Raw genomic sequence first — 57,671 nt, 5'->3', positions numbered from 1 at the left:
TCCCTTCCGCTGGTGGGCGAACTGCCGGCGAGGGGGCAGACGACGGCGGAAGTCGCGGAGCTGATCGCCAAATCCCTGCAGGAGAAGCTCGGCCTTTCGGACCGGCCCGAGGCCTCGGTGGAACTGGCCGAGTATCGCCCCTTCTACATATCGGGCGACGTGCGTGCGCCGGGACAATATCCCTACGCGCCCAATCTGACGGTGCTGAAGGCGATCAGCGTTGCCGGCGGCAGCCGACGCGATGGCGAGAGCACGCGGCTCGAACGCGACCTGCTGAACGCCAAGGGCGGCTACGACGTGCTCGCCGACACGCGCCTGCGGCTTCTGGTGAAGCGCGCGCGAATCGAGGCCGAGATCGGCGGCAAGAAGGAATTCGAGCCTCCGAAGGGCTATGAATCAAACCCCGAGCTTGCGGCTGTCATGGCCGACGAGCAGGCGATCATGACGGCCCGGCAGAGAACGCTGAGCCTGCGCCTCGAGGCGCTGGAAGACCTCAAGCAGCTCCTGCAGAGCGAGATCTCCTCGCTCGAGCAGAAGGTGAAGACGCAGAAGCGGCAGATGGAGCTTGCCAAGGAGGAACTCTCCGGCCTCGGCTCGCTCGCCGACAGGGGGCTCGTGGTCAACACGAGGGTGCTCAGCACCGAGCGCTCGATCGCCGATATGGAAGGCAAGCTGCTCGACCATGAAACCGCGATCCTGCGCGCCAAGCAGGACATCAGCAAGGCTTCGCAGGAAGCGATCGAGATCAGCAACAATATGAGCTCGGACCTCGCGATCGAGCGCCAGCAGGTCGAAGCCGAACTCAACCAGACGGTGCTGAAGCTCGGCACGCAGCGGGGTCTTATCTCGGAAGCACTGAGCCTCTCCGGATCGACGGCGCTCGGCGACGAGGAGATCGCGCTCTCCTTCGCAATCGTGCGCCAGGTCGACGGCAAGTCGCAGGAGATCGACGCATCCGAGAACACGCCGGTGCTGCCCGGCGACGTGCTGAAGGTCACCCGCTCGCTGATGAACGGGCAAGCACTTCCGGGGCAGTGAAATCCGCATGCCCTCAGTGGAAGATCGAACTGAAACAGGCAACGGAGTGAAATGACGATGCAGGCTCGACACGGGACGGAGAAAAACCAGTTTGCCGCCAAAAACGCGTTCAAGGCGCTCCTTCTGATCGGCGCAGGTTGGCTTGCCGGGCCGGGCGTCGCCCTGGCCGAGGAAGGGTCCAAATCCTTCGTCGACGATTTTTCGACCTTCGAGCGCTCGCGCTGGTACGTCTCCGACGGATGGTCCAACGGCAACCATCAGAACTGCACCTGGTCGTCGAACCAGGTGAAGGTGGCTGATAACAAGCTGACGCTCAGCTTCGAAAAGCGCCCCTACAAGGACCGCGAGTATTCCTGCTCGGAAATCCAGACGACGCAGCGGTTCGGCTACGGCATCTACGAAGCGCGCTTCAAGACCGACACCGGCTCCGGCCTCAATGCGGCGTTCTTCACCTATATCGGACCGCAGAGCGGCCAGCCGCATGACGAGATCGACTTCGAGGCGCTGACCAAGGATACTTCGAAGATCGAGGTCAACACCTATGTCGACGGCAAGCCGCATCACGGAAGCAAGATAGACGTGGCCGGCGGCACGGACGGGAAATTCAACGATTATGCGATCGTCTGGGAGCCGGAGCAGATACGCTGGTACGTCAACGGCCAGCTCGTCCATACGGCCAGCGGCCCGACACTGCCCAGCCATCCCCAGAAGATCTTCTTCAGCTTCTGGGGCACCGATACGCTCAACGACTGGATGGGCGCGTTCACCGATCCAGGCCGGCGCGTCGTCTTCGAGATCGATCAGATTTCGTTCACCGAACTGGGCGAAGAATGCCAGTTTCCGGAATCGGTCGCGTGCAATCTTCAATGATTGCCGTGATCCTGTTTCCGCCAGCCGGCGAGGCGCCTGAAGGAAACGCTGTTGCTTGACCGCACCAATGCGCAAGAGGGGGAGCAGAAGGCGGAGTTCGCCCATCTGCGCACCGGCCGTGCGCAGGCTGCCATGCGCGGCATCTTCTGGGCGGCGCTCAACAGCTTCGCGCCCGCGGCCGTGGCGGCCGCGGTGTTCGCGATCACGTCGCGCTATCTCTCGCCGGCCGAATTCGGGCTGGTGGCGCTGGCGGCCAGCATCACCATGCTCGGCAGCGCCTTCGGACCGGGCGGCTTCGGCGAGGCGCTGGTGCAGCGCCAGGACATCGAGGCGAGGCATCTCAACGCCGTTTTCTGGCTGTGCCTCGTCGCGGCGCTGGTGATCTATGGCATGCTTCTGGCGTCCTCGCCCTGGCTCGAAACCCTGCTTGGCGAACAAGGCCTGCGGCCGCTTCTGGCCGTCATCGGGCTGCGCGTGATCTTCGACATGGCGGCGATCGTGCCGAACTCGCTCCTTGCGCGGTCGATGTCGTTCAACAAGCTGGCGATGCGCACGACGATCGCGTCATTTGTCGCGGCCGCCGTTTGCCTTGCCCTGCTCTTCCTGGGCTACGGCCTGTGGGCGCTCGCCATCTCGCAACTCGCGGCATCGGCGGCCGCCTGCGCCGGTTCGGTGCTTTCCGTCAGATGGCGGCCGTCCTTCAGCTTCGACAATGCTGCGCTTCGCGAGGTGACCCGCTACGGCATGTTCGCCTCCGGCCATAGAATCCTGCAGATGGTGAGCGTCGACCAGCTTCTCATCGGGGCGCTGCTCGGAACGGCCGCGCTCGGCATTTTCAGCTTCGCGCGGCGCATCCACCAGCTTCTGAGCGACCTCATCGGCGGCGCCCTGAAGATGGTTTCCTTCACCGTGCTTTCCTCCATGCAGAGCGAGGAGGAGAAGCTGCGCGAGACTTTCTTCTTCGCGACCTTCGCCTCTTCGGCGATGTCGTTTCCAATCTTCGTCGGCCTTGCCGCTGTCGCGACCGACTTCGTGCCGCTGGTCTTCGGCCCGCATTGGCTGGAGGCCGTGCCGGCGCTGCAGGCCTTCTGCCTCGTCGGCCTGCTCACCTGCATCGGCCTTCTGCAGTCCTCGCTGATCAACAGCCAGGGGCGGGTCTCGTGGTGGATGTACTACCAGATCGCCCAGCAGGCAGCGACGGCGTTGGTCGTCCTGCTCTTCCATCGCTACGGCATCACGGTCGTCGCCTTCGCCTTTGCGGCCAAGACCTTCCTGCTCTGGCCGGCAACGGTCTGGATGACGCTCAGGCTGCTGAAAACCGACGCGGTCACCTATCTCGCCGCCTTCGTCGCGCCCACGGTCGCGAGCCTCGCCATGCTCGCGGCCGTCTTCACGATCCGCGGCTACACCGACGGATACGGCCTGGTCGAAACCCTCGCTGCACAAATATCCGGCGGAGCCGCGGTCTATATCGTCGTGCTTGCCGCCTTTGCCCACCGGCGGCTTCTTCAGGCAAGCCGCCTGTTCCTCAAACGGAGGCCCGTTGCCCCATGAAGCTCATCTATTTCAAGGACCACGTCGCCAATTTCGGTGACGAACTGAACACCTACATGTGGCAGGGGCTGCTTCCCGAGGGCTTTCTCGACGAAGACGAGAACGAGCTGTTCATCGGTATCGGTTCGATCCTTTGGGACAATTACCCGAAGCAGCCGCGCAAATATGTTCTCGGCTCCGGCTATGCCGGCTATACCGGCGCTCCCGACGTCCATGACGGTTCGTGGGATGTCGTCTTCGTGCGCGGCCCCCGCACGGCGGAAAGGCTCAACCTGCCGCCTGAAAAGGCGATCTGCGATTCGGCGATCCTCCTGCGTGCGCTCGATCTTCCCGCAGCCTCCGATCCGATCGACGTAGGCTTCATGCCGCATTACGAGAGCCTCGATCGCGGGCTGTGGCGCGAGGCCTGCCGGCTGGCGGGAGTTCGGCTGATCGATCCGACCGATCCGGTCGAGAAGGTCATCTCCGAGCTGCGCGGCACGCGCGTGCTCATCACCGAGGCGATGCACGGCGCGATCGTCGCGGACGCGCTTCGCACGCCCTGGATCGCCGCTCTGCCGATCAATCCGGGTCACCACAAGAAGTGGCAGGACTGGTCCGGCGCGCTGTCGCTTCAGGTGCGACATCACGCGCTGCAGCCTTCCAGCCTGATGGAGCTGTGGGTCGGCATGTCGGGGGGCAGGGGCGATCCGAACGGCCGCTCGGGTCGCCTGAGCAGGAGCGTGCTGGCAAAGCCGGTGAACAGCGTGCTCGCGCATCGCGCCGCCGGCAATCTGCGAAAGCTTGCGCGGCAGGAGCCGCAATTGAGCTCCGACGCAAAGATCGCGGAGGTGACGGAACGCGCGCTTGCCGCCCTGCAGGGCTTCGTCAGCGCGCGTTCGTCGAGGGGCGTCGCTGCCTAGCCACTTTCTCCGGGAGCCTTGGAGGCCCGTCTGGGACAAACCACGCGATCCGCAAGCGCGGCTCGCGTGTTTTTGACCGAAAAGCCGGATTGAAATCGATTTCATTTTCTGATTACAGTCGATTTCACAACGCTTTTCATATGGGAGGATAGAATGCGCAAATTGACTGCACTCGCACTTTCGACCGTGGCGGCGATCGCCGTCACGGCGTTTTCCGCCAGTGCCGCAGACTTCAAGATCGGGCTTTCGAACGGCTGGGTGGGCTCCGAATGGCGCACGCAGATGATCGAGGAAGCACAGGCCGCCGCCGCAGCCTGGAAGGAAAAGGGCCACAATGTCGAGGTCGTGGTGCAGAGCGCCAATGTCGACGTGCCGGGGCAGATTGCCCATGTCCGCAACTTCATCAATGAAGGCGTCGATGCGATCATCATAAACCCCAACAGCCCGACGGCCTTCGATCCGGTCTTCGCCCAGGCCAAGGAAGCCGGCATCCTCGTCATCTCGACCGATGCCGAGGTCTCCTCGCCCGACGCGATCTATGTCGGCATCGATCAGAAGGCGTGGGGTGCGGCCGGCGCGAAGTGGCTGGCCGAAACGCTGGAAGGCAAGGGCAACGTGGTCGCGATCAACGGCGTTGCGGGGCACCCGGCCAACGAGATGCGCGTTGCCGGCTATCGCGAGGTCTTCGCCGAATATCCCGAGATCAAGGTCGTCAACGAGGTGAACGCCAACTGGGATCAGGCGCAGGGCCAGCAGGCGATGCAGAACCTGCTCGCTACTTACCCGGACATCAATGGTGTCTGGGTGCAGGACGGCATGGCCGCCGGCGCCTGGAAGTCGATCATGGATGCGGGCAAGACCGGCGACATCGCGGCCACCGGCGAAATCCGCAAGGACTTCATCGACCTGTGGGTTTCCGACAAGCTGAATTCCGGCGCGTCCGTGAACCCGCCCGGCGTGATGGCGAGCGCGCTGAACGTCGCCGTTCTCATGCTGGACGGTCGCGAGCTCAAGGAACCGGCGACGGCGGGGCAGTATGGCAACGCCATGTACCTGCCTATCCCGTTCATCGATTCCAGCAATCTCGAAGAAGCCGCGAAGGCCGTCGAAGGAAAGCCCGGCTACTATTCCTACACCAGCCAGCTTTCGATCGAAGACGCCGAAGCGCTCTTCAAGTAGGCTCTTCACGAGCCGGCGGCGCGAGGTCCATGATCGGTCTCGTGCCGCCGGACTGGTCCTGAAGAGGAAAATCCGATGCCAAAGCTGAAATTGAGCGGCGTGAGCAAGGCTTACGGCGCCACGGTTGCCCTACGGCGCGGCGACCTCGAGATCGAAAGCGGCGAGGTGCATGTGCTGATCGGCTCGAACGGGTCGGGCAAAAGCACGCTCTGCAAGATCGTCGCCGGCAGCGTGCGTCCCGACAGCGGCGAGGTGCTGCTCGACGGCAAGCCGGTGGCAGTGTCGGGCCCGCAGGCCTCGCGCGCGCTCGGCATCGGCATCTTCTACCAAGAACTCAGCCTCGCCGCGCATCGCACGGTGGCGGAGAACATCTGCCTTCCCGACATGCCGGTCAGTGCGGGTGTCTTCGTCGACAAGGTCACGCTGGAAGAAAGGGCGGCGCGCTATGTCAGGCTGTTCGAGGACGTTGCAGGCGAGGGGTTCTCGGCCGACGCCCCCGTCAATAGCCTGCGTGCCGACCAGCGGCAACTCGTCGAGATCATGAAGGCGCTCGCCAGCGAGGCACCGGTTCTCATCTTCGACGAGCCGACCTCGGCCCTCGACCGCGCCCAGGTCGACCGTTTCTTCGAAATCCTGCGCGACCTCAAGAAAGAGGCGCGCGCCATGGTGTTCATTTCGCACCGCATGGACGAAATCTTCGCGATCGGCGATCGGGTGACGGTGATCCGCGACGGCGAGACCGTCGGCACTTCCCGCATCGCGGAAACCGATCCTGCCGCGGTGGTGCGGCTGATGGTGGGCGAACAGGACGAGCTTGCTCCACAGACGCCCGAGCCCGAGCAGGCGAGAACGACCACCCGTGAGGTGTTGTTGTCGGTGAGCGGCCTTTCGGGGCCGGGCTTTGTCAATATCGGCTTCGAGGTCGCGAGGGGAGAGATCCTCGGCTTCGGCGGGCTGCACGGGCAGGGCCAGTCTTCCGTGTTGCGCGCGATATTCGGCGCCGGCCTGGTCTCGGCGGGAGAAATCATGCTCAAGGGCGAGCGGCTGGCCGCCCGCACGCCGCGCGATGCGATCCGCCGTGGTGTCGCCTATGTGTCGGGGGACCGCGGCCGTGACGGCGTCATCCAGGGCCGACCGATCATCGAGAACGTCACGCCCATACATTATCTGCGCAACCGGCTGACGATCGCCCGGCCGTCTGCCCTGCGCGACAAGGCGTTGCGGGCGCTCGAGGCGCTGCACACCAAGTTCGCGACGCTGTCCCATCCGATCAACTCGCTGTCGGGCGGCAATCAGCAGAAAGTGGTGATCGCGCGCTGGCTGATCGACCGGCCCGACATTCTGCTTCTCGACGATCCCACCAAGGGTATCGACCTCTCGGCCAAGGCCGATCTCTTCGCATTGATCCGCAAGCTCGCGGAGGAGGGCATGGGGATCGTCCTCTACTCCTCGGAGGATGCCGAGCTTCTCAACAATGCCGACCGCATCCTCGTCTTCAACGGAGGGTCCGTGACCCGCGAACTCACCGGCGCGGACCGCACGCGCTACAATCTCTACCACGCCGCATACGAGGCCGCGTGATGGCTGCCGAAGCGACACTCATCCCCAGGAAGACGAGCGGGCTGAAGCGACTGTTCGAGCGCTTTCCGTTCCTGCCGGCGCTGGTCATTCTCGTCGTGCTCTTCGCCCTCAACGGTTTCTATCAGCCGCGCAGCATCGGGCTCGTCGGCATCACGGGGCTCCTCAAGACCTACATGCCGCTGATGCTGCTCGCCGTCGCGCAGACCTATGTCGTCTATGCCGGCGACATCGATCTCTCGGTCGGTGCGATCGTCTCGCTCGTCAACGTCACCATCATCGTCCTGATGCAGCAATGGGGCGGCGAGGCGCTGCCTGTGCTGGGCGCCATGGCGGTCGGCATCGGCGTCGGCCTTGCCTGCGGCATCATCAACGGCATCGTGGTGGCGGCCTTCCGGCTGCAGGCGATCGTCGCGACCTTCGCCACCAGCATCTTCTTCACCGGGCTGGCGCTCTACGTGCTGCCGGTCGCCGGCGCGCCCGCCCCGGCAGCCTTCTGGCGCACCTATGGAGGGCGCTTCGCGGAAATTCCTTTCGTGTTCTATGTGGTCGTCGTGCTGGCGGTCCTGCTCTACCTGCTCGCCCGCACGCGCCTTGCCACGCAGCTCCTGGCGGTGGGCGACGACGCGCAGGGCGCCTTCCAGAGCGGCCTGCCGGTGACGGCGATCCGCATGAAGGGCTATGCGCTCTGCGGCCTCTTCGCCGCGCTTGCCGCTTTCTGCGTCACCGGCGACACGGCGAGCGGCGACCCGCTCGTCGGGGGCAAGATGACGCTCTCGGCGGTTGCCGCCGTGGTCCTCGGCGGCAGCGCCCTTTCAGGCGGCTTCGGCACCGTCGTCGGCTCCGTCATCGGCGCGCTGATCATAGGGCTGATCAGCTCGCTGGTCTATTTCATGGGCACGCCGTCGGAATGGCAGAACCTCGTGCAAGGACTTGCCATCCTGCTCGCGCTCATGGCCGGCATTCTGGTCGGACGGAGGGCGCGCGCATGAGCGGGAACATGCTTCTCGAAATGGTGCGCAAGCCGCTGGTCGTCGCGATCGCGCTCATCGTGGTGCTGCTTTTCCTCGGCGAGGCGCTGTCGCCGGGCTTTGCCTCTGTCCAGCAGATATTGCGTCTTCTCATCGTGGCTGCGCTTCTCGGCATCGTCGCCGCGGGACAGAACCTCGTCATCCTCGGTGGGCGCGAGGGCATCGATCTTTCGGTCGGCGGGGTCGTCTCGCTCTCCGCCATCGTCGCCGGAAATCTGATGAGCGGGATGGATTCCGGCATTCCGCTGGCGATCCTCGCCTGTGTGGCGACCGGCGCCTTCTTCGGTCTGCTCAACGGCCTCGGCGTCACGCTGCTCCGCATTCCGCCGCTGGTGATGACGCTCGGCATGCTCGGCGTGCTGCAAGGCCTGCTCGTCGTCATCAGACAGGGCATACCCTCCGGCCGGGCGGCGCCGGCGCTTTCCGAATTCGTCACGCGGCCGTTCCTGCTCGGCTTGCCCGGGATCATCTGGCTGTGGATTGCGATCGGCCTCGTCATGGCCTTCATTCTCCATCGCACGGTGTTCGGCCACCGCATCTACGCGATCGGCTCGAATGAGCAGGCCGCCTACATGGCCGGCGTGCCGGTCAAGCGCGTGCGCATCGCGCTTTTCATGCTGTCCGGTATTTTCGCCGCCATCGCCGGCATCTGCCTGCTCGGCTATTCCGGCTCGTCCTTCGCCAATGTCGGCGAACAGTACATGCTGCCCTCGATCATCGCCGTGGTGTTCGGCGGCACGCCGTTGGCGGGCGGCAAGGGCGGCTACACCGGCACGATGGCGGGCGCGGTGCTGCTCGTCATCCTGCAGAGTATCCTGACCACCGTGAATATCGACGAGTCCGGCAGGCAGATGGTGTTCGGCGCCACGCTTCTGGTGCTGATGCTGTTCTACGGGCGCGGACGGGCAATGCGGGCATGAGCGAACGGCCGAAGATAAAGGACATCGCGCAGCGGCTCGGCGTTTCTCCGGCGACGGTTTCGCGCGCGCTGGCCGACACCGGCCTCGTCGCCGAGCCGACATTGTCGCGGGTGCGCGAAGCGGCAAAGGAGCTGAACTACCGCCCGAATGTCAGCGCGCGAAATCTGCGCACACGTCGCGCGATGGCCGTTCTCATGGTGGTGCGCGACGTCGGCAATCCGTTCTACCTGGAGATCATGAAGGGGGTGGAAGCGGCGGCGCGCGCGGCCGGCTACTCCGTGCTGATGGGCAATACCGAGAACGACCCCGACCGGGAGATCGAATATTTCGACATGCTGCGCGACGGGCATGCCGACGGCATGATCCTCATGACCGGGAAGCTGCCTTCGAAGCCCGGCAGCCATTCGGAAATCTCCGCCGATCTGCCGATAGTGGTGGCGCTGGAAATGATCGAAGGGTCCGGCTTCCCGCATGTGCAGATCGACAATGCCGCGGCCGCCGGCCAGGCGGTGCGCCATCTGGTCGAACTCGGCCATCGACGCATCGCCCATATTGCCGGACCTCTGCCGGAGGCGATGTCGGTGCGGCGGCTGGAAGGGTACCGCGGCGCGATGGCGAAGGCCGGCCTTTCAATTCCAGAAGGCTACGAGCAGCGCGGGGACTATCTGCTGCGTACCGGGCAGGAGCTTTGCCGGCGCCTCTTCGAGCTGCCGCAGCCGCCCACCGCGATATTCGTCGCCAACGACGAGATGGCGTTTGGCGTCATTCACGAACTGCGCCGGCTCGGCCGCGACGTGCCGGGCGATGTTTCCGTGGTCGGCTTCGACGATCTCTATCTCAGCGAAGCCTTCTATCCGCCGCTGACCACGATCAGCCAGCCACGTGCCGAGATCGGCAGGGAGGCGATGACGGCGCTGCTCGACATGCTTTCCGGCGGGGATGGGCCGGCGGAACCACTTATCCTGCCGACCACGCTCAAGCTGCGTGGCACGACGGCACCGCCGAAGAACTGAACGACAGAAAACAGGGAGAGCGTGAACCATGACCGGTTTGCCCAAGGAAAGATTGCGTGTCGGATTCGTAGGCTCCGGCTTCATCGCCCATTTCCATCTCAAATCCATGGTGGGTGTGCGCAACGTCGACGTGACCGGTGTCTACAGCCGCAGCGCGGAGAAGCGTCGGCGTTTTGCCGACGCCGTCGCGGAACTCGGCCTCGGCGATTGCCGGACCCATGAGAGCCTCGAAGCCATACTGCAGGCGGGAGACATCGACGCTATCTGGATACTCTCGCCCAATTACACGCGGCTCGACACGATGCGGATCATCCATGCCGAAGTGAAGGCCGGGCGCAGCAAGGTCTTTGCCGTCGCCTGCGAAAAGCCGCTCGCGCGCACCGTTTCGGAGGCACGCGAGATGCTGCGCCTCGCCGAGGACGCCGGGCTGAACCATGGTTATCTGGAGAACCAGGTGTTTGCCACACCGGTGCTGCGCGGCAAGGAGATCATCTGGCGGCGTGCGGCGTCGGCCACCGGCAGGCCCTATCTGGCGCGCGCGGCGGAAGAGCATTCCGGCCCGCACGAGCCATGGTTCTGGCAGGGCGACAAGCAGGGCGGAGGCGTGCTCTCCGACATGATGTGCCACAGCGTGGAGGTCGCCCGGCACCTGCTCACCGCGCCCGGCGCGCCGCGCGGCTCGCTCAAGGTGAAGGCCGTCAACGGCACCGTGGCGAACCTGAAATGGACGCGGCCCGCCTATGCCGACCAGCTGAAGCGTCGCTACGGCGCCGAGGTCGACTACCGCAACCGCCCCTCCGAGGACTTCGCCCGTGGCACGGTTGCGCTCGAAGACGATGAAGGCAACGAGCTGATGATCGAGGCGACCACCTCCTGGGCGTATGTGGGGGCGGGGCTTCGCATCCAACTCGAGCTTCTCGGTCCTGAATATGCGATGGAATTCAATTCTCTGGCAACCGGACTTAAAGTCTTCATGTCACGCGAGGTCACCGGCTCGGAAGGCGAGGACCTGGTCGAGAAGCAGAATGCCGAGCAGGGCCTGATGCCGGTGCTGGAGGACGAGGCGGGTGTCTACGGCTATACGGACGAGAACCGCCACATGGTCGAGTGTTTCCGCAACGGAGAGACGCCGCTGGAAACCTTCCACGACGGCCTCGCGGTGGTGGAAATCCTGATGGGCCTCTACCGTTCGGCGGAGACCGGCCAGACGGTGAACTTCCCCGCGCCCGAGCTCGAGGATTATGTTCCGCCGGTCGCGCGCGGTCGCTGACGGTGATGGGAGCCGCGGTTCCGTCCATTCTGGTGCTGGGCAACGTCAATGTCGATCTCGTGTTGGGCGAGGTCGACGGCTGGCCCGCGGTCGGCACCGAGATCATGGTGGAGCGCAGCGAGATGCGGCCGGGCGGCTCGGCCGGCAACTCTGCGCTGGCGCTCGCCGGCCTGGGCGTTGCGCACCGCCTCCTCGCTTCCACCGGCAACGATCCGAACGGCACCTGGCTGCGCGGGCAGTTCGCGTCGGATGGCTGCGACTGGCTTATCGACGATTGCGATACGACGATCACGGTCGGCATCGTGCACAAGGGCGGTGACCGCGCCTTCTTCACGACGCCGGGACATCTTCAGAAAGCGCCGCTTGACGACCTTGTCGCCCGATTGCCGGCGGCACCTCGCGAAGGTGCCATGGCAATCGTCTCTGGCGGGTTCCTCATGCCGCAAATATGCGCAGGCACCGAAAGGCTGCTTGCCGAGTTGTCGGGGAGGGGCTGGCTGACCGCGATCGATCCCGGCTGGCCGCCGCAGGGTTGGACCGGGGAAACCGTCGAGCTGATGGGCGGCTGGCTGCGGTTGGCCGACTTCGCGCTCCTCAATTCCGAGGAGGCCGCGGGCTATGCACGCGGCGACGACGACGCTGCAAGGCGGATCGCATCCGGCCTGCGGCCTCGACAGACGCTCGTGGTCAAGGAAGGCGCGCGCGGTGTGCGCGCCTTCCATGCGGGTGGAGAAATCGCCGTCGAGGCGCCGGCCGTGCGGGTGATCGACACCGTCGGGGCGGGTGACACGTTCAACGCCGCGTTCATGGCATCGCTTGTCTCAGGCGCAAATCTCAAGACCGCGCTTCGACATGGAGTGGTGACCGCCTCGCGGGCGATATCGACCTTCCCGCGCAGCTATAGCTGAACGGTGTCCGAGATCGCGGCTGCCGGACGCTCGCGACGCGGGTTTAGAATTCCCGTCCGAAACGCGCGTCCAGCGAATGGCGGTTGCCGCCGCGTACGGCGAAGTAAAGGAAGACCGCCGACCACAGGATCGATTTCTCCGCGCCGGAATAACCCTGTTCCATCGTGATCCAGTGGAACCAAACGGTGACCAGGAGCACGATGAGCGCCGCGAAGGAGGCGGGTCTGGTCAAAAGGCCGAGCGCGATCAATATGCCGCCGAAGAATTCGGTGGCTGCGAGAAGCGGCGACCAGAACACGCCCGGATAGAAGCCGAGGCTTTCGACCATTCCCACGGCGCCGAACGGGTCGGAGATCTTACCCATTCCATGGGTCACCAGCGCGAGGCCGGCCACGACGCGGAGGATCGTCTCGGCGCTGTCATGCAGCGAGGAATAGATCCCGCCGAGTGCTGGAATGAGCAGGCGGCGATCGTTGCGCGCACCTGAAGAAGAGGCCGTGTCAGTCAAGTCTTTCTCCTTTTCGATCTGTCGGGCGCACAAGTGAGAGGGCGCGGCTCACGGTCAAGTCAACAAGGATTGAAGTGACGGCTTTTCCAGTGCTTGCGCTGGCTTTCCGGTTTCGCGTCGGAACCCTGCTTACGAATGCACGTTGTTCCTGCAGAGCCGATTTCGTCGCAACGTACCGAAGGAGTTTCAGATGAACTGGAATCAGATCGAAGGAAATTGGGAGCAGTTCAAGGGCAAGGTCCAGACCCAGTGGGGCAAGCTCACCGATGACGATCTCGACGTGATCAAGGGCAACCGCAAGCAGCTCGCCGGCCGCCTTCAGGCTCGTTACGGCAAGGCCGAGGAGGAAGCGGAAAGGGAGATCGACAGCTGGCTCTCCCGTCATTGATCTCGGTGATTTTACAAGAGAAAGCCCCGCGTTGCGGGGCTTTCTTCGTTCGAGATCGAGGATCCGTGGGAAGCGTTATTTCTGAATTTCCGTCCATATCCGGGTGTAGAGCTCCATTACTTCCGGCGGGCAGGTCTGGCTGAAATTTCCGGCCGCGACGAACTCCTCAGGTATGATGATCTCCGGCGCGGTGGACAGTTCCTCCGACATGAACTTTTCCGAGCCCTTGATGCCGTTGGCGTATTTCGCGAATTCCGAAATGAGGGCGGCGTTCTCGGGATCCATGATGAAATTCATGAACAGCTTGGCGTTCTCGACATTCTTGGCGTCCTTGAGGATGGCGACGTTGTCCATCCAGATCGGATAGCCTTCCTTCGGATAGCCATAGTGAATGTCCGGGTTCTGCTGGCGCATGCGCAGCGACGCCCCATTCCAGTTGACGGTGGCGAGGAAGTCGCGCTTGGCCATCTTCTCGATATTGCCGTAGTCCATCGAGATCCATTTCGGCTTGGCTTCGACGAACTTGTCGCGGACCTTCTTCAGCACTTCGAGATCGCCGGTGCAGTACTCGCCGCCGGCATAGTGGATCGCCATGTGCATGACGTCGATCATCTCGGGGATGACGTTGATCTTGCCCACCAGTTCCTCCGGCGGATCAAGGAAGATCGCGGACGTGTTGATGTCGCCCTTGTAGTCGGCGGTGTTCACCGAAACGCCGGTCGTTCCCCATTGCCACGGGACGGTATAGTTGCGGCCGGGATCGAACGGCACGTCGACCCAGCGCGGATCGACATTCTTGAAGTTCTCCATCTCGTTTGGCTTGGCCTCGAGCAGCAGGCCGTCATTGATCCACACCGGAATGACGCTGGCCGAGGGGACGACGATATCGAAGCCGTGTCCGCCCTGGCGGACCTTGGCGAGCGCCGTGTCGTTGGAATCGTAATCGGTGACTGTGACCTTGACGTCGAACTGCTGCTCGAACTTCTTGATGAGGTCCGGATTGGTGTAGTTGCCCCAGTTGAAGATGTTCAGTTCGCCTTCGGCGCGGGCAAGCCCGGTTGTCGCGAGAAGAATGGCGGCCAGCGCGGTGATCGTCGTCGTTCGTTTCATGTCTCGACTCCTGTTTAGGCAAGATCCGCCACATGCTTGCAGCCGACCTAGACTTTCCTTCTGCTGATGAGGAAGAACAAGGTGACGATCGCGACCGATATCAGCAGGAAGACGGTCGAGATCGCGTTCATCTCGGGTGTCACCACGCGCCGCAATTGCCCGAGCATATAGGTCGGCAGCGTATCCTGTCCCGCCGATTTGACGAATTCGGTGATCACCACGTCGTCGAGCGAGATGACGAATGCCAGCATGAAGCCGGCGAGAATGCCGGGCCACAACAGCGGCAGTGTGATGCGCCGGAACGTCTTCCAGGGCGTGGCGTAGAGATCGGCCGCGGCCCGCTCGAGCGACAGGTCCATGCTTTCGAGCCTTGCCCGGATCGGCAGGTAGGCGAAGGGAATGCAAAACGCCGTGTGCGCGAGGATCAGATAGCCGAGACCCGAATAGCCGGTCATCACCTTGATGCGGGAAAAGAGCACCAGGAGCGCGACGGCCGTCACGATCTCGGGCACCATCAGCGGCTGGTTGATGAAGGCGTATTTGAAGGTGAGGCCGCGATAGCTTCGCGTTCGTGTCGTGGCGATCGCGGCCATCGTCGCGGCAATCGTGGCCAGGACCGCCGCGACCGAGGCGATCTGCAGCGAGCGTATCGACGCGTCGATCACCTGACTGTTGTTCCAGGCCTGGCGGAACCAGCGCAGGGACAGTCCCTCCCACATGACGATCGACGAGCCGTCATTGAAGGCGAAGACGACCAGCGTCGCGATCGGCAGATAGAGGAGCGCGAAACAGAACAGCGCGATGGTCGCGAAGCCGGGCATGCGCTGGATGGAGAAGGTCTTATCCATGGTGCGCGCCTCCGTTCGAGGCCTTGCGCACATAGATGAGCAGCGCCGCCATGACGATGACGAGCAGCGTGATCGAAAGTGCGGCACCCAGCGGCCAGTTGCGACCCTGCCCGAACTGCAGCTCGATCAGATTGCCGAGCATCAGGTTCCTGCCGCCACCCAGAACGCGCGGAGTGACATAGGCGCCGAGCGAGGGGATGAACACCAGGATCGAGCCGGCGATGATGCCGGGCTTCACCATTGGAATGATGATGCGCCAAAGCACCTTGAGCCGCGTCGCGTAGAGGTCGTATCCGGCCTCCACCAAACGGAAATCCAGCTTTTCCATGCTCGCATAGAGCGGCAGCACCATGAGCGGGAAATAGACGTAGACCATGCCGATCATGATCGCGAAATCCGTGAACATCATCTGTATCGGCGAGGAGATGACGCCGAGCTTCATCAGCAGGCCGTTGACGACGCCCTCGTTGCGGATCACCTCCTGTATCGCGAAGGTGCGGATCAAAAGGTTCGTCCAGAACGGGATCGTGATCAGGAAGAGCCAGATGGCACGCGTGCGCTCCGGGCGCGTGGCGATGAAGTACGCCGTCGGGAAGCCCAATATCAGCGCCAGCACCGTGGTCATCAGCGATAGGCGCACGGAGCGCCAGAAGATCGAAAGATGCGCGTCGGCGATCGACAACGTGCCGTCGAATATGTCCCGCTGGAAGAGGACGCCGACCCAGGCATCCGGCGAGAACTGCCAGACGACATCGCCATAGGAGCCAGGCTTCAGGAAGGAATAGACGAGGACGATGAGAAGCGGGAAGACCGAGGCGATGCCGATGATGAGAAGCGCAGGCAGCGAAAGCAGCCAGCGGCCTCTCACATCCTTGCGTTCGGCGGCGTCGGCGACTTCGCTTGCGCTCGACATCCTCAGTCTCTCAGAACTTGCGCGGCGTCGTCGCCGATGCTGACGCCGACTTTCTCGCCCTCCTCGAAGCCGCAGCCGGCGCTGCGGGCGTTCTGCTGGCGCACGATGAACATCTCGCCGCCATCGAGACGGACATGGATGTGCGTGTCGGTGCCGAAATAGACGATGTTCTGCACCGTTCCGCCGAGGTCGCCCTTGCCCTTGACCAGCTTGGCGTGCTCGGGGCGCACCATCAGCGTCGCCTCGGCATTCGGCTTGAAATCGGAGGCCGCGCTGGCGGCGATTTCCGCCCCGGAGCCGAGCAGCAGGCGCGCGCGGCCATTGCCGGCTTCCTTCACCGTTCCGGTGAGGAAATTGGTCTCGCCGATGAAATCGGCGACGAAGCGTTCCGCCGGATGGTCGTAAATTTCCCAGGGCGAGCCGACCTGGAGTATCCTGCCGGCCGACATCACGGCGATGCGGTCGGACATGGTCAACGCTTCTTCCTGGTCGTGGGTGACGAAGATGAAGGTGATGCCCGTTTCGCCCTGCAACCGCTTCAGCTCGATCTGCATCTCCTTGCGCAGCTTGTAGTCGAGCGCCGAGAGCGGCTCGTCGAGAAGCAGCACCTTCGGCTGCGGGGCGAGCGCGCGGGCGAGCGCCACGCGCTGCTGCTGGCCGCCGGAAATCTGGCTGGTCTTGCGGTTGCGAAGCTGCTCCATCTTGACCAGCTTGAGCATGGCCGCGACCCGCGCCTCGATCTCCTGTTTCGGACGGCCGAGCATCTCGAGCCCGAAGGCGATGTTCTGCGCGACCGTCATATGCGGAAACAGCGCGTAGTTCTGGAAGACGGTGTTGACCGGCCGCTTGAAAGGGGGCAGCGGGGCGATGTCCTCGCCGTGAAGCCTGATCTCGCCCTCGGTCGGGAAGTCGAAGCCGGCGATCAGTCTGAGAAGCGTCGTCTTTCCGCAGCCGGACGGGCCCAGAAGCGTGAAGAACTCGTTTTCCCTGATGTCGACGGAGACGTTGTCGAGGGCCTTTACCTGGTCGTCACCAGACCCGAAGATCTTGCTGACATTGCGGATTTCGATCGCACTTCTGTCCGGTTTTTCCGGCATCTACGCCCCGATTGTTGTGCCGACATTCGATGTCGCGGCGTGCTGTTCCCCGATGGATGTCACCATATGCGTCAAGCCTTGGCAACTATGATGATGATCAGAGATCGCGATTCTCCAGTGCGGACGCCCAATCCATGTGCCGGGCTCTAGCGCGCATAGGTCACCCTGCCGCCGCAGATGGTGAAGACCGGGCGGATATCATGCAGATCCTCCGCGGCGGTCGCTTCCATATCGCCCGAAAGAACAACGATGTCAGCGAGATAGCCGGTCTTCAGCTTGCCCTTGCGGTGCTCCATGAACTGCGTGTAGGCGCCCTCGACCGTATAGCCGGCGATCGCCTCGTGAAGCGAGAAGCTGTGATCCGGCAGCCCCTCCGCCCAAGGCTTGCGCAGCATTGCCGCCTGGATGCCCGCGATCGGATCGACCGGTGATACCGGCCAGTCGGAAGCGAAGACGACATGCGCGCCGGTATTCCTGATCGTCCGCCAGGCATAGGAGAGATGCCAGCGCTCGCGCCCGATCTTGGAAAGCGTCGGCTCGAGCGGCAGCCCCATGGAGCCGGGAGGATGGGGAGGCTGCATGGAGGCGATGACGCCGAGCTCGGCGAAGCGCGGCACATCCTCTTTGGTGGTGACCTCGATATGCTCGATGCGGTGCCGGCTGTCGCGGGTACCGTTCGTCTCGCGCGCGGCCTCGTAGCCGTCGAGCACGGTGCGCACGGCCGCGTCGCCGATCGCGTGCACCGCGATCTGCAGGCCGCGCCGGTCGATCTCGGTGGCTAGTTCGGCGAATTCCGCGTCGCTGAAATAGGGTTCCCCACGCCAGTCCGGACGATCGGCATAGGACTCGACCATATGGGCGGTGCCGGAATCGATCACGCCGTCCATGAAGACCTTTACCATGCCCGACGAGACCCATTCACCGTCGTAGCGCTCGGCCATCCGCGACGCCTTTTCGAGATCGGCAAGCGTCATCGGCTTCTTGAAATGGAAAGGTATCTGCGCGCGACAGAGGAGGCCGCCTTCCTTCTCGATCTCGGCGAGGATTTCGAGCTGATAGAAGTTCCCGTCCATGTTGTGGAAGGAAGTGATGCCGTGCTCGGCCGCATAGGCGAGGCCGCGGCGCATGATCTCCTTGTCGGCCTCCCACCCTTCCTTCGAAGGCGGCGTGACCGGTTCGCCGCCCGTCTGGATGCCGAGGCGCACGCGACTTTCGCCCGCAAGCCTGACGACCGGCGTCATCGCTTCGGATTCCCGTAATTCGCCGGTCGCGAGCCCGTCGGCGCCCATCACGATCTCGTTGCCGGGATTGAGCTTCCTGCCGCGAAGCAGTTCGGCCATCTCGAGCGCCTTCGTATTCGCCCACATCGTATGGTGATCGGGCGCGACGAGGGCCACGGGCCGATCGGCGACGATGCGGTCGAGGTGATGACGGGTCAGCGTCTCGTTCTCGGAGAGTATCGTGTAGTCGGCGCCCTGGCCGAAGAGGACGCGGTCATTGGGGCGTGTGGCGGCATAGGCCTGCACGGTTTCCCTGAGACGTTCGAACCCCTTCACGCCGAAAAGCTGCAGGTGAACCAGCTCGGCTGCTCCCATGAAGAGGTGGATGTGGCTTTCGATGAAGCCCGGAAGGACGGAAGCGCCGCCGGCGTCGATCACGCGCGTATCCGGGCCGCGCATCGGCTCTATCTCGCCGGCTTTGCCGACCGCCGCGATCTCGCCGTCCTTCACCGCCAGCGCCTCGGCGCGGGGATTGCCCTCGTCCATGGTGAGGATCCGCGCATTGGTGACGATGAGATCGGCGAAGGTCATTCCTGCTTCCCCTTTTTTCCAGCAGGCTACCACCGCTGAAAAATTGCAGGCGACAGGCCACAGGCGCAATAGTCTTTGACCCAGTGTCTCGGCGAGACGCGGACGGTCTTGCCTCGTCTACGCGGCGAACGCTAGGCTCCGACGAAACGGAGCCAGAGCAGGGACATCATGAAAACAGTCTTTTCACCGCGCCACGCCGGTCATGCGGGAAATGTGGAGCTCGTCGCCGGCGAGATCGTGCCGGCCTTCGAAAAGCCGTCGCGCGCGGAAATCATCAGGAAACGCATCGACACCGTCGGGCTCGGGCCGGTGCAGGAACCGGACGCGCACGAACTGACGACCGCCAGGAAGGTGCACAGTCCCGACTACATCGACTTTTTGCCGACGGTCTATCCGGAATGGGAGAGGTCGGGCCGCACGGGCACGGCGATGCCGTTCACGTGGCCGACGCGCGGGCTGCGCGGCGATGTTCCGCCGAAGGCGATCGAAGCCAAGCTCGGCTACTATTCATTCGACGCGGGCGCGACTTTCGTGAAAGGCACCTGGGACGCGGTCAAATCCTCGCACGACACCGCGCTGACCGCGGCGGGCCTCGTCAAGGCCGGCGAGCGCGCGGTGTTCGCGCTTTGCCGTCCGCCCGGCCACCATGCCGGTTCGAACTTCATGGGCGGTTACTGTTTCATCAACAATGCCGCGACCGCGGCGCAATGGTTCCGCGACCAGGGCGCCAGGCGCGTCGCCATCCTCGACGTCGACTATCATCACGGCAACGGCACGCAGCAGATATTCTATGCGCGTTCCGACGTGCAGGTTCTCAACCTCCACGGCGACCCGATGGACGAATATCCGTTTTTCCTCGGCCATGCCGACGAAAGGGGAGAAGGCGAGGGTGAAGGCTTCAACATCAACTATCCGATGCCCTTCGGCACGAGCTGGAAGGAGTGGAGCGCATCGCTCGACGCAGCCTGCAACGAGCTCGCGGCGTTCGGTCCGGACGTGGTGATCGTCTCTCTCGGCGTCGATACGTTCGAGCGGGACCCGATCAGCCATTTCAAGCTCGTCAGCGAGGATTATCCGAAAATCGGGCGACGCATCGCGGAACTCGGCCTGCCGACGCTTTTCGTGATGGAGGGCGGCTATGCGGTGGAGGAAATCGGCGTCAACGCGGTCGGCGTTCTGACCGGCTTCGAGGAAGGGTGAGGCGATCGCCGGCACATCTCGGAAGCTGGCCTCGGGGGAGGTCAAGGCCAAAGATAGTATTTGTCCCAATCCTCGGTGGGGATGAGGTCTCCGATCTTGTAGCGAAGGGCGACGACCGTCATATGATCCGGCGTCGTCTGGCACTTGAACCGCAGCCGGTACCACTGGCCCTTGCTGCGGAAAGCGGCCCCACGCGTCCTGATCTCGTCGCCTTCCAGCCTGGGCGTGCCGGTGGCGTAGGCGACCACCCGATCCGGCGCGTAGTTCCTGTTCTCCTGCCGGATGCGCTCGAGAACCTCGACATCGCACCTCTGCTCGAGCCTCGTATCGGGATCGAGTTTCATAAGTCCGGATTTCAACCTCGCGTCCAATGCGTTGGCGGGCGAGAGGGCGATCGGCAACAGAAGCACCGAAAGGCAGAATCTTCGCATGCCTTCAGGCACCACATTTGCCGTGGGTAATCAAGTCAGAGTTCGGGGACGTCGAACGGGGGAAAACGCAGCGAATCCGTCTCGCATTCATGCCACACCATCTCGGCGTTGGCCTGGCCGTCTTTCCCGAGGCACCAGTTTCGTTCATTGATCGCCACGCCGTAGACCGACCGCGACAGGCAGGCCGCGGCCACCCTCACATCCCCGCCATTTGCCCCGCGGCATGTCGAATTGCTTTGATCCCACAATTCGACGAGTTCGGGAACCGTCTCGGATGCGTCGGGAAATTGCATAGCGGATTGCGCGAAAGCGGCATTTGCCGGAGCGAGCATCAGGGAAAACGCCACCAGGCGGTCGGCGAGGGGCATGACTTCTCCTCTTGGTCCGTCTCGGATTGCGCGAACAGACAACCGAAAATGGGCAGGAAGGAGACGCTGACAAGTAAAAAGGGTAGCCGGCGACGAGCGCGGTCTGGACGAGCCGGCTTTTTCTCGAAATGGCGGCCAGGCGAGGAGCGTTAAGCCCGCTCTTCGGCCAGCGTATTTTCGATGGCCGCGATGTTGAGCTCGAGCTCCGCCACCCGCTTGAGCGTGCTGTTGCTCGGAAGGGTCGACGTCTGGGCGGCGGCCAGGATGAGAGCCTTCTGCTCTTCCCGCAGCTTCCTCGAAAGTTGTTCCAGCTTGTCGCGCATTTTCAGCCCCCAATTGCCCCAGGGAGCCTATAGACCGAGACCGGTATCGACTTCAAGGGCGAAGCGGCGGGTGCGGGAAAAGCCGCTTCCCTAAGCTGCGGTCTGCTTGGTCGAGCATTCGTACATCGTCGTGCCGGTCTCGGCATCCATGCCGGTCAGGCTGACATCGTACCCCCATAGATGGCGGATATGGCGCAGGGTCTCGTCTCGGCTGCCTTCGTCCAAGAGCACGCCGTTCTTGACGTTGTGCTGCAGCCGCAATTGGCGGTCTCCTAGCAGGTCGACATCGACGACCTGGATGTCTGGTTGGTTCGCGCCGATATCGTAGCTGCGCGCGAGTGCGGCACGTATTTCCTCATAGCCGCTTTCATTGTGGATCGAGGAAATCTCGCAGAAATTCTGGTTCGCCTGGTCGGTCAGTTTGAACAGGCGAAATTTTCGGATCAGGGCGGGACTCAGGAACTGCAGGATGAAGGACTCGTCCCGATGGTTGGCCCATGCGTCGAGCAGCGTGTCACGCCAATCGCCGCCGCCGGCGATGCCCGGGAACCAGTCGCGATCCTCGGATGTGGGCTCGGTGCAGATCCGCTCGATGTCCTGCATCAGCGCGAAGCCCAGGGCATAAGGATTGATGCCGGGGAAACGCGGATCGTCGAAAGCCGGCTGGAAGACCACGCTCGAATGGCTCTGCAGGATTTCCAGCATGGCCCCTTCGCTGATCTTCCCCTGGTCGAAAAGCCTGTTCATGATCGTGTAGTGGACGAAGGTGGCGCATCCCTCGTTCATCACCTTGGTCTGCCGCTGCGGGTAGAAATACTGGGCGATGACACGCACGATCCGCAGGATCTCCCGCTGCCAGGGCTCGAGGATCATGCTGGTCTTTTCGAGGAAATAGAGCAGGTTCTCTTCCGGAAGATTGAGCTTTTTCTTGCGTTCCTGCGCGTCTCGTTCGGCCCCGTCGGAATCGCCGTCCGCCGCCGAAGGAAGCGTCCTCCAGAGATCGTTGTAGGTCTGCTCCTCGTATTCCAGCCTGTCGCGGGTGCGTTCGCGAACCTTCTCAGAGGACAGGCGAGGGGGACGCCGGTAGCGGAAGACACCTTGCTCCATGAGCGCGTGAGCGGAATCGAGAATCGCCTCCACCGCCGCCGAGCCGTGACGCTCCTCGCATTTGGCGATGTATTTCTTGGCGAACTCCATATAGCTGAGAATGGCGCTGGCGTCCGTCCATTGCTGGAACAGATAGTTGTTCTTGAAGAAATGGTTGTGGCCGAACGCCGCGTGCGCCGTCACCAGCGTCTGCATGGCCATCGTGTTCTCCTCCATCAGATAGGTGATGCAGGGATTGGAATTGATGACCAGTTCGTAGGCAAGTCCGCGCAGGCCCTTGCGATAGGTATGCTCCTCGAAGACGAAACGCTTGCCGAAGGACCAGTGTTGATACATCAGCGGCATGCCGACCGAGGAATAGGCGTCGAGCATCTGTTCGGACGAGATGATCTCGAGCTGGTTCGGATAGACGTCGAGCTTCAATTCATCCAGAGCGATCTTCTCGATCGCATCATAGGCGCGGGAAATCTTCTCGAAGTTCCAGTCCGAGCCCTGAAACAGAAGAGTTGAGGTCGAACCCGAATTCATGCCACCGCCGTTCAGCTACGCAACTGCACAGTCGACTGTTTTGCGAAGAGGCTGCGGAAGACCGGATAGATATCCGCGGGCTTCGCGATCCTGGTCATCTGGAAATTCTGCCATTTCTCGGTCACCGTGCGGTAGGACCGCCATAGCGAGGTACCGTTGTCGGTCATGCCGAAGATTTCGGTCTCGCGTTCGTCGATGATCTCCACATAGGCGTAATACTGGCAAAGATGCATCACCTGCGCCTGAAGGAGCGACGCGCAACCTTCCGAATCGCCGGCCATGTTGTCGCCGTCCGAGGCCTGGGCGGCGTAGATGTTCCATTCGTTCGACGGATAGCGCTCGGCGATGATCCGCAGCATTTCCTCGAGCGCCGTGGAGACAACCGTGCCGCCGCTTTGCGTGGAATAGAAGAAGGTTTCCTCGTCGACCTCGTGCGCCTCGTGCGTGTGGCGGATGAAGACGATGTCGATACGCTCGTAGCGGCGCTTCAGGAAAAGGTGCAGAAGCACGAAGAAGCGTTTGGCTAAATCCTTCTCCCGTTCGCCCATCGAACTCGAAACGTCCATGAGGCAGAACATGACGGCGCTCGCATTGGGCAGGGGCTGTGCCTCGAAGCGATTGAAGCGGACGTCGACCGGGTCGACATAGGGAATGCGCTTGCGCCGTCGCTCCAGCCTTTCCATCTCCTCGCGCAACGCCTTGAGCCGCTTGCGGGCGGCCTCGGGTTTTTCCCCGCCCTCCAGCTTCTCTATCTCGCTCGCCAGCGCTTCCACCTGCCATCTTTTCGGCCGATGCAGCGCAATGCGGCGGCCATAGCTGTTGCGCATCGTGCGGCCGACATTGATGTTGGTCGGAGTGCCGGTCGTCGCGAAGCCGGCGCGGCGCGACTTGAAGGCCACGGTTTCCTTGAGATTGAGCTTCACCATGTCGGGAAGCTCGAGATCCTCGAAGAAAAGGTCGAGAACCTCGTCGCGCGACAGCACGAACTGGAAATCGTCCTCGCTTCCGCCGATCCCGGCCCCGGTGCCCGAGGCACCGCCGCCGCCCGTTTGCTTCGGGAGCCGGTCGCCCGGCACGAACTCCTTGTTGCCGGGCAGAATGAACTGCCTTTCTCCGCTGCCGCGCGCGCTTTGGAAACTCGGCTCGTTTGTATCGCGGATCGGCATCGCCACGCTGTGCCGGCCGCCGACATCCGCAATCTTGTCGGACTTGATCTTTTCCTTGATGGCGCGTTTCAGCTCTTCCCGCGCTCGTTTCAGGAAACGCTGCCTGTTGCCCAGGCTCTTGTCTTGCGGGTTAAGGCGCCGATCGATGAAATTCGGCATTGGTCAACCTGCACGTCCGCATTTTCAACCTGCCTTGTTCACCCGCATGTACCAATCGACGAGGCGGCGGACCTGCCGCTCGGTGTAGCCGCGGCCGGTCATGCGCTGGACGAATTCGGCGTGCTGCTTCTCGGTGGCGGTGTCCTTCTTCGAGCCGAAGCTGATGACCGGCAGCAGATCCTCGACCTGGCCGAACATGCGCTTTTCGATCACCTCGCGCAGTTTTTCATAGCTCGTCCATGACGGGTTGCGGCCATGGTTCTTGGCACGGGCACGCAGCGTGAATTTGACCACCTCGTTGCGGAAGTCCTTGGGATTGGCGATGCCGGCCGGCTTCTCGATCTGCGAGAGTTCGCTGTCGAGGATCTCGCGATTCAGGATCTGGCCGGTATCCGGATCCTTGAAATCCTGGTCTTCCAGCCAGGCGTCCGCATAGGCGATGTAGCGGTCGAAGAGGTTCTGGCCATACTCGCTATAGGATTCCAGATAGGCTTTCTGGATCTCGTGGCCGATGAACTCTGCGTAGCGCGCGGCCAGCTCCGACTTGATGAAGTCGAGATAGGATGTTTCGACCTCCTTCGGGTACTGCTCGCGCCGGATCGCCTGCTCCAGGATGTACATGAGATGGACGGGATCGGCGGCGACTTCCTTCGTATCGTAGTTGAAGGTCTCCGACAGCACCTTGAAGGCGAAGCGCGTGCTGACGCCCGTCATTCCCTCGTCGACGCCGGCGGCGTTGCGGTATTCCTGGACCGACTTCGCCTTGGGATCGACGTCCTTCAGGTTCTCCCCGTCATAGACGCGCATCTTCGTGAAGAGCGGCGAGTTCTCGTGCTCGGAAAGGCGCGTCGAGACGGTGAAGCGGCTGAGGATTTCCAGCACTTCCGGAGCGCACGGATTTTCCGCCAGCTCACTTTCGCGAAGCAGCTTGTCGTAGATCTGCTTCTCTTCCGTGGCGCGCAGGCAGTAAGGCACCTTGACGACCAGGATGCGGTCGAGGAAGGCCTCGTTGTTCTTGTTGTTCTTGAAGTGCAGCCATTCCGATTCGTTGGAGTGGGCGACGACGATGCCCTGATAGGGAAACGCGCCGAAATTCTCGGTGCCGTTGTAGTTCCCCTCCTGCGTGGCGGTGAGCAGCGGATGCAGCACCTTGATCGGCGCCTTGAACATCTCGACGAATTCCAGGAGGCCCTGGGTGGTGCGGTTCAGGCCGCCGCTGTAGGAATAGGCATCAGGGTCGGCCTGACTGTAGTTCTCCAACTGGCGGATGTCCACCTTGCCGACCAGCGAGGAAACGTCCTGATTGTTCTCGTCGCCGGGCTCGGTCTTTGCGATGCATATCTGGCGCAGGCGAGAAGGCATCATCTTTACGACGCTGAACTTCGATATGTCGCCGTTGACCTCGTCGAGGCGCTTTGCCGCCCACGGCGAAATCAGGCCCGTGAGCCGGCGCCTTGCGATACCGTATTTGTCTTCCAGGAGGTCCGCCATGCGCTCGGGATGGAACAGGCCGAGCGGCGATTCGAAGATCGGGCTGATCTTGCCGCCCACCATGAGGGTGTAGATCGGCCGCTGTTCCATGAACTTCTTGAGACTTTCGGCGAGGGAGGATTTGCCGCCGCCGACCGGTCCGAGCAGGTAGAGGATCTGCTTGCGTTCCTCCAGGCCCTGGGCCGCGTAGCGGAAATAGCCGACGATCCGCTCGATCGTGTCTTCCATTCCGTAGAAATCTGCGAAGGACGGATAGAGCTTGATCGTCCTGTTGGCGAAGATGCGGCCGAGACGTTCATCCCCGCTGGTATCGATTAGGGTGGGCTCTCCGATCGCATCGACCATCCGCTCGGCGGCGGTGGCGTACATGGATTTGTCATCGCGACATGCTAGCAGATATTCTTGGAGGCTCATCTCCTCCTGTGCCGCGCTGGTGTAAATCTCCGAGAAGAGATCGAAGACGCTGGATTCTCTCGCTTGCATGGTGCTCTCTCGCGACGGTGCCGTTAGATTGCAACAGGGTCATTGCCTGACCAACGCTTGCCTACTCGAATCAACTCCTTCCTACGTCCAAGGTTCCTCATAACTGTGGACGCAATTTGGCGCGTGTAAATCGAAAAATCGATCACAATCGCGGGATGCTGGTTCAGCGGCGGCTGTCGGGAATTCTCGCGGGCAACGATCGGGAGAGGCGGGAGCTTACGCGTTGCTGCGCCCGTCGACGCGGGAGGAAACAGACCTCCCCAAGAGGTAGCCCGTCAGTCAGCAAGGGTAGGAATATTTCCTGACAATGGACCATATGTTCTGATTTATTTTTTGTATCTCGTTAATGCAATTCTTTACCTTGCCGACCTCTATATCGTTAAGTTCTTCAACCTTTCCATATTTGATGCCGTCTTTCTCATCAAATATGCGCATGAGCTGCGTGCTGCCCGACATGCCGGCCTCGTCGAACGAGTAGATGCAATGGCTGTATTTGTTCCGCAGCTTCGCCTGTTTGGTCAGTTGCTCGGTTATGGCGAGGATTTCGCGCCTGTGCTCGGTCGGCGTTTTTGCGAGCTTGGTGAGTCGTTCCACCAGTTCGATGCGCGCCCGGGTCGTGTTCAGGGTCAGGAAAATCACGATGGCGGTTTCCTTGTCGACCCGCGCGAGACCGGCGATCAGATAGATGAGCAGGCTTTCCGTGTTGGTCCAGGTGTAGTTCAACTGTCCGATGAGGAGCAGGATCTCCTGAAAGCGCGGACCCGTGACGGCATCCCGCTTCGCTTGCGGCTGCGTTGTAGTTGTAAGAGCGGCCTTCCGTTCCATCCTCAGTCCTGCGAATTCGCGGCGGCAGATCGCGATCCATCATACAAGACGGTCGATGTTTCGACACGATCGACCCGTCCCGACGCCGGCGAGCCGGGGCGCATTCGGCCAATACCATTCCTCCGAGGCCCCGGATACTCACCGAAGGTGGTAGGCCATTGTCGCACGGTCGACATGCTCCGGAATAAATGCAGCTATATCATAGGCTTGAGCGCATCGCACGGGCCGGAGCGCGGCTGTCGCCGCGATCAAAAGGCGTAGGGTCCGGATAGCTCTAATAGGCAGCTAGCGTTTCGGGGCTTCGAGGAACAAGCTTCGATCCTGGGCGCGGGCCGGGACTGCCGGAGCGACAGGCATCCGCCTGTTGCGGCAGTCCATAAGCGGAGGTGTTCGGCGCCATATGTCTTAGTGTGGGGTGAAGGCCCGCACACCTCCGCACGCGTTTTGGGGAGGAGAGCCGACGGCTTCGGCCGCGGGCGATCCTGGTGAGTAACTGCACGGTGCAGTCAGCACTCAATCGTCCGCGTGCAGCTCAAGGCCGCCGTAATAGATGAAGGGTGGTTACGCTGTCCGCGGCTCAACCGAGGACATTGAAATGGGTAGCAAAAACAACGGTACTCAGCAGTTTGGTATCCAATTGTTCGGAGACGACCAGTACAATGTCGCCTTCGACGATCTCGTCTATGACCCGGGCGACCAGAGCCAGGACCAGCATCAGGATCAGAGCCAGGACCAGTATCAAGGCCAGGACCAGGGGCAGGATCAAAGCCAGGACCAGTACCAGGAGTCGGTGAATGAAAACACCAACGCCAATGGTAACGGCAATGGCAACCTGAACGGAAACGGAAACCTGAACCTCAACGGGAATGGCAACCTGAACCTGAACGGTAACGAGAACACCAATACCAGCACGAACACGAACACCAATACGAACACCAGCCAGACGACCGTGGACGTGAATGTCGGGCTGAACCTCGACGGTTGGGATCCGACCGACGACGACTTCGCCGATATCGATCTCAATCAATCCTCGGTCGGCAACCTGTTCGTGAATCGCGATGGTGAGATTCATTACAATCCCGGTGATGACGTCTCCTTCGACGACATTCTCAACGGCTCGCTGAACGGTGCTGGAAACGACAGCGCCTTCCTGCAGAACCAGGTCGCAAACCTCGAGGACAATGACACGCTCGAAAATGCCACCCTGCAGAATCTCGCGCCTTTCGAGCAGAATGGCGATGCGAACGGCGGCACGGCCTACGGTGCGGAAGGCATCGACGCGGGCGGTGGCGGCGGATCGAGCGGCGACGCCTGGGGCGGCAATGGCGGTAACGGCGCAGGCGGCGGCAACGCCAATGGCGGCGCTGCGGCCGGCGGCGCGGGCACCGGTGGCAACGCCTCCAGCGCGGCGACCGGTGGCGCGGGCCTCGGCGGTATCGCGTTCGGCGGTATCGCGGCCGGCGGTATTGGCGCCAGCGGTGCGGCGAGCGGCGGTGCAGGCACCGGCGGTGCGGGCACCGGCGCGGCCGGTGGAGCCGGCGGTTCCGGCTCCGGCACGGGCCTCGGCCTTGGCGGCCTCGGACTCGGCGTCGGCTCCGGCGGTGACGGCGGCACGGCAGGTGCCGGCGGCGCGGGCGGCAGCGGCGGTTCGGGTTCCGGCGGCAGCGGCGGGGCGGGCACCGGTGGAGCCGGCGGTTCCGGTGGCTCCGGTGGTTCGGCCGGCGACGGCGGCAACGGCGCGGCGGCGGCGGATGCGGCAGCAGCCGCGGCTGCGGCCAGCCTTGGCGGCGCCGCGGCAGACGCAGCCGCTGCTGCTGCGGCGGCGGCCGGTGGCGCAGGTGGCGCGGCCGGTAGCGGCGGCCCCGGCGGCATGGGCGGCTCGGGAACGGGCGGCTCTGGCGGCGAGGGCAGCGGCGGCAACGGCGCGGCCGGCGGTGACGGCGGCGCGGCCGATGGCGGCCTGGGTGCAGGCCTCGGCTTCGGCGCCGGCGTCGGGCTCGGCATAGGTGCCGGACTTGGCGGCGCAGGCGGAGCCGGTGGCTCCGGTACGGGCGGCGCAGGCGCTGGCGGCGCAGGCACGAGCGGCAGCGCAACCGGCGGCGCGGCGACGATCGGTGATTCGACCGGCGGCGCGGGCACCGGCGGGCAAGGCCTAAGCGGCGCCTGGGCCGGCGACGGCACCGGCGGTGCGGCCAATGGCGGTTATGCCTGGGGCGGCGACGGCGGCAACGGTGGCAATGGCGGCAACGCGATCAGCGGCGCTGGTGGCGCCGGCGGTGCCGGCGGCCAGTGGGGTTCCGGCAATGGCGACGACGGCATCGTCAACGGCATTTCGGAAGCTCATGCCGAAGCGGCCATCGATGTGTCCGCCTTCAACCAGAGCATCGTGATGGGAGCCAACCTCCAAGGCAACACGATCGACATGACCGTGGTCGGTGGCGATCTCACCAGCACGTTCACCGGCGAAGACGTCTAGGGGAGGTGCAGTCCGCAAACGCGGAAATCAATCCATGGCCTGCGCGGGGCGACCCGCGCAGGCTCCTTGGGGGGAAAAGAATGAAAGATCGGTCCTGGGCGGGTCCGATCCCATGACGGGAGGCGACCCCTGTGCTGATGGACAAGATTACCGAGACCATCGCCCATTTCATCGGACTGTTCGAGATAAAGGTCGAGCAGGCCCGCCTGCGCAAGGACTACGAGGAATTTCAGGCGCTGCGCGCCTCGGCGGAGACACAGCCTCCGCTGCCGGACGTCGATGCCGGCTCACGCGCACCGTTCGACTTCGTCGGGATGGATCCCGGCCTGCGCTACCAACTGCTCGGCCCCGAGCTGGAGAAGGTGATCCCGTGGTCCCACGTGGATCTTCAGCCGATACCGATTCTCATTCCGTGGTCCGACGTCGTTCCACCACATATGGAACTGATTTCCGAAGGCGTTCGTCCGCTCACGTCGACTTTCGAGCGCACCATCGATCCTCCCGGCTCGATCGCAGTCGTCGCGAACCAGGAAATCCATCTTTCCGACAACGACTATGTGGGCGCCGGCGGACACGGGCTGGTATTCAGTCCCGAGATGGATGCGGGTGCCGAACTGGCATCGCTGCTGCACGGCGCCGCCCGGCTTTCGCCGTTCGGGCACCAGGACGTGCCGGCTTCCGCCGAGGGGATCGAAGACTTCATCCTCGACGCGGCCTCGGCGCTGGAAAGTTTCGTCGTCGAACATCAGGATGACGGCGACGTCCATGTCGTTCATCAGGAAACGATCAAGGGCTCCTTCGTGAACGGCGAAGCCGTCGACGAACTTCCGAAGCTCAAGGACCATCTCCCCGCGGAAGACGAGGAGGAAGAGGAGACGCCGACGCAAACCGCTACCTTCGTCGATGGGGGCGGCCTGGTGGCGATCGATCCCTCGGTGCAAGTGGTGGCCGGCGAAAATACCCTGGTCAACACGGCCCTTCTCACCAACAACTGGCAGGCCGGCGCGGTCGTCGCGACGCTTGGCAATTACACCGAAGTCAACGCGATCGTTCAGATCAACGTCTGGAGCGATAGCGACGCGATCGGTTCCAGCCTCGCCGATTGGACATTTGATCCGGCGGAGGCAACGCAGGCCTTCAACATCGCTACTTTCTCGCGGGTCGACCCGGCCGGGGACGGTCAGGCCGATGCCGCGCTCGGCGGTTTCCCAACCGATTGGGTCGTCACGCGCATCGACGGCGACCTCTTGATCATGAACTGGATCGAGCAGTTCAGCTTCATGATGGACAACGACGTGCACGTGCTGTCGTCGTCGGGCGTGAAGACGATGGTGACGACCGGCGACAATATGGCGAGCAACGATGTTTCGCTGACCGAGCTCGGTCTTTACTATGACTTGATCATAGTAGGCGGGGATATTTACGACGCGAACTTCATCCATCAGATGAACGTTCTGCTCGACGACGATATGATAGGCGGCGTCGCAGGTTTCCACATGACCGGCGAAGCCTCGCTGTCCACCAGCGGCAATCTGCTCTGGAATTCCGCCGAGATCGTCAATATCGGCGCCGCGGACCGCTTCGAAGCGCTGCCTTCCTACTATCTCGACACCGCGGGAGATCTCAAGGCCGGCAAAAACTCGCTCTCGTCCAGCGTATTGAAGGACGACGCCTTTTCAGGCCTGGAAGGGCTGCGCGTCCTCTACATATCGGGGAGCATCCTCGATCTGCAATACATCAAGCAGACCAACATCCTCGGAGATTCCGATCAGGTCGCGCTTGCGATGAACGGCATCGAGGACAGCTTCCCCGATGCCGACTGGACCTTGAGCACCGGTTCGAACGCGCTGATCAACATCGCGGGCATCACCGATCTCGATTCCGCCGGAAAAACCTATGTCGGCGGCGACAAATATTCCGATGAGATCCTGATCCAGGCGGAGCTGATCTCCAGCAATCCCGAACTCGGCGGACAGGATCCGGACAAGCTGGTCAACGAAGCCATCGCGTTCCTCGACGACGAGCTCGCCGGGACGGACGACGACGCCATGCCGCATCCCGCCCATCACGACGCTCCGCACCCCGACGTCATGCAGACGATGCTTGCTTGAGCCCCGTTTCAGAGGACCAGATGGAACATACGCGCGCGCAGCCCTGGCGGCCTTTTACCGGCGAGAGTGGCGAGCCCGGCTTCACCCGCACGAGTGAACCGGGCTCGGCAAGGTCTCTCTCGCAGATGCTTCACAAGCAGGAAGAGATCGTCGACCGCTCGATGGCCGAACTGGACCGCGCGATCGTGGAATTGAAACAGGCGACACAGTCGCTCTCAAACCGCACGTCTTCCGTTGAAGTGGCGGACCCTTCGCCGCAGGCGGAGATTCTGGAACCGGACCCGGAAGCTCCGGTCGGAACCGAGGGAAGCCGGGCGATCCCGACGGGAACCGCAAGGAAATTGACGGAGCCGCGGATTGAGGCCGCGGCCGGCTCGTCCGTTCCGATCCGCGACGAGGCACATAGAGCCGGGCGGGCGGAGAGCGAACCGCGTCCGGAAGCGCAGGACAACCGCGCCGAGGCGCAACCTGGACAGGATTTCGAGGCAAGGCCAGGCAAGCCGGGTACGCTCATCATCGAAGGTGACCGCGATCCGATAAAGGTCGAAGACCGCTCGCCGACGGGCGGCGGCAACGATGTCGACAAGGGCGGCGGGGGAGGAGGTGGCGGCGGACATTTCCATCGCCGTCTCGGCCCTATCAATTTCGCGCAGAACCTCCAGGCGGGCATCGAGGCGGTCCGGAAGAACCTGCTCGTCGTCATGATCTTCACCGTGGCGAGCAACATCCTCGTCCTGGCGATCCCGATCTATCTGTTCCAGATCTCGGACCGGGTGCTGACCAGCCGATCCATCGACACGCTGATCATGCTGACAATCGTGATCGTGGGTGCCGTCCTGTTGCAGGCGGCGCTCGACGCGATCCGCAGGTTCATCCTGATGCGGACGGCGGTCGAGGTGGCCGCGCAGCTCGGCACGCCGATCCTCAGCGCCGCCGCGCGCGCCTCGCTCAACAGCAACGGTCGTGAATATCAGACGCTCGGTGATCTCCAGCAGCTTCGCTCATTTCTGGTTTCCGGCACGCTGCTCGCATTCCTGGACGCGCCGATGGCGCCATTGTTCATTCTCGCGGTCTTTCTCGTGCATATCCATCTGGGCTTCATCGTGGTCGGCTCGATGTTGGCGCTGCTCGTGATTGCCGCGCTCAACCAGCGCGCGACGGCCGCGCCCTTCGGCGAAGCCAACGCCCATCAGAGCAAGGCGAACCTTCATCTCGACTCCATGTCGCGCAACTCGCAGATCATCAACGCGCTGGCGATGATCCCCGAGGCCGTACGGATATGGGGAAAGGACACGGCAGGGTCGCTCAAGGCCCAGGTGATCGCGCAGGACCGCAACATCGTTTCGGCCGCGACCTCCAAGGCGGCACGCCTTTTGACGCAGGTGGCCATGCTTGGCTGGGGCGCGTTTCTCTCGATCGAGGGCGAGATCACCGGCGGCATGGTGATCGCCGCCTCCATCATCGCCGGCCGCGCGCTCGCGCCGGTCGAGGGCGCGATCGAGGGCTGGAACCAGTTCGTGCAGTCGCGCGCCGCCTACGGCCGCATATCGGCGCTGCTGCAATCCTCGCCGCTCAATTTCGAACGCCTCCATTTGCCGCGCCCCGAGGGAAGGCTCGATGTCGAGCGCCTGCTGTTCGTGCCGCAGGGCACGAAGCGGGTGGTTCTCAACGGCATCACCTTCTCGCTCGCGCCCGGCGATTCCCTCGCCATCATCGGCAATTCCGGCGCCGGCAAGACGACGCTCGGCAAGATGCTGGTCGGCTCGATCCTGCCCACTTCCGGGAATGTCCGCCTCGATCTGATGGATTTGCGGAATTGGGATCAGCGGCAGTTCGGCGAGAACATCGGCTATCTGCCGCAGGACGTCCAATTGTTCCCGGCGAGCATCAAGGCGAACATCGCGCGCATGCGCGAGGACGCGAGCGATGCCGACATCTACCAGGCCGCGATGTTGGCCGACGTCCACGAGATGATTGCGACATTCCCGCAAGGCTACGAGACCTTCGTGGCCGCCGACGGAGCGCCGCTTTCGGGCGGTCAGAAGCAGCGCATCGCGCTTGCGAGGGCCTTTTTCGGCAATCCGCGCCTGGTCGTGCTCGACGAACCCAATTCCAATCTCGACAGCGCCGGCGATGCCGCGCTCGCCCGCGCGCTGGCGCATGCCAAGCGGGAGAAGATCACTGTGATCACGATCACGCAGAGACCAGCGCTTCTCAGGAACGTCGACAAAATCCTGCTGCTCACCAATGGCACGGTGGCGCTGTTCGGCGGCCGACAGGACGTGCTGCAGGCGCTGGCGGCGCGCGGCATGGCTCCCGGCGGCGCCGGGCCGCTGGCGACCCAGTTCGAATGAAGGGGCGGGAAATGAGCAATTCGGCACTGCATCACGATCTGGAATGGTATGCTGACGTTCCACGCTCCATCAGCAAGCAGACGATCGTCGGGCTTGCCCTTCTGACGGTCTGTTTCGGCGGGTTCGGCACCTGGGCGATGACCGCGCCGCTGGCCGCGGCTGTGATCACCCAGGGCAGCTTCGTGGCGACCGGGCAGAACAAGATCGTGCAGCATCTCGAAGGCGGCATCATCAACGAATTGCTGGTCAGCGAGGGCGATTATGTCGAGCTCAACCAGCCGCTGGTGAAGCTCGACGAGACCGCGGCGCGCGCCAACGAGCGCCAGTTCTTCCTTCGCAGGCTGCGGCTCGAAGGCATTCACGCACGGTTGATGGCGGAGGCGGCCGGCGAGAAGGAAGTGACATTTCCCGAGATCATCATGGACAACCGCTCGGATGACGATGTCGAGGCGATCATGCTGAGCCAGGAACGTAATTTCGAGGCCTCCCGCAGCAAGCTCGAGAGCGAGATCGGATTGCTCAGCCAGAACATAAGGGCGCTGGAATTCCGGGCAGGCGGCTATCGGCAAGAGCAGGGTTCCATGGAGCGGCAACTGGTGCTGCTTCAGGAAGAACGCGTGGGCAAGAAAATCCTCATGGAAAAGGGGCTCCTGCGCCACACGGAGGTCAAGGCCATCGAGCGTGCCATCGCCGACGCGGAAGGGCAGATGGGCCGGCTGGCGGCCGAGGTTTCAGAAACGCTCGCCCAGATAAAGAAGCATGAGCAGCAGATCGGCCAGACCATGGCCGCCTACAAGCAGGCGGCGCTCGACGAGCTGCAGAGCGTCGAAGCCGAGCTTGACAGCGTGCGTCAGCAGATGCGGGAAGCCGAGAACGTGCTGGGGCGGGCGACGATCGTCGCGCCCGTCGAAGGCACGGTCGTGCGCATGCTCTACCACACGTCCGGCGGCGTCATCGAAAGCGGCAAGAGCATATTGGAAATATTGCCGACCGACGTTCCGCTGATCATCGAAACGCAGGTGCCGCGAACCGAGATCGACAACGTCAAGATAGGACAGAAGGCGACGGTCCGGCTCACCGCGCTCAATCTCCGTACCACGCCCGTGCTGAATGGAGAGGTCTACTACGTCTCGGCCGATTCCCTGCCGGACACGGCCGGTGACGGCAAGCGCGAGGTCTATCTGGCGCGCGTCAATCTGCCGGTCAGCGAGCTGGCACGCGTGCCCGGCTTTTCGCCGACACCCGGCATGCCGGTGGAGATCATGATCCAGACGGCGGAGAGGACCTTCTTTTCCTATCTCACCAAGCCGGTCACCGACAGCATGTCGCGCGCGTTCCTGGAGCAGTAGCTCGGCAAAGCGAGCGCGACCCTGCGGCGAGCCGCAACGGTATTGACCTTGCGGGCCTTCGCGCGGACAACAGGTGGCATGCCGTTCGACGATCCTTTCGACCTTCAGCGCTTCGTCGACGCTCAAGCTTCGGCCTTTGACGCGGCGATCGGGGAGCTGCGCGCCGGGCGAAAGCGCAGCCATTGGATATGGTTCGTCTTCCCGCAATTGCGTGGCCTCGGGCGTTCCCCGGCCGCCCAGCGCTATGGCATCGCTTCTCTCGACGAAGCGCGCGCCTATCTCCGCCATCCGCTCCTCGGACCTCGTCTGAAGGACGCGACGCGGGCCATGCTGATGCATTCCGCGGAAAGCGCGGAAACCATCCTCGGCTCGCTCGACGCCATGAAGTTCGGCTCGTCGATGACTTTGTTCGCGCGCGCCGAGGCGGCGGACGACAATGTCTTTCGCGACGCGCTGGGCGTGTTTTTCTCCGGGCGCGAGGACGAAGCGACCCTGGCGTTGCTGCGCCAGGTATAGAGGCTGCTACCGGAGAAACCGCTCCAAGGCGCCTGAGCCGTTGGGCTACAAGGGAGGAGAACAGGCCGGGCCACTTTGGGGCGGGGGGCTTGGGAGTGGCACCGGCCCTGCGGTTGCCCGTGAAACGGTCCGCCGCGAAGGCAAATTGCGAGATTCGACGGGCGGTGGACAATAAAGCTTTGTTACAGAATGTTGCGGCTGCCCGTAACAAAAGCCGCGGCGCCCGTTTCGATCCGCGGTCGAGCGCTTGCGGGATGAACGCTACCGCCTTGCGGAGAAGCGATCCAGAACGTTGCGTGTGATCTGCTGCGTGAAGGGATCGCCGCGTTTCAACCCCATTACCCATTCGCAGGTGGCCGCGGTGAGGACCTCGCCCTTGCCGCGCTTCATGTTCACCATCATGCCGGAGCCGTATTTGTAGCGCTTCAGATTCTCGCGGGTCGCTTCTCCCGTGGCCGCCTGAACGAGGCCTTCATGGTCGCTGCCGCGTACATAATAGCGGAACCCGTCACCCTCGGGCTCGTCTTCGGCAAGCACCGCAGGCGCCATGGCGAGGATTTCGATATCGTCCGGTATGCCCTCGGCCGGCACCGCGTAGGGCAGGCCGTGGCGGAAGGTGTAGTCGAGCCCATCGACCTCGTAGGCGAATATGTGCGCCTTGTCTCCGAATATGTCGGCATAGTGAAGCCCGGTGCCTTCGAAGACCCAGTGCTCCGGGCGATAGACGGTGAAGCCCTTCTGTCCGCGCGGTGCGAATCCGCCCCAGGAGGCATAGAGGCCCTGCATCCCGTTGACGCCGACGGTGGACGCGCCCGGCCATGCGACGTGCCTGTCTTCCCAGGCGGTCGTCAGCGTTTCGGCGGCATCCGTGCCGCGAACGGGGTCTTCCTCCCCCGCCTTGAACTTGTAGCAATGCTGGGTCCGTCCGTCGTCGTCCAGCCTGATCTGCCAGAGGAAATTCGCGCCGAAGCGGGCAAGATTGCCGCCCCGATCCACGTACCCCTCTATGTTGAGGCGCATTTCGCGCGTCCAGTACTCGTCATGGCCGACGATCACGACGCAGGGATATGCGTCGAGACGTTCCGGGCTGTAATGCAGGTCCGTCTGCGTGATGAAGTCGAGTTCATAGCCTTCGCGCTCCGCCCACACCACGAAATGGCGGTCGAATTGTGCCCAGCCGGCGGCGGCGTAATATTGGCCGAACCCATTGGCGAAGGCCCATTCCTTCATCGGATATCGCGGCGCGTCGCCCATTTCCGGCGCGGGATCGGCGCAAATGCGCGGGGCGCCCGCCGGCAGCCACACGATGCCGCGCGTCCATGGCCGCTGGAGGCTCAGGACAGGCGAGGGCCGGTCGCGCTCCGGGCCGACGATCCCGAAATAATGGTTGGCGCCGCCCCAGTCGTTGTAGGCCGTCCAGGTCGCGGTCGGCAGGATCATCAGGATGCTTGCGCGGCGTGTTTCCGCGGTGGGTCGAACGACGAAGAAATGGTGCTGGACGAAGCGGCCTCCGTCGGCCCTCATGCAGGTGGAGACGACGCGGTAGAAGCCCGAGCGCAGGTCCTCGGGCAGGCGCCAGTTGTGGCCGACCGGCCAGTCGCATCCATTGCGATAGGCCTCGGAAGGCATCGGATGGAACGAGCCGGGAAGTTCGGCCTTGTGGACCGTTTCAGGCTCCGCCCCGTCGCGGTAGATTTCGAGCGACCACGACCGCGCGGTCGAGCTCGAATGGAACCGTACCTCGTCGCCGGGATCGTAGGACATGGCGTCGGTGTAGGTGTAGACTTCGGGGAACGCCGGGTCCTCGCGCGGCGCCTCGTACCAGGGTTTGCTGTGCCAATGGTCGTCGGCATGCATCGCCTTGGCCACGCGCGGTGCGATATTGAACGAGCCGTGCTCGGGCCCGCGGAACTCGGGCTTTCGGGACATGACGCCTCCTCGATCGAAACTTGATTTCAGGCCGCCGGCCGCGGCATCGCGAACGGCTCGTCGGAAAGGAAGCGCCGAACGACGTTGCCCGTCAGTTGGCTGACATTGTTCCGGTAATCGTTGGTGCTGAGCGAGAGCGCGAAGGAAATCGACCCGGTCGCGAAGACCGCGCCGCCATTGGGCGTCTCGAAGAACACCATGTCGGCGCGCACGAGGGCGTTCTGCTCGCCGTCGAGTCCGTGCACCATCGTGCGGAACTCCTCCGGCGTCGGCAGGGCGCCCGTGCCGAGCCCGTGCGAGGTGGCGAGAACGATCGCGTGAGCAGGGCTGCCGAGATCGATGTCGTGCCTGTCGATTTCGATGCCGACGGCTCCTCCGATGCGGACGCCGAAATCGCCGATGCGTTCTTCCTTTTCGATGCCTTCGACGATGAAGGAGACGCGCGGGTCGTCACTGGCGTCGGTTCGCAAATAATAGCCTGGATGGTCGTAGACCATCGCGGCAAAGCCGACGCCGACGAGCTTTTGCGGAGCAAAGCCGCTGTGCCGCCAAAGGGCGGCGGGCTCTCCCGTCCCGGCGAGATGAACTTCGCCGGCTTGAGATTCCCATGTTCGCGTCCCGGCCATGCCACGCCGTACCTCCAGTGCGGCCGGGGCAACGGGATGGAAGGCGCAGCGCCAGTAAAACGAGTTGGCGCCCATGCAAATGTGCCGCCCGCCGGCATTCTGGTATGCCAGCAGGGCGTTCATCATGTTGAACGTGTAATATTCCGGGTGGGTAAGCGTGCAGACCACGCGATAGGGTTCGACGGCACGCACGCCCTCGCGGTCGAGCTCCACATCGGTGATGACGTCGTAGTCGATGCCCTGCTCCTCGAGCCAGTCGATGAAATGGGTGTCGCTGACCAGGTTGAAGGGGTTGGCGCGCGGCCGCATGTTGAGGATCGGCCGCAGCCAGGAACTGTAGCAGCGGCCGCTGCCGTCGACATGCGTGTCGTAGGTCGATTGCGCGAGCTCGGGGTGCTCCTGCAGGTAGAGGTCGTCGAAGGTGAGCTGGAGCACGTGCTCGGTCAGTCCCTGGAAATGGACGTGATAGAGCCGCAGCGCGCTGTTGGCATAGGCGAGATAGGTGGCCGTCGATGCCACCACCGCAAGCCGGGCGCGGGGGCGGCCGATTCCTGGCGTGACGAAGAAGGGGATGAAGCTCTCGACCGCGACATCCCGGGCTCCCCGATCTCCCTCGCCCGGCAGGCGCAGCCGTAGCGCGTAAAAGCCCGAGCGCCAGTCCGCAGGCACGTCGAGCTTCAGCGTCGGCGTCCAGCCGCAATCGTAGAGGTCGTCGGAATGAAAATGGATCGCGCCGTATTCGCGCGGAGCGAGTCGCCAGTCGTGGACCGTTCCACTCCAGTTGACGCCGGTGACGGCGCGACGCGGCAATTGGTGCAGCCGGCCGTGAAGGGCGTTGGCGGAAAGATCGCGCACGACGAGCGTGTCGATCCCGATCGAGAAATCCCAGAACGCGATAACCTCGCTGGAGGGAGCACCAGAGCGCGCCATGGGCTCGATATGGCGCAGCGCCGCGGCGGCGTGGATACCTGCCGCTATCCTTGGCGAATCCAGCTTGCCGTCGAAATGTCCGGCGAGTTTCAGCGGCGAATTGGCGGCCGCGTGGGCGGCCATGACGAAGGGAATGCCTGCGTCGAGGGCCCACTCGCCCGAAACGTCGAACTCGCGTTCGATGATTTCCTCGGGCGTCCCGCCGTCGGCAAGCAGCCATTGCGTGAGCACCGCCTTGCCGGTTTCGGCGGAAAACGAAGCCGAGACCCAGTACCAATGCCGTGGCCGCAAAGGCGCGTCCGTGAAAACTTCGACCGGGCCTTCGGAGGCGGCTCCGAGCCGCAGACAAAGCCCGCGCTGCGGGCTGAGGCACAGGGCGTAGCCAGTCTCGGTCTCGTCACACCAGCGGGCGAGCAGCGTCTGGTTCTCGTCGTCCAGGCGCGTTGGCCAGACATGGCATCCGATCGACCAGGACCCTTGCAAGGCAAGGCGGCCGACATCTTCCACGATCGCCGCCGAGCCGGGCCTGATCTCCTGGTCCGTGCATGGATGCTCGCCATCGACAGGGGAGGGAAGGACCGTGTATCTGAGCCCCGGTCCGCTCGCGTCGGCATCCGCGCAACGAAAGCGTACGATCGCGGCGTCCACGGCTGCTTCGGCTGAACTCAGATGGAAGACGATCCGTTCGCCCGTCGGAACGCTGAGGCGATCGGGATAGCCGAGGAAGCGATTGGTTTCGACGCTCATGATCGTTCCAGGTCGAGAGGGATTCCAGCGATTTCTTTCCAGCGAAGCTGGAAGACGTGCCATTCGGCATCGGCCAATGAACTGAATTCGACGCCTTCGAACAGTTTGACCTTGTCGCCGCGCTTCGGCGGCAATTGTCCGAGTTGCCAGCGCTTTCCGGGTTCGAGGACCAGGAGCACGTAGCGGCCCGCCGTCGGCCCCCATCGCATGCGCACGAGCAGGCGTTGCAGGTCGAGGCTGTAAGGCCCGAGCGGCCTGTCGCGGAACTCGCGCGCCAGGTCGAACCTGGTCGGGTCGAACGTATGCCGTACCGCGTTGGGGTCGCTCGTGTGATCCATTATCCGGCTCTTCGTCCTGTATGGCGCCGAGGCGCCTCATTGTCGGGCGCTTCAGGTACGTCCTTGCCTTCGATCTCTTCGAGATAGCGGAGGAAGTTGCGCCCGCCTTCGATCAGATCCGCCTCGAAGGCCGCGCGTATCGCCTGCGGATCGCGCGCCCTGAGCGCCTTGAGCACGTTCAGATGCTGATGATCGGCGTCATAGGTCGGATGTCCGTAGGGATAGAGGAACGTCAGCAGCGGCCCGATCTGGATCCACAGGCGTTCGAGCATTTCGATCAGATGCGGCATCTCCGACTTGCGATAGACGGAGAAGTGAAAATCGTAATTGGCTTGAAGCGCGGTCGAATAATCCTTGTCGCGCTCCGCGCGCACGAGCACGTCATGAATGGCTGAAAGCTCATCGATGAACGCATCGTCGATATGCGGCAGCGCCTGCAGGGCCGCATGAGGCTCGAGCAGAAGGCGGATATCGCGGATTTCGAGATATTCCTTCAGGTTCACCCGCCGAACCCGGATGTAATAGCCGGGCTTCATCTCCAGCGCGCCGTCCTTGACGAGTTGCAGGAGCGCTTCGCGCACCGGCGTCTCGCTGGTGCCGAGGCTTTGGGCAAGATCGCGGATCTTCAGCCGGTCGCCGGGATGGAAGCGTGCCGACATGAGTTGCTGGCGCAGATGCAGGTAGATCTGCGACGACAAGCTTTTCGTCTGAATATCCGCGAGAGGTTGCATAAGGATCACCGCATTCGCCTGTTGAAGGGACAAGGAGGAGCGTGCGCTTCCTCCTTGTCCCGGTAGTACTACTGAGTAAGCCAGGCGGTCCAGCGATCGCGCAACGTCGCGCGGTTCTCGCCGATCCATTTGAAGTCGGGCTGGACGAGCTTCGAATAGTTCTCCGGCGCGGTTGCGTAGAGGACGCGTTCCTCCGGAGGCATCTTTTCGAGGCCGGCCTTGCTCGACGTGGCATAGTTGACGGCGCGCATGAAGACCGGATGAGCATCGGCATTGCCATAGAAGAAGTCGAGATAGGCAAGCGCGCCGGCGACGTTCGGCCCGTCCTTCATGATCGACATGTAGCCGGTGTCCTTCAGCGCGTCGCCCCAGGCCATCGCCCACGGAGAACCTTCCTTGATCGTCGCCAGGGCGCGGCCGGAATAGGACATGGTCATGACGACCTCCTTGTCGCGCATGATCTGCTGAACCTGATTGCCCGTCTTCCACCAGACCGCGATATGCGGCCTGATCTCATCGAGCTTGGCATAGGCCCTATCGAGGTCCATCGGGAAAAGTTCCGACGGCTTGACGCCGTCCGCCAGCAGCGCGACTGCGGGCACCCACCAGTCGCGATCGCCCGTATCCGGCAGTCCCCGCGGCCCGGGAAACTTTTCCACGTCCCAGAAATCCGCCCAGTTCTCTGGTCCCTCGGGGAATGCTTCCTTGTCGTAGGCGATGAGCATGCCGCCGGTCGTGCGCGCTACGCCATAGGGCTCGCACGCTCCATCGACACCGAACTCGACGACGTTCTTGAGCGCCGAACAATCGATCTCGTGCAGGATCTCGGCTTTGTCGACGAGGTCCGGCCCGGTCGCGGTCACGATGTCGAATTCCATATTTCCGGTGCGGGCCATCGCCTCGGCACGCGCCCACTGGTCTGGCACCTCGATATCGAAGGGGATGACCTCGACGCCGCTCGCCTTGGCGAAGGGGACGTACATATGCTCTTCCAGCATGTTGCGCATCAGGCCACCGGTGGTGGCGATGACGAGCTCCTTGCCGAGATCCTGCGCCTGGGCCGGCGCCAGCGAGAATATTGCCGCAAGCGCGACCGCCGCGGTTGAGAAGACCTTCCTGCTTTCCATGTTCCACTCCGTTTTTATCGTTGGCTGGTTGGACTTGACGATCAGGCCTCCCGCCCGATCGCCTGCATGCGCTGCGCCCGATGGCGCAGCAGCGCCGTGCCGAAGATGATCGCCACGGACGCCAAGGTCAGGATGACGGCTACGGCCGGAATGACCGGCGTGAGGTTCTGCTCGATGTCATCGAACATCATGCGCGGCAGGGTCTTGTCCCTTATGCCGGCGAGGAAGAAGGAAACCACCGGCTCGTCGAACGAGATGATGAAAGCGAAGAGGCCGCCGGAGGCGACATTCGGCAGGATCAGCGGCAGCGTGACCTGATGAAAGGCCGTGAACCGCGACGCGCCGCAGCTCATTGCGGCCGCCTCGAGATCCGCATCGACGCGCGAGAGTGCGGCGGCGACCGTGAACACCACGAAGGGCATCGCCAGCACTGTATGTGCAAGGACGTAGCCGAACATCGTGCCCAGCAGGCCCATGGCGCTCAGGAACATGTAGAGGCTGACCGCGATGGCAATGTGGGGGATCACGATCGGCCCCATCAGCAGAACTTGGAAGACCGAGCCGAAACCGCGCCTGCCGCGCACCATCGCATAGGTCGCCATGGTGCCGATGACGGCGGTAAGTATCGCGGTCAGCGTGGCGACCCTGAGGCTCAGCCAGGTCGCCGCCATCCAGCGCGAATCGCCGAAATAGGTCGAAAACCAATCGAGGGTGAAGCCCTGTGGCGGAAAGGTCAGGTAGGACGGCTCGGAAAACGCCATCGGCAGGATGATGGCAATCGGCACGAGAACGAATGCCAGAACCGCGTAGACATAGGCATTGAGGAACAGGCGGCCGTAGTCCAGTCGCGGGTTCATTCGCGCCCTCCCATGAGCCGGTCGAAGCGCACCGCCTTCGAGAAGATCACCGCGATGAGCGAGACGAACAGCGTGAGAACGCCGACGAGCGCGGCCGCGAACGGCCAGTCGAGAGTCTCGCGGATCTGCTGCGAGACGAGCGTCGCGATCATCATTTCCTGAGGTGAGCCGAGGAGGGCCGGGGTGACGAAGAAGCCGAGCGCGGTGAGGAAGACGAGGATCGACCCGCTGAGCACGCCCGGCAGGCTGAGCGGCAGCATCACCTCCCGGAACGCGCGGCTTCGGCTCGCGCCGAGCACGGCTGCCGCTCGCATGTAGTCGGGCGATATGTTGCGGAGGGCACCGTAGATCGGCAGGATCATGAACGGCATCAGCACATGCGTCATCGCGACGACGACCGCGCCCTGAGTGTAGAGCAGGCGCACGGGCTCCGACGTCAGGCCGAACCATTGCAGGCCCTGGTTGACGAGGCCGTTGCGTTGAAGAAGCACGGCCCAGGCCGCGGTGCGCACCAGCACGCTCGACCAGAAGGGAAGCAGCACGCAGGCCGTGATCAGCACCAGCGTCGGGCCTTTGGCGCGGGTCATCGCATAGGCGACGGGGTAGGAGAAGAGAAGCGTGAGGCCGGTGACGAGCACGGCGATCCAGAGCGTGCGCATCAGAACCAGTGCGTAGACGGGATTGCTGAGCACGCGGCCGTAATTGTCGAATGTCGGCTGCGGTTCAAGCACGCTGATCGCCAGGAGATTGACGATCGGCCAGACGAAGACGAAGCCCATCAGGAGGAAGAACGGCGCCATCAGAAGCAGCGAGCCGAGGCTGCTGATCCTGCGCCCGTCGGACCGCATGAGCCTGGCGAGAGCGCCGGACGCGGTCGCGGGGGGCGTGGCGGCGAAAATGCTCATGCCGCTGCCGCTCCGGCATAGAGGAGGACGGCTTCGGGCGGCACGACGAGGTGAGCCATGTCGCCCGGCCGCAGGTCGGCGACTTCGCTGACGCCCGAAAGCCTCGCGCGAAGCTCCGTGCCGCAGTCGGCCACACCGATGAGAAGGACGGCGGCGCCTGCGTAGACAACGTCTTGGACACGCACCGGAATCGCTCCAGCGGCTCCTTCGGAACCCAGCGAGACCCGTTCCGGGCGAACGGTGGCGACGACGCTTTGTCCGGGGGAGGGCGTGTCGATCAGCGCGGCGGCGGGCAGCCGCCATTCGGGGCCGGCATCGAGCTTTATCGAGGGGGTCTTCCCGGCGGCGGCGAGCCTGCCGGGCAGAAAATTCATCTCGCCGATGAAACCGGCGGTGAACAGGTTTGCGGGGCGCTCATAGAGCTCGGGCGCCGGCCCGATCTGCTGGATGCGCCCATCCTTGAGCACCGCCACCCGGTTTGCCATGGTGAGCGCCTCGGCCTGGTCGTGGGTGACGAAGACGACCGTGATGCCGAGCTCGGAATGCAGCCGCTTTATCTCGAGCTGCATTTCCTCGCGAAGGTTCTTGTCGAGCGCGCTGAGCGGCTCGTCCATCAGCAAGACCCTGGGATGGTAGACGATCGCGCGCGCGAGCGCGACGCGCTGCTGCTGTCCGCCGGAAAGCTGGTTCGGCATGCGGCTTCCGTAACCGGCCAGGCGCACGGTCGCGAGAGCCGCCTCGGCCCTTTTGTGCCGTTCCGGCTTGGAAACGCCACGCATCTTCAGCGGGAAGGCCACATTGTCGAGCACGCTCAGATGCGGGAACAAGGTGTATTTTTGGAACACCATGCCGAGATTGCGTCGATTGGCGGGCGTATAGGTCACGTCCTCACCGCCGATGCGGATGCTGCCCTCCGTGGGGAATTCGAAGCCGGCGATGCTCATGAGAACCGTGGTCTTGCCCGAGCCGCTCGGTCCCAGAAGCGCGAGGAATTCGCCGGCCGCTATGTCGACGCTGAAATGATCGACCGCCGTGACCTGGCCGAAACGCTTGGCAAGGCCGTCGATCGTGATGTTGGCGCCGCTAGCGACCCTTGGCGCGTCCGCCTTCATGCCGACGACCTGCCGTCGCGAGGCGGATTGCGCCATGGCGCGTTCAGCTTTCGGGAGAGGGTGTGAGACCTGTCATGCCTGAAGGAGCAAACCATCGTGCATCTCCGATCGCGTTTTGTTTATATTATATATCATATTTCATACGGCTAGTGAATTTTGAGGAATTTCGCGACGAGATCCATCTGCGCGTCGAGCATTGCCCGTCCCGGCACGACGGCGCGCCCGGCGCGCGAGGCCGTGGCAAGCAGCTTGGTCTCAGGCGGGGTCATGACGATGTCGGCGATCACCGGGGTGTGCTCGACGAGTTCGAGATCGAAGGGCAAGGGATCGTCGGGTTTCATGCCCAGCGACGTGGTGTTGACCAACAAGTCGAACGGTCCTCGTGCCGCATTGCCGGCGTGAACTTCGACCGTGGGGAAGCCCGTCGCGACGGCCCGCGCAAGTTCGCGGGCTTTCGTCCCGTCACGATTCGCGATGGTCAACACGCCAGCACCCGCCGCGGCCAATGCAAACGCGACGGCTCGCCCGGCGCCGCCGGCGCCAAGCTGCAATATGCTCTTGCCGGCGGGCCCGACACCGGCCGCCCGAAGCCCGGTGACGAAGCCGACGCCGTCGAGGTTGGTGCCGATGAGGTTCCCGTCGGCCTCGCGACGCACGAAATTGACCGCGCCGCAGCGGCGTGCCTCCTCGGTGATCGCGTCGAGGTGTCGGATCACGGCTATCTTATGCGGGATCGTCACGCCGAAGCCGGCGACGTTGCTCATAGCGCGTATGCCGTCGAGGACGATGCCGAGATCTTCGGGCGCGACTTGAAGAGGGGCGGCGGCGAAATCGAGGCCTCGCGCCTGAAAATATTCGTTGAGCACCGCGCTCGCTCGCACGTGCCCGACGGGATGCGCGAGCACGAACATGATGCCGGTCTTTCCGGTAATCCGCATCGATGCCTCCGAACGATCAGCCGGGAAGGATGCCCACGCCGTAATTGCCGTAACGCGCGCCGACGCGGGACATTTCCTCCTCGTCGATCAGCACCGGTTCGCCGGCGCTCAGCGCGAGCAGATATTGCCGCGCGAGCGTTTCGAGCTTGATGGTCGCCGCGAGTGCTGCGTCGAGTGATTTGCCCATCGCGATCATGCCGTGATTGGCGAGAAGACAGGCCGTGCGGCCCTGCAATGCCTCGACGGCCGAGGTGGCGAGATCGGCGGTGCCGAAAGTGGCGTAACGCGCGCATCTGATTTCGACGCCACCGAACCCCGCGACCATGTAGTGGAATGCTGGGATCGGCCTGCGTAGGCAGGAGAGGGCCACGCAGGCGTCGGCGTGAGTGTGGACGACGGCGTTAGCGTGCGGGAAGGCCCCGAGGATGGCGGTGTGCATATGCCATTCGCTGGAAGGAATGCCTTCGCCGACGACCTTGCCTCCGCGGGTCAGGCGAACGATACGCCCGGGTGTCAGGTTGCCGCTGTTGCCACCTGTCGGGGTGATGAGGATTTCATCGCCGTCGCGGCAGCTCAGATTTCCGGTGCTGGCGTGATTGAAGCCCTTGTCTTCGAGCAGCTTTACCGCCGTCAGCAGCTTTTCGCGCAATTGCCGCTCCTCGTCACGCATCGTCATTGCACCTCCTCGACCGTCATCTGTTCAAGAACCTGAAGAAACATATCGACCGGCCCGAGCTTGCCGGATTTCAGGCAAAGCCCGATCGGCTCGCCCACCTCGGATGTCGCGCGGGAAACGCCGGGGCCGGCATATCGGCCGATCCGCAGCCGGTCGATGCCGAGGCGCTCCACGACGGTGCCGGACGTCTCGCCACCGGCCACCACGAAGCGCCGCGCGCCCAGTTCACGCAATTCGACCGCCAGTGCGCCGAGGATCGCTTCGGCGAGGCCGGCCGCGCCGTCACGCCCCAGCCTGTCCTGCGCCTCGCGGACTTTCTCGGGCGTTGCCGACGTCGCGATGGCGATGGGGCCCGCCTCGATCCGTGCTCGCGCCCATTCCAGGGCGGAACCTATTGCTTCGTTCCCGCTGGCGACGGAAGTCAGGTCTATCCGAAAAACGGGGCGCGACGCTTCGAAGGCGGCGAGCTGCTCGAAAGTGCGTTCGGCGCAACTGCCCGCAAGCACGACCGCATGCCCACCGACCGCAGGCAGGCGTTGGCTGGACGGTTTCTCGTCGAGCAGGCCGCGCCGGCGCCAGATCGGCGGATAATGTTGCACGACGGGCGAATTGCCGGTGACGACCTTCCAATCCACCGTCAGTTCGGCGATCGCCGTCAGATCCTCCTCATAGATGGCGTCGGCGATGAAATGGTGGAGCCCTCGTGCTCGCTCCTTCTCGACATGCCGGCTCAGCCGCTCCTTGCCCGTGCGAACCAGATGGTGCGGCAGGAGGCCGACCGGCAGCGTGCTCTGCCGTTGCAGGACGCGAACGAGATCCGGATCGGTCATCGGCGTCAGCGGATCGAAACGCTTCGGCGAATCGGAGACCAACTGCGTGCCGACGAAGAGATGGCCGTTATAGACCGTGCGGCCAACCTCGGGTGCCGCCGGGCAGAACATCGTCACCGGTTGACCGGTCAGTTCCAGCAGCCGGTCGGCGACCGGCCCGATGTTGCCTTCATCGGTCGAATCGAAAGTTGCGCAATATTTGAAGAAGAGCTGCCTGGCGCCCAGCGCCAGCAGTGCCCGGGCCGCGTCGTCCGATTTGCGAACGGCGTCCGGCGCGGGGATTACGCGTGTTTTCTGCGCGACCACGACGACAGGCGCCGAACCGACTTCCCCGGCGATCTCGGGATTGGTGACGAATTGCACATCAACGCCCAGCGCGACCAGCATCGATGCCGTTTCCATGCCGCCGGTCAGGTCGTCGGCGATAACCCCGAAGATAGGATGCATGACTTCCTCGCCCTTTCAGACATCGCATTTCGAGCACTTGCGAGACCTATGATACATGATATATCATCTATGACAATCCACTCGAAGCAGTGGTTCGCGGATCGTCGGGAAGGAGACGTTGAATGAACCGGCAAATCATCGAGGCCGATCTGCCTTTGCGCGCCCGCGCGTCCAAGGTCATCCCCGGCGGCATGTGGGGGCATCAGAATGCGGCTCGTCTTCCGGAAGGATATCCGCAGTATTTTTCCCGCGCCCGGGGCTGCAGGACATGGGACGCGAACGGGCGCGGCTATATCGATTTCATGTGCGCCTGGGGGCCGATGATTCTCGGCTACAACGATCCGGACGTCGAAGCCGCCGCCGCCCGTCAGCGTGAATTGGGCGACGGCATGAACGGGCCGAGCGCGCGGCTGGTGGAACTGGCGGAACTCTTCGTCGCCACGGTCCCGCACGCCGACTGGGCGATGTTCTCGAAAAACGGCACCGATGCGACCACGGCCTGCGTGACGATCGCGCGGGCCGGAACCGGCCGGCGCAAGATTCTCCTGGCGCGCGGCGCCTATCACGGCGCGATCCCCTGGTGCACGCCCTCCGTGGCTGGCGTGACGGAGGAGGATCGCGCGCACCTGATCTATTACGACTACAATGACGTCGAGAGCCTAGAAACCGCCGTGCAACAAGCCGGGGGAGACCTCGCTGCAATATTGGCGTCCGCGTTCAAGCATGATCTCGGCAAGGAGCATGTGCTCCCAACCGTCGAATTCGCCCGACGGGCGCGCAGCCTCGCGACGAAGGCGGATGCCGCGCTCATCCTTGACGACGTGCGCGCCGGTTTGCGCCTTCATCTCGGCGGAAGCTGGGAGACCGTCGGCGTCAAGCCGGACCTCGCGGCATGGAGCAAGGCGGTTGCCAACGGACATGCGCTTGCCGCGGTCACCGGCAATGACCGGTTCCGCGAAGCCGCGACCAGAATTTTCACCACCGGCTCGTTCTGGACCGCGGCGGTTTCGATGGCGGCATCGATCGCCACCATAAACAAGCTGCGCGACACCGGAGGGGTCGAACGCATGCGTGCCGTCGGCCAGCGTCTCCGCGACGGGCTCGACAGGCAGGCCGTTCGCCACGGGATGCGTCTGAAGCAGAGCGGGCCGGTGCAGATGCCGGTCTTCCTGTTCGAGGACGATGCCGATCTGAAGATCGGCAACCGGTTCTGTCTGGAGGCGCTGGCGCGCGGCGTCTACATACATCCGACACACACCATGTTCCTGTCGGCGGCACACACGGATGCCGACATCGACGAGGCGCTCGCGGCAACCGACGAGGCGATGTCGATTGTCGCGAAGCTATAGCACTTCACGGTTTGTGTTTGCGGCCTGATTGCCGTTGACGGGTGAGCAAGAAGATATATCATGTATCAGAGGAGGCGACTACGGTGAACCTTGAAAACCGTCGGGGACATGGCCGAAACGTTTCGGAGGAGTTTCTCGCCGATCGCGCAAAATTCATCCGGCTGGAGACGCTGCGCCTGACACGCATCGCCGGCGCCGGCCATTATTCCAGCACCTTTTCCGCGGCCGAGCTGCTCTCCGCGCTCTACTACGCTCATCTGCGCATCGATCCCACCAATCCGAAATGGCCCGACCGCGACCGTTTCGTGCTGAGCAAGGGACACGCCGCGATCGGGCTCTATCCGGTGCTCGCTGACCTGGGTTTTTACGACCCCTCGAAGCTCGACGATTTCACGCGGCTCGGCAGTGCTTTCGGCGACCATCCCGACATGAAGAAGATTCCAGGCATCGACTTCTCGTCCGGCTCGCTCGGCCACGGTCTTTCGATCGCGCTGGGCATGGCTATCGCCGGACGCATGCAGGCGCGCGACTATCGCACCTATTGCATGCTCGGCGACGGCGAGCTCAACGAAGGCCAGATCTGGGAAGCCGCGATGGCCGCAGGCCATTTCAAGCTGCGCGGGCTGATTGCCATCGTCGACCGCAACCAGCTCAGCATCGACGGCCCGACGGAAAAGGTGATGTCGGTCGAACCTATCGACGGGCGCTTCGAGGCGTTCGGATGGGACGTAAAGCGCATCGACGGGCATGATCTCAAAACAATCCTGTCGACGCTCGACGGACTCGCGCCCGCCGGGGAAGGCAAACCGCAGATGATCGTCGCCGACACGATCAAGGGACGCGGGGTCAAGCACATGGAGTTGTCGCTCGATTGGCATGTCGGCAATCTCGTCGGCGCCGATTACGATGACGCTTTCGAGGAGATATCCCAAGGTCTCAAGCCCTATGTCGGGGAGGATGCGTGATGAGCGTGCGAGCAGGCAATGCGGGCCAGGACCAGAGCACGCTCTTCCGGGGCAACGACACCGACATCGCGTTGAAGGACAGCAAATCCGTGCGCGGCACGCCGGCCAAGGCGATGCCCGCATTCATTCTCGGCGAGGAACTTGCCGACCTGGCCGAAAACGACCCGCGCATTGTCGTCGCGACCGCGGATCTGGCGAATTCCAGCCGTACCCGCGATTTTGCCAATCGCCATCCGGACCGCTTCATCGATTTTGGAATAGCCGAACGCAACATGATCACCGCGGCCGCCGGCCTCGCCTCTTGCGGCATGGTGCCTTACGTCGCGACCTTCGCTTCGTTCTGCGGCATTCTGGCCGCGGAGGCGATCCGCACCGACTGCGCCTATCCGCGCATGCCGGTACGCATCATCGGCCATCACTCGGGCATCTCGATGGGCTTCTACGGAACCAGCCATCACTCGCTGGAAGACATCGGAATGATGCGCACGATCGCTGATCTGACGGTTGTCTGTGCGGCGGACGCCAACCAGTTGCGGGCGATCCTGCGCGCCTCGGTCGATCATCCGGGCGCAATGTACATTCGGCTCGGCCGCGGCCGCGACGCGGAAGTCTACGGCGAGGTTCCCTCGGACTTCCGTTTCGGCAAGGCCAAGACACTTCGCGAAGGCCGCGATCTGACGATCGTCACGACGGGATCCCAGGTGCATGCGAGCCTGGCGGCCGCCGATGCGCTGAAGGCCGAAGGCAAGAGCGTGCGCGTCGTCGACATGCACACGATCAAGCCGCTCGACGTCGACGCGGTGCGGGCGGCGGCGCGCGAGACGGCTGCCATCCTCACGGTCGAGGAGCACAATGTCATCGGCGGTCTTGGCAGCGCGGTGGCCGAAGTGATCGCCGGCGGGCCGGCCATTCCGTTCCGTCGCCACGGCATCGATGACGAGTTTTCACTGATCGGGCCGCCTGCCGCGCTCTATGCGCATTATGGCCTCGACGCCGAGGGCGTCACCCGCGCGGCGCGCGGGCTTCTGAACGAGATGAACTGAACGAAAAGGCGGATCAACCGCCAGGGAACGAAACAGAGCGCGGGGCGATCGGTCGGACCGACGCCTTGCGGCATCAATGGGAGATAAGGATGCTACGGAGCTTGTTTGCGAATTGCCGAACGGCAACATTGGGCGTTGCGGCAACCGCCATCATTTCGGCCACGCCGGCGCATGCGCAGGAGCAGCCGCTGATCATCGCGCGGCATCTCGAGATCAACTCGCTCGACCCATCGCGGGCGTTTTGCGACACCTGCCAGATCTATCTCAGTTCGACATATCAGGGGCTCGTCGCACTCGGTGCCGACAACAAGTCGATCGAGCCGCAGCTGGCCGAAAGCTGGGAGGTGAATGACGACCAGACCGTCTTCACGTTCATGCTCTCACCCGATGCCGTCTTCTCCGATGGCAGCCCGGTCGAGGCGAAGGACGTCAAATGGAGCTTCGAGCGGCTGAAGAACCTGAAGGCGGACGCGTCCTTCATGATGAGCCTCGTCAAGTCGATCGAGACGCCGGACGAGAAAACGGTCGTCGTCACGATGGAAAGCCCGAACTCAGAATTTTTGGGCGTCCTGACCGCTCCCTATACCGGCATCGTCAACAGCGATGTCGCGAGCGAGGCCGGCGCTTCGGCCGCGGAGGATGCGGCGACGGCCGACACCGCCGAAAGCTGGTTTCAGGCCAATTCGGCCGGCAGCGGCCCTTACATGCTGAAATCCTACGCGCCTGACGACGAGCTGCGTTTCGTGCGCAATGAGAAATTCTGGGGCGAGAAGCCGGCGATCGCCGAGATCGTCATCGACGAGACGGCCGATGCGGTGTCGCAGGCCCAGGCTCTGCAGAGCGGCGCCGCCGACATCGCCATGCAGATCGATCCCGACACGTCGAAGACGATCGCGTCCCCCGACCTGACGCTGGAGACCGTGCCTTCCTACAATTTCATCTATGTGATGTTCAGCCCCGGCGCGGAAGGCAACAAGGTTCCGCTGACCAAGGAGGTGCGCCAGGCGCTCGCATATGCGATCGACTACGAGGGACTGATCCAGTTCACGGTCGGCGGCGAAGGGAAGCCGCAGGCCTCGCCGATCCCGAACGGCTTCCCCGGAACCGCCGATCTGCCGATGCCGGTTGAGGATCTGGAGAAGGCGAAGGCGATGCTGGCCGAGGCCGGGCTCGCCGACGGCTTCGAGCTCGACGCGCCGGTGGCGCAGCTCAACGTCTACGGCGTCGATCTGGTCCTGCTTATGCAGAAGATCCAGCAGGATCTGGCGCGCGTGAACGTAAAGCTGAACATCCAGCCGGTCGCCTCGGCGGTGTGGCGGGAGCAGGTGGCGAAGCCGGGGGCGCCCTTCTCGGCGCGCTTCTACGCGCCCGATTATTTCGGGTCCGCGCAATATGTCCAGTTCTTCGGCATGGTGCCGGACTCCTTCTGGCTGACCCGTGCGAGTCAGGGCAAGGAAGACCTGCTCAACCAGAAGGAAGCGGAACTGCTGGGCAAGGCGCTCGCCGCGCCCGATGCCGAACGCGAGACGATCTATCGCGACATCGCGCTGGAGATGATCGACGACCGGATCATCATCCCGGTCGTCAGCCCCAACCTCGTTCTCGCCCACAGGAACGACGTGGCCGGCGTCCGCTACAGCGCCTGCTGCAACCTTCCGCTCGCCGAACTGAGCCGGAAATAGGCGAAGGAGGGGCGTCGCATGATCGGTTACGTCGCCAAACGGCTGATCACGATGCCCCTGCTTCTGCTCGGGGTCATCACCGTCGCCTTCCTGCTGTCGCATTTTACCAATGCCGACCCACTGACCTCGATCGTCGGCGAAAGGCAGATGGGCAACCAGGCGGTGGTGCAAGCGGCGAAGGAACGCTGGGGGCTGGACCGCAGCCTGCCGGAGCAATATCTGATCTACCTGAAGAACCTCCTCACGGGCGATTTCGGCGTTTCCTTTCGCACCAAGCAGCCGGTCTCGCAGGACCTGCTGGCGCGTCTTCCGGCGACGCTCGAGCTGGTCATCGCGGCAATGCTGGTCGGAGCCGTCACCGGGGTCACGCTGGGGGTCATGGCGGCGAATTTCCGCGATCGCCTGACCGATCACTTCGCGCGCCTGTTCGCGCTCGTCGGCTCGTCGATCCCGGTTTTCTGGTCGGGCCTGATCCTGCTCTACATTTTCTCGGTCAGCCTCGGCTGGCTGCCGGGACCGGGGAGGCTGAATCCTCGCATCGAGGCGCCGCCTTTCGTCACCGGCTTCTATACGGTGGACAGTCTGATCGCGGGCGACTGGTCGAAATTCGTCGACGCGGCGACGCATCTCATTCTTCCCGCCCTGGCGCTCGGATGGACGGTGACCGGCATCGTCTCGCGCATGGTGCGCGGGTCGATGCTCGACGTGCTGCAGCAGGACTTCATCACAGCCGCCCGCGCCAAGGGCGCAAGCCGCATGCGCATCCTGCTCAACCATGCGCTGCGCAACGCGTTCCTTCCGACGCTGACGATCCTCGGTTTCTCGTTCGCCTATCTGATAACCGGCGCGATCCTGACGGAGACCATTTTCTCCTGGCCGGGCATCGGCTCCTACGCGGTCGCCGCCGCCCGAGGCCTCGATCATCCGGCCATCATCGGCGTGACGATCGTCGGCGGCGCCGCGTTCCTGCTTGCCAATCTCGCCACGGATCTCGCCTATCTCGCGGTCGACCCGCGGGTTCGGCTCGGGGGGCAGTCAGAGCGATGAGCATCACCTCCCTGTCCGCGCCGCGTTTCCACAGGCCCGAATGGGCAACCGCCCCGGTCATACTGGGGGCTGTCATCGCGTTGTTCTGGGTCGTCACGCTCCTCACCGTGCATTGGTGGACGCCATACGATCCCACCATGCTCGCCGGCATGCGGTTCTCGCCGCCGACATGGGAGAACTGGCTTGGCACCGACGCGCTCGGCCGCGACGTGTTCTCGCGCTCGCTCTATGGCGTGCGCCAATCCCTGCCGATCGCTATCGCGGTCATTGGATGCGCGGTGCTGATCGGGGCCGTGCTCGGCGCGCTCGCCGGCTATCTCGGAGGCCTCGTCGACGAAATCATCATGCGCGCGGTGGACGTGACCTTGTCGTTTCCGCCGATCCTGCTTGCCATGGCCGTGACGGCCTCGCTCGGGCCGGGCCTGCGCAACGCGGCCATCGCCATGGTGATCGTGTGGTGGCCGATCTATGCGCGGCTCATGCGCGCCCAGGTCCTCGCGATAAGGGAGCGCGAGCATGTCGAGGCGGCCGTCGCGTCGGGCGCGGGGCCGGCTCGCGTCCTCTTCAAGCATATCCTTCCCCTTTGCTGGAGCCCGATCATCGTCAACGCGACGATGGATTTCGGCCAGATCGTGCTCCTCGCGGCAAGCCTCAGCTTCATCGGCCTCGGCGCGGTTCCGCCCACGCCGGAATGGGGGCAGATGATCTCCGAGGGCGCGCTGCATTTCTATCGCTGGTGGATTGCGGCGGGCCCCGGCCTGGCGATCCTCAGCATCGTGCTCGCCTTCAATTTCCTCGGCGACGGGCTGCGAGACATACTCGATCCGAGGTCGAAATGAGTGACGAGGCTCTGCTTTCCATCCGCGACCTTCAGGTCTCGTTCGCCGGAAGGGCCGGTGGCAGGCTGACGGCGGTGAGGGGCGTGAACGTCAGCGTTGATCCGGGGGAGGTGCTCGGGCTCGTCGGCGAATCCGGTTCGGGCAAGAGCGCGACCATGATGGCCGTCATGGGCCTTCTTCCCGGCTCCGCGCGCATCGAAGGCTCCGTCAGGTTCCGGGGCGACGAGCTGGTCGGGCGGCCTGAGCGGTTTCTGCGAGGTATCAGGGGCAAGCGCATCGGCATGATCTTCCAGGATCCGATGACTTCTCTTGATCCCCTTTTGAGCATCGGCGCCCAGATCGCGGAGGCCGTGCGCATTCACGACCGCGGCATTGGCGCAAGGCAAGCCATGGAGCGGGCGATCGAACTGCTGGCCACAGTCTCCATCCCATCGCCGCGTCAGCGCGCGGCGCAGTATCCGCACGAGTTTTCCGGCGGCATGCGCCAGCGCGTGGTGATCGCCATGGCCATTGCCAACGATCCCGATCTCCTGATCGCCGACGAGCCGACGACCGCGCTGGATGTGACCATCCAGGCACAGATCATGGAATTGTTGCAGCGGCTCTGCGCGGAACGGAAGATGGGGCTTGTGCTCGTTACCCACGACCTCGGCGTCGTAGCCGGCGCGGCGCACAACATGGCGGTGATGTATGCCGGCAGGATCGTCGACTACGGCCCGGTGAACGATATCCTGACGAGCGCCCGCCACCCCTATACGCGCGCACTTCTCGACAGCCTGCCGAGGGTCGATCGCCGGGTTGAGCACCTCGACGCGATCGCCGGCGCGCCGCCGTCGCTGTTCTCCATTCCCGGCGGCTGCGCGTTCCATCCAAGATGCAGGATAGCGATGGAGCGCTGCCGGATCGAGCAGCCGCCGGATCGTGATTTCGGGATCGAGCGCGTCGCCTGCCACCGCGCCGAACAGGTCGGCGGATATTTTTCAGCCCGTCAGGGGACGTCATGAACGGGCCGCTCAACCAAGCCGCCGACAGGGCTCCCCTGTTGCAGGTACGTGGGCTGGTGAAGGAATTCCCGGGCGGTGGCGGCTTCTCCTTCGGCGGCGGCGCGCGAACGATCCAGGCGGTCTCCGACGTGTCCTTCGATCTTTTCCGCGGGGAAACGCTCGGCCTCGTCGGTGAATCGGGCTGCGGAAAATCGACTCTGGCCCGTTCGATCGCCAGGCTCACGCGGCCGACGGGTGGCTCGGTCTGGTTCAAGGAACGGGACATTGCGAAGCTCACGCAGGCCGAAATGCGGCCGCTTCGCAAGAACCTCCAGTTCGTCTTCCAGAACCCGCAGGCTTCCCTCCACCCGTCGATGCGTGCTCACGACATCGTCGCCGAGCCGCTTCGCCTTCTGAACCTGACGAGGAAGGAGGTCGACCGTCGCGTCGCCGAGCTGCTGGAGCAGGTCAACCTCGCGCCCGAACATGCCTCGCGCTATCCGCACGAGTTTTCCGGCGGCCAGCGCCAGCGCATCGGCATCGCCCGCGCGCTCGCCGTCAAGCCCGACCTGATCATTCTCGACGAGCCGGTTTCCGCCCTCGACGTATCGATCCAGGCCGGCATTCTGAACCTCCTGAAGGAAATTCAGAAGTCGACCGGTATCGCCTATCTCTTCATCTCGCACGACCTGTCGGTGGTGAGGCATCTGTGCGACCGTGTCGCCGTGATGTATCTCGGCAAGATAGTGGAGCTCGCCGAGCGTGACGTGCTCTATGAAAGCCCGCGCCATCCTTATACCAAGTCGCTGCTTTCCGCCGTTCCCCTCCACGATCCGAAGCTGGAAAAGATGCGCGAGCGCATCGTGCTCAAGGGCGATGTGCCCAGTCCAGCCGCCCCTCCCGCCGGCTGCAGGTTTCATACCCGCTGTTTTCGCCGGGAAGCCCTGTGCAGCATGGAAGAACCCGCACTGGTCGCGGGATCGACAGGACAGAAATATGCCTGTCACTATCCGCTGGGCGATCGATAACTTCGTTCGGACGGCGACACTTCTCCTGCGATCGGCATTCCTCGCGCTCCCGACGCGGCGGGCGCCTGCCATGCCATATTTTTTCCAGCCGATGAAATAACCGGCACGGTGCTCCGTTTACCGGGCTGGATCGCTGCGGAGATCGGCTTCGCAGATCCTTCAGCCGAAACATACGGAGACCCAGCCATGCCGAACCCATCGAATAAAACGAAGGCAGCAGCCATGACCTTGTGTGCAGCCATTGCGCTCCTTGAGCTTGGTGGCAATGCCAAAGCATTGGACACAAAGGAAAATCTCGAGAGATGGACCGAGAAGCTCGAGTTTGACGGCGTCCTGCCGGATCGGCCGAAGCTCGTCGGCGACCGTCTTGTCTGGCGCGACCATTCGCTGTCCGAACTCTGCGCGGAACTGCGCGGCACGTTCAGGAAACTCGGCGGTCGTCCGGAATACATGTGCAGGATTCCGCATCTCGCGAGGGAAACGGCCAGCGACGAAGCCGCCGGGGAATAAGACGCGAGGTCGCCCGTTTTCGACAATGAGGTCGACATCGCAAGGGCGTTTCGCCGGCCTCGCTCGTCAAATGAACCAGAGGAGATTTCGATGAAACATGACAGCACCAAAGACCGCACGACCTCTGCCGAAGGCGTCATCGGACGGCGTCGGGCCTTGAAGCAGATCGGCCTGCTCGCGGCGGCGGCGTACTCCGCTCCGGTCCTG

At 63.5% G+C, this 57,671-nt stretch carries 51 protein-coding genes (1 of these 51 running past the window's edge); 27 read left to right on the top strand and 24 right to left on the bottom strand.

Annotated elements, in window-relative coordinates; translation table 11 throughout:
- From XW59_RS27730 to XW59_RS27680, 11 genes are all read left to right on the top strand, one after another.
- Positions 1-1,038 carry the 3' portion of a polysaccharide biosynthesis/export family protein gene (locus XW59_RS27730; RefSeq protein WP_047148869.1) on the top strand. The gene continues 210 nt to the left of window position 1, outside the view, so the window shows 1,038 of its 1,248 coding nt (coding positions 211-1,248); its start codon lies off the left edge, out of view; its stop codon occupies positions 1,036-1,038.
- Between the two features lie 57 nt (positions 1,039-1,095).
- Complete coding sequence (locus XW59_RS27725) at positions 1,096-1,908, top strand: family 16 glycosylhydrolase (RefSeq protein ID WP_047148925.1); 813 nt, start codon at positions 1,096-1,098, stop codon at positions 1,906-1,908.
- A 51-nt stretch (positions 1,909-1,959) separates the two neighbouring features.
- Positions 1,960-3,462, top strand: a complete 1,503-nt coding sequence (locus XW59_RS27720; protein WP_052958559.1) for a lipopolysaccharide biosynthesis protein — start codon at positions 1,960-1,962, stop codon at positions 3,460-3,462.
- Positions 3,459-4,364 (top strand): polysaccharide pyruvyl transferase family protein, encoded by a 906-nt coding sequence (locus XW59_RS27715; RefSeq protein WP_047148871.1) that lies wholly within the window; start codon positions 3,459-3,461, stop codon positions 4,362-4,364. The genes XW59_RS27720 and XW59_RS27715 overlap by 4 nt, the downstream gene beginning before the upstream one ends.
- A gap of 153 nt (positions 4,365-4,517) precedes the next feature.
- Positions 4,518-5,543: an ABC transporter substrate-binding protein gene (locus XW59_RS27710; protein ID WP_047148872.1), complete on the top strand. Its 1,026-nt coding sequence runs from the start codon at positions 4,518-4,520 to the stop codon at positions 5,541-5,543.
- Between the two features lie 75 nt (positions 5,544-5,618).
- The gene (locus tag XW59_RS27705; protein ID WP_047148873.1) at positions 5,619-7,124 is read left to right on the top strand and encodes a sugar ABC transporter ATP-binding protein; all 1,506 of its coding nucleotides are present in this window, start codon (positions 5,619-5,621) and stop codon (positions 7,122-7,124) included.
- Entirely contained in the window at positions 7,124-8,113 is a 990-nt protein-coding gene (locus tag XW59_RS27700; protein WP_047148874.1) for an ABC transporter permease, read from the top strand. The genes XW59_RS27705 and XW59_RS27700 overlap by 1 nt, the downstream gene beginning before the upstream one ends.
- Positions 8,110-9,072 carry an ABC transporter permease gene (locus XW59_RS27695; RefSeq protein ID WP_047148875.1) on the top strand — a complete coding sequence of 321 codons (963 nt, stop codon included), beginning with the start codon at positions 8,110-8,112 and terminating at the stop codon, positions 9,070-9,072. The genes XW59_RS27700 and XW59_RS27695 overlap by 4 nt, the downstream gene beginning before the upstream one ends.
- On the top strand, positions 9,069-10,085 hold the full coding sequence (locus XW59_RS27690; protein ID WP_047148876.1) for a LacI family DNA-binding transcriptional regulator: 1,017 nt from the start codon (positions 9,069-9,071) through the stop codon (positions 10,083-10,085). Before XW59_RS27695 ends, XW59_RS27690 begins: the two co-directional genes overlap by 4 nt.
- A 28-nt stretch (positions 10,086-10,113) precedes the next feature.
- Positions 10,114-11,355: a Gfo/Idh/MocA family oxidoreductase gene (locus tag XW59_RS27685; RefSeq protein WP_047148877.1), complete on the top strand. Its 1,242-nt coding sequence runs from the start codon at positions 10,114-10,116 to the stop codon at positions 11,353-11,355.
- Positions 11,356-11,360: 5 nt separating this feature from the next.
- Positions 11,361-12,263 (top strand): carbohydrate kinase family protein, encoded by a 903-nt coding sequence (locus XW59_RS27680; RefSeq protein WP_047148878.1) that lies wholly within the window; start codon positions 11,361-11,363, stop codon positions 12,261-12,263.
- Positions 12,264-12,306: 43 nt separating this feature from the next.
- Here the strand turns inward: XW59_RS27680 and XW59_RS27675 are convergent, their stop codons facing one another.
- Entirely contained in the window at positions 12,307-12,771 is a 465-nt protein-coding gene (locus tag XW59_RS27675) for a DoxX family protein (protein ID WP_047148926.1), read from the bottom strand.
- A gap of 190 nt (positions 12,772-12,961) precedes the next feature.
- Here XW59_RS27675 and XW59_RS27670 point away from each other — a divergent pair, with 190 nt between their 5' ends.
- Positions 12,962-13,159 (top strand): CsbD family protein, encoded by a 198-nt coding sequence (locus tag XW59_RS27670; protein ID WP_047148879.1) that lies wholly within the window; start codon positions 12,962-12,964, stop codon positions 13,157-13,159.
- A gap of 75 nt (positions 13,160-13,234) precedes the next feature.
- Here XW59_RS27670 and XW59_RS27665 read toward each other — a convergent pair whose 3' ends face one another.
- From XW59_RS27665 to XW59_RS27645, 5 genes are all read right to left on the bottom strand, one after another.
- Entirely contained in the window at positions 13,235-14,269 is a 1,035-nt protein-coding gene (locus XW59_RS27665; protein ID WP_047148880.1) for an extracellular solute-binding protein, read from the bottom strand.
- Positions 14,270-14,316: 47 nt separating this feature from the next.
- Positions 14,317-15,117, bottom strand: a complete 801-nt coding sequence (locus tag XW59_RS27660) for an ABC transporter permease (protein ID WP_047148881.1) — start codon at positions 15,115-15,117, stop codon at positions 14,317-14,319.
- Entirely contained in the window at positions 15,110-16,030 is a 921-nt protein-coding gene (locus XW59_RS27655; RefSeq protein WP_047148882.1) for an ABC transporter permease, read from the bottom strand. The genes XW59_RS27660 and XW59_RS27655 overlap by 8 nt, the downstream gene beginning before the upstream one ends.
- A 2-nt stretch (positions 16,031-16,032) precedes the next feature.
- Positions 16,033-17,127, bottom strand: coding sequence for an ABC transporter ATP-binding protein (locus tag XW59_RS27650; RefSeq protein ID WP_047148883.1), 1,095 nt, complete (start codon positions 17,125-17,127; stop codon positions 16,033-16,035).
- A 146-nt stretch (positions 17,128-17,273) separates the two neighbouring features.
- Positions 17,274-18,938 (bottom strand): amidohydrolase, encoded by a 1,665-nt coding sequence (locus XW59_RS27645; RefSeq protein ID WP_047148884.1) that lies wholly within the window; start codon positions 18,936-18,938, stop codon positions 17,274-17,276.
- Between the two features lie 168 nt (positions 18,939-19,106).
- On the opposite strand from XW59_RS27645, the gene XW59_RS27640 reads away from it, so the two are divergent.
- On the top strand, positions 19,107-20,138 hold the full coding sequence (locus tag XW59_RS27640; protein ID WP_047148885.1) for a histone deacetylase family protein: 1,032 nt from the start codon (positions 19,107-19,109) through the stop codon (positions 20,136-20,138).
- A 41-nt stretch (positions 20,139-20,179) separates the two neighbouring features.
- On the opposite strand, the gene XW59_RS27635 is transcribed toward XW59_RS27640, so the two are convergent.
- From XW59_RS27635 to XW59_RS27610, 7 genes are all read right to left on the bottom strand, one after another.
- The gene (locus XW59_RS27635) at positions 20,180-20,569 is read right to left on the bottom strand and encodes a DUF930 domain-containing protein (RefSeq protein WP_047148886.1); all 390 of its coding nucleotides are present in this window, start codon (positions 20,567-20,569) and stop codon (positions 20,180-20,182) included.
- A 35-nt stretch (positions 20,570-20,604) separates the two neighbouring features.
- The gene (locus XW59_RS27630; protein ID WP_047148887.1) at positions 20,605-20,937 is read right to left on the bottom strand and encodes a hypothetical protein; all 333 of its coding nucleotides are present in this window, start codon (positions 20,935-20,937) and stop codon (positions 20,605-20,607) included.
- Between the two features lie 149 nt (positions 20,938-21,086).
- A complete protein-coding gene (locus XW59_RS29470) occupies positions 21,087-21,260 on the bottom strand; it encodes a hypothetical protein (RefSeq protein WP_170990241.1) in 174 nt (57 codons plus the stop codon).
- A 90-nt stretch (positions 21,261-21,350) separates the two neighbouring features.
- Entirely contained in the window at positions 21,351-22,895 is a 1,545-nt protein-coding gene (locus XW59_RS27625; protein WP_047148888.1) for a SpoVR family protein, read from the bottom strand.
- Between the two features lie 11 nt (positions 22,896-22,906).
- Positions 22,907-24,220 carry a YeaH/YhbH family protein gene (locus XW59_RS27620; RefSeq protein WP_047148889.1) on the bottom strand — a complete coding sequence of 438 codons (1,314 nt, stop codon included), beginning with the start codon at positions 24,218-24,220 and terminating at the stop codon, positions 22,907-22,909.
- Between the two features lie 24 nt (positions 24,221-24,244).
- Positions 24,245-26,194, bottom strand: a complete 1,950-nt coding sequence (locus XW59_RS27615) for a PrkA family serine protein kinase (protein WP_047148890.1) — start codon at positions 26,192-26,194, stop codon at positions 24,245-24,247.
- A 279-nt stretch (positions 26,195-26,473) separates the two neighbouring features.
- Positions 26,474-27,019, bottom strand: coding sequence for a hypothetical protein (locus tag XW59_RS27610; protein ID WP_246666251.1), 546 nt, complete (start codon positions 27,017-27,019; stop codon positions 26,474-26,476).
- A 595-nt stretch (positions 27,020-27,614) separates the two neighbouring features.
- Between XW59_RS27610 and XW59_RS27605 the strand changes: the two genes are divergently transcribed.
- The 5 genes from XW59_RS27605 to XW59_RS27585 all read left to right on the top strand — a co-directional run bounded on the left by XW59_RS27605 (position 27,615) and on the right by XW59_RS27585 (position 35,825).
- Positions 27,615-29,495: a hypothetical protein gene (locus tag XW59_RS27605; RefSeq protein ID WP_246666250.1), complete on the top strand. Its 1,881-nt coding sequence runs from the start codon at positions 27,615-27,617 to the stop codon at positions 29,493-29,495.
- A 137-nt stretch (positions 29,496-29,632) separates the two neighbouring features.
- Positions 29,633-31,606: a hypothetical protein gene (locus tag XW59_RS27600; protein WP_047148892.1), complete on the top strand. Its 1,974-nt coding sequence runs from the start codon at positions 29,633-29,635 to the stop codon at positions 31,604-31,606.
- A 20-nt stretch (positions 31,607-31,626) separates the two neighbouring features.
- On the top strand, positions 31,627-33,960 hold the full coding sequence (locus XW59_RS27595; RefSeq protein ID WP_136068535.1) for a type I secretion system permease/ATPase: 2,334 nt from the start codon (positions 31,627-31,629) through the stop codon (positions 33,958-33,960).
- Positions 33,961-33,971: 11 nt separating this feature from the next.
- The gene (locus XW59_RS27590) at positions 33,972-35,309 is read left to right on the top strand and encodes an HlyD family type I secretion periplasmic adaptor subunit (protein WP_047148929.1); all 1,338 of its coding nucleotides are present in this window, start codon (positions 33,972-33,974) and stop codon (positions 35,307-35,309) included.
- A gap of 78 nt (positions 35,310-35,387) precedes the next feature.
- A complete protein-coding gene (locus XW59_RS27585) occupies positions 35,388-35,825 on the top strand; it encodes a DUF1810 domain-containing protein (protein WP_047148893.1) in 438 nt (145 codons plus the stop codon).
- A gap of 261 nt (positions 35,826-36,086) precedes the next feature.
- Here the strand turns inward: XW59_RS27585 and XW59_RS27580 are convergent, their stop codons facing one another.
- The 11 genes from XW59_RS27580 to otnK all read right to left on the bottom strand — a co-directional run bounded on the left by XW59_RS27580 (position 36,087) and on the right by otnK (position 48,018).
- Positions 36,087-37,682 carry a N,N-dimethylformamidase beta subunit family domain-containing protein gene (locus XW59_RS27580; RefSeq protein WP_170990244.1) on the bottom strand — a complete coding sequence of 532 codons (1,596 nt, stop codon included), beginning with the start codon at positions 37,680-37,682 and terminating at the stop codon, positions 36,087-36,089.
- A 98-nt stretch (positions 37,683-37,780) separates the two neighbouring features.
- On the bottom strand, positions 37,781-40,057 hold the full coding sequence (locus XW59_RS27575) for a N,N-dimethylformamidase beta subunit family domain-containing protein (RefSeq protein ID WP_047148895.1): 2,277 nt from the start codon (positions 40,055-40,057) through the stop codon (positions 37,781-37,783).
- Complete coding sequence (locus XW59_RS27570) at positions 40,054-40,395, bottom strand: hypothetical protein (protein ID WP_047148896.1); 342 nt, start codon at positions 40,393-40,395, stop codon at positions 40,054-40,056. The genes XW59_RS27575 and XW59_RS27570 overlap by 4 nt, the downstream gene beginning before the upstream one ends.
- The gene (locus tag XW59_RS27565) at positions 40,395-41,093 is read right to left on the bottom strand and encodes a GntR family transcriptional regulator (protein ID WP_246666249.1); all 699 of its coding nucleotides are present in this window, start codon (positions 41,091-41,093) and stop codon (positions 40,395-40,397) included. The genes XW59_RS27570 and XW59_RS27565 overlap by 1 nt, the downstream gene beginning before the upstream one ends.
- Before the next feature lie 101 nt (positions 41,094-41,194).
- Positions 41,195-42,253, bottom strand: coding sequence for an extracellular solute-binding protein (locus XW59_RS27560; protein WP_052958560.1), 1,059 nt, complete (start codon positions 42,251-42,253; stop codon positions 41,195-41,197).
- Positions 42,254-42,294: 41 nt separating this feature from the next.
- Positions 42,295-43,110 carry an ABC transporter permease gene (locus tag XW59_RS27555; protein ID WP_047148898.1) on the bottom strand — a complete coding sequence of 272 codons (816 nt, stop codon included), beginning with the start codon at positions 43,108-43,110 and terminating at the stop codon, positions 42,295-42,297.
- Entirely contained in the window at positions 43,107-43,958 is an 852-nt protein-coding gene (locus XW59_RS27550) for an ABC transporter permease (RefSeq protein ID WP_047148931.1), read from the bottom strand. Before XW59_RS27550 ends, XW59_RS27555 begins: the two co-directional genes overlap by 4 nt.
- Before the next feature lie 53 nt (positions 43,959-44,011).
- The gene (locus XW59_RS27545) at positions 44,012-45,163 is read right to left on the bottom strand and encodes an ABC transporter ATP-binding protein (protein WP_246666248.1); all 1,152 of its coding nucleotides are present in this window, start codon (positions 45,161-45,163) and stop codon (positions 44,012-44,014) included.
- A gap of 110 nt (positions 45,164-45,273) precedes the next feature.
- The gene (locus XW59_RS27540) at positions 45,274-46,065 is read right to left on the bottom strand and encodes a shikimate dehydrogenase (RefSeq protein ID WP_047148899.1); all 792 of its coding nucleotides are present in this window, start codon (positions 46,063-46,065) and stop codon (positions 45,274-45,276) included.
- Positions 46,066-46,081: 16 nt separating this feature from the next.
- Entirely contained in the window at positions 46,082-46,741 is a 660-nt protein-coding gene (locus tag XW59_RS27535; protein ID WP_047148900.1) for a class II aldolase/adducin family protein, read from the bottom strand.
- Positions 46,738-48,018: a 3-oxo-tetronate kinase gene (gene otnK / locus XW59_RS27530; protein WP_047148901.1), complete on the bottom strand. Its 1,281-nt coding sequence runs from the start codon at positions 48,016-48,018 to the stop codon at positions 46,738-46,740. Before otnK ends, XW59_RS27535 begins: the two co-directional genes overlap by 4 nt.
- A 122-nt stretch (positions 48,019-48,140) precedes the next feature.
- Here otnK and XW59_RS27525 point away from each other — a divergent pair, with 122 nt between their 5' ends.
- The 9 genes from XW59_RS27525 (at position 48,141) to XW59_RS27485 (ending at position 57,464) form a co-directional block, all read left to right on the top strand.
- Positions 48,141-49,367 (top strand): aminotransferase class III-fold pyridoxal phosphate-dependent enzyme, encoded by a 1,227-nt coding sequence (locus XW59_RS27525; protein ID WP_047148902.1) that lies wholly within the window; start codon positions 48,141-48,143, stop codon positions 49,365-49,367.
- Between the two features lie 83 nt (positions 49,368-49,450).
- Complete coding sequence (locus XW59_RS27520) at positions 49,451-50,332, top strand: transketolase (protein ID WP_047148933.1); 882 nt, start codon at positions 49,451-49,453, stop codon at positions 50,330-50,332.
- Positions 50,332-51,375, top strand: a complete 1,044-nt coding sequence (locus XW59_RS27515; protein WP_137327112.1) for a transketolase C-terminal domain-containing protein — start codon at positions 50,332-50,334, stop codon at positions 51,373-51,375. The genes XW59_RS27520 and XW59_RS27515 overlap by 1 nt, the downstream gene beginning before the upstream one ends.
- A gap of 128 nt (positions 51,376-51,503) precedes the next feature.
- The gene (locus XW59_RS27510; protein ID WP_246666247.1) at positions 51,504-53,057 is read left to right on the top strand and encodes an ABC transporter substrate-binding protein; all 1,554 of its coding nucleotides are present in this window, start codon (positions 51,504-51,506) and stop codon (positions 53,055-53,057) included.
- A gap of 18 nt (positions 53,058-53,075) precedes the next feature.
- Positions 53,076-54,104 carry an ABC transporter permease gene (locus XW59_RS27505; RefSeq protein ID WP_047148904.1) on the top strand — a complete coding sequence of 343 codons (1,029 nt, stop codon included), beginning with the start codon at positions 53,076-53,078 and terminating at the stop codon, positions 54,102-54,104.
- Complete coding sequence (locus tag XW59_RS27500; protein WP_047148905.1) at positions 54,101-54,943, top strand: ABC transporter permease; 843 nt, start codon at positions 54,101-54,103, stop codon at positions 54,941-54,943. Before XW59_RS27505 ends, XW59_RS27500 begins: the two co-directional genes overlap by 4 nt.
- Complete coding sequence (locus XW59_RS27495; RefSeq protein WP_047148906.1) at positions 54,940-55,947, top strand: ABC transporter ATP-binding protein; 1,008 nt, start codon at positions 54,940-54,942, stop codon at positions 55,945-55,947. Before XW59_RS27500 ends, XW59_RS27495 begins: the two co-directional genes overlap by 4 nt.
- Entirely contained in the window at positions 55,944-56,954 is a 1,011-nt protein-coding gene (locus tag XW59_RS27490) for an ABC transporter ATP-binding protein (RefSeq protein WP_047148907.1), read from the top strand. Before XW59_RS27495 ends, XW59_RS27490 begins: the two co-directional genes overlap by 4 nt.
- Before the next feature lie 186 nt (positions 56,955-57,140).
- Positions 57,141-57,464: a hypothetical protein gene (locus tag XW59_RS27485; RefSeq protein ID WP_136068536.1), complete on the top strand. Its 324-nt coding sequence runs from the start codon at positions 57,141-57,143 to the stop codon at positions 57,462-57,464.
- Positions 57,465-57,671: the final 207 nt, after the last annotated feature.

Origin of the sequence: Aquamicrobium sp. LC103, from assembly GCF_001014615.2 — a bacterium.
In the GTDB taxonomy this organism is placed as follows: Bacteria; Pseudomonadota; Alphaproteobacteria; order Rhizobiales; family Rhizobiaceae; genus LBCQ02.
This window is presented reverse-complemented; position numbering and strand designations above follow the sequence as displayed.

Excerpts from the sequence above, each read along its gene's own strand:
- XW59_RS27715 (WP_047148871.1), top strand. The coding sequence starts at position 3,459 with ATGAAGCTCATCTATTTCAAGGACCACGTCGCCAATTTCGGTGACGAA.
- XW59_RS27630 (WP_047148887.1), bottom strand. The coding sequence starts at position 20,937 with ATGCCCCTCGCCGACCGCCTGGTGGCGTTTTCCCTGATGCTCGCTCCG.
- XW59_RS27600 (WP_047148892.1), top strand. The coding sequence starts at position 29,633 with ATGGACAAGATTACCGAGACCATCGCCCATTTCATCGGACTGTTCGAG.
- XW59_RS27640 (WP_047148885.1), top strand. The coding sequence starts at position 19,107 with ATGAAAACAGTCTTTTCACCGCGCCACGCCGGTCATGCGGGAAATGTG.
- XW59_RS27635 (WP_047148886.1), bottom strand. The coding sequence starts at position 20,569 with ATGCGAAGATTCTGCCTTTCGGTGCTTCTGTTGCCGATCGCCCTCTCG.
- XW59_RS27525 (WP_047148902.1), top strand. The coding sequence starts at position 48,141 with ATGAACCGGCAAATCATCGAGGCCGATCTGCCTTTGCGCGCCCGCGCG.
- XW59_RS27710 (WP_047148872.1), top strand. The coding sequence starts at position 4,518 with ATGCGCAAATTGACTGCACTCGCACTTTCGACCGTGGCGGCGATCGCC.
- XW59_RS27625 (WP_047148888.1), bottom strand. The coding sequence starts at position 22,895 with ATGAATTCGGGTTCGACCTCAACTCTTCTGTTTCAGGGCTCGGACTGG.
- XW59_RS27610 (WP_246666251.1), bottom strand. The coding sequence starts at position 27,019 with ATGGAACGGAAGGCCGCTCTTACAACTACAACGCAGCCGCAAGCGAAG.
- XW59_RS27535 (WP_047148900.1), bottom strand. The coding sequence starts at position 46,741 with ATGACGATGCGTGACGAGGAGCGGCAATTGCGCGAAAAGCTGCTGACG.
- XW59_RS27560 (WP_052958560.1), bottom strand. The coding sequence starts at position 42,253 with ATGGAAAGCAGGAAGGTCTTCTCAACCGCGGCGGTCGCGCTTGCGGCA.
- XW59_RS27650 (WP_047148883.1), bottom strand. The coding sequence starts at position 17,127 with ATGCCGGAAAAACCGGACAGAAGTGCGATCGAAATCCGCAATGTCAGC.
- XW59_RS27505 (WP_047148904.1), top strand. The coding sequence starts at position 53,076 with ATGATCGGTTACGTCGCCAAACGGCTGATCACGATGCCCCTGCTTCTG.
- XW59_RS27585 (WP_047148893.1), top strand. The coding sequence starts at position 35,388 with ATGCCGTTCGACGATCCTTTCGACCTTCAGCGCTTCGTCGACGCTCAA.
- XW59_RS27660 (WP_047148881.1), bottom strand. The coding sequence starts at position 15,117 with ATGGATAAGACCTTCTCCATCCAGCGCATGCCCGGCTTCGCGACCATC.
- XW59_RS27705 (WP_047148873.1), top strand. The coding sequence starts at position 5,619 with ATGCCAAAGCTGAAATTGAGCGGCGTGAGCAAGGCTTACGGCGCCACG.
- XW59_RS27665 (WP_047148880.1), bottom strand. The coding sequence starts at position 14,269 with ATGAAACGAACGACGACGATCACCGCGCTGGCCGCCATTCTTCTCGCG.
- XW59_RS27725 (WP_047148925.1), top strand. The coding sequence starts at position 1,096 with ATGCAGGCTCGACACGGGACGGAGAAAAACCAGTTTGCCGCCAAAAAC.
- XW59_RS27645 (WP_047148884.1), bottom strand. The coding sequence starts at position 18,938 with ATGACCTTCGCCGATCTCATCGTCACCAATGCGCGGATCCTCACCATG.
- XW59_RS27515 (WP_137327112.1), top strand. The coding sequence starts at position 50,332 with ATGAGCGTGCGAGCAGGCAATGCGGGCCAGGACCAGAGCACGCTCTTC.
- XW59_RS27580 (WP_170990244.1), bottom strand. The coding sequence starts at position 37,682 with ATGCATGCCGACGACCATTGGCACAGCAAACCCTGGTACGAGGCGCCG.
- XW59_RS27605 (WP_246666250.1), top strand. The coding sequence starts at position 27,615 with ATGGGTAGCAAAAACAACGGTACTCAGCAGTTTGGTATCCAATTGTTC.
- XW59_RS27570 (WP_047148896.1), bottom strand. The coding sequence starts at position 40,395 with ATGGATCACACGAGCGACCCCAACGCGGTACGGCATACGTTCGACCCG.
- otnK (WP_047148901.1), bottom strand. The coding sequence starts at position 48,018 with ATGCATCCTATCTTCGGGGTTATCGCCGACGACCTGACCGGCGGCATG.
- XW59_RS27680 (WP_047148878.1), top strand. The coding sequence starts at position 11,361 with ATGGGAGCCGCGGTTCCGTCCATTCTGGTGCTGGGCAACGTCAATGTC.
- XW59_RS27490 (WP_047148907.1), top strand. The coding sequence starts at position 55,944 with ATGAACGGGCCGCTCAACCAAGCCGCCGACAGGGCTCCCCTGTTGCAG.
- XW59_RS29470 (WP_170990241.1), bottom strand. The coding sequence starts at position 21,260 with ATGCGCGACAAGCTGGAACAACTTTCGAGGAAGCTGCGGGAAGAGCAG.
- XW59_RS27550 (WP_047148931.1), bottom strand. The coding sequence starts at position 43,958 with ATGCGGTCCGACGGGCGCAGGATCAGCAGCCTCGGCTCGCTGCTTCTG.
- XW59_RS27700 (WP_047148874.1), top strand. The coding sequence starts at position 7,124 with ATGGCTGCCGAAGCGACACTCATCCCCAGGAAGACGAGCGGGCTGAAG.
- XW59_RS27540 (WP_047148899.1), bottom strand. The coding sequence starts at position 46,065 with ATGCGGATTACCGGAAAGACCGGCATCATGTTCGTGCTCGCGCATCCC.
- XW59_RS27545 (WP_246666248.1), bottom strand. The coding sequence starts at position 45,163 with ATGGCGCAATCCGCCTCGCGACGGCAGGTCGTCGGCATGAAGGCGGAC.
- XW59_RS27690 (WP_047148876.1), top strand. The coding sequence starts at position 9,069 with ATGAGCGAACGGCCGAAGATAAAGGACATCGCGCAGCGGCTCGGCGTT.
- XW59_RS27615 (WP_047148890.1), bottom strand. The coding sequence starts at position 26,194 with ATGCAAGCGAGAGAATCCAGCGTCTTCGATCTCTTCTCGGAGATTTAC.
- XW59_RS27695 (WP_047148875.1), top strand. The coding sequence starts at position 8,110 with ATGAGCGGGAACATGCTTCTCGAAATGGTGCGCAAGCCGCTGGTCGTC.
- XW59_RS27485 (WP_136068536.1), top strand. The coding sequence starts at position 57,141 with ATGCCGAACCCATCGAATAAAACGAAGGCAGCAGCCATGACCTTGTGT.
- XW59_RS27555 (WP_047148898.1), bottom strand. The coding sequence starts at position 43,110 with ATGAACCCGCGACTGGACTACGGCCGCCTGTTCCTCAATGCCTATGTC.
- XW59_RS27685 (WP_047148877.1), top strand. The coding sequence starts at position 10,114 with ATGACCGGTTTGCCCAAGGAAAGATTGCGTGTCGGATTCGTAGGCTCC.
- XW59_RS27620 (WP_047148889.1), bottom strand. The coding sequence starts at position 24,220 with ATGCCGAATTTCATCGATCGGCGCCTTAACCCGCAAGACAAGAGCCTG.
- XW59_RS27590 (WP_047148929.1), top strand. The coding sequence starts at position 33,972 with ATGAGCAATTCGGCACTGCATCACGATCTGGAATGGTATGCTGACGTT.
- XW59_RS27500 (WP_047148905.1), top strand. The coding sequence starts at position 54,101 with ATGAGCATCACCTCCCTGTCCGCGCCGCGTTTCCACAGGCCCGAATGG.
- XW59_RS27670 (WP_047148879.1), top strand. The coding sequence starts at position 12,962 with ATGAACTGGAATCAGATCGAAGGAAATTGGGAGCAGTTCAAGGGCAAG.
- XW59_RS27655 (WP_047148882.1), bottom strand. The coding sequence starts at position 16,030 with ATGTCGAGCGCAAGCGAAGTCGCCGACGCCGCCGAACGCAAGGATGTG.
- XW59_RS27495 (WP_047148906.1), top strand. The coding sequence starts at position 54,940 with ATGAGTGACGAGGCTCTGCTTTCCATCCGCGACCTTCAGGTCTCGTTC.
- XW59_RS27575 (WP_047148895.1), bottom strand. The coding sequence starts at position 40,057 with ATGAGCGTCGAAACCAATCGCTTCCTCGGCTATCCCGATCGCCTCAGC.
- XW59_RS27595 (WP_136068535.1), top strand. The coding sequence starts at position 31,627 with ATGGAACATACGCGCGCGCAGCCCTGGCGGCCTTTTACCGGCGAGAGT.